Source organism: Nocardioides sp. (genome assembly GCF_035503875.1).
Taxonomy (GTDB): domain Bacteria; phylum Actinomycetota; class Actinomycetes; order Propionibacteriales; family Nocardioidaceae; genus Nocardioides.
This window is the reverse complement of record NZ_DATJTA010000087.1, coordinates 113,832-171,502: the sequence shown is the minus strand read 5'-3', so window position 1 is coordinate 171,502 and position 57,671 is coordinate 113,832. Positions and strand designations below refer to the sequence as shown.

41 protein-coding genes (2 of these 41 cut by a window edge) are annotated in these 57,671 nt (G+C 72.9%); 24 read left to right on the top strand and 17 right to left on the bottom strand.

Features of this window, described 5'->3' with window-relative positions:
- Window positions 1-1,138, top strand: partial view of a heavy metal translocating P-type ATPase gene (locus VMF51_RS20860; protein ID WP_325476398.1) — the 3' portion only. 1,040 nt of this gene lie to the left of the window's left edge; 1,138 of the gene's 2,178 nt are visible here — the last part of the coding sequence; the start codon falls outside the window, past its left edge; the stop codon is at window positions 1,136-1,138.
- On the opposite strand, the gene VMF51_RS20855 is transcribed toward VMF51_RS20860, so the two are convergent.
- The gene (locus VMF51_RS20855) at window positions 1,135-2,175 is read right to left on the bottom strand and encodes a hypothetical protein (protein ID WP_325476397.1); all 1,041 of its coding nucleotides are present in this window, start codon (window positions 2,173-2,175) and stop codon (window positions 1,135-1,137) included. The genes VMF51_RS20860 and VMF51_RS20855 overlap by 4 nt on opposite strands.
- Window positions 2,176-2,218: 43 nt before the next feature.
- Between VMF51_RS20855 and VMF51_RS20850 the strand changes: the two genes are divergently transcribed.
- The 6 genes from VMF51_RS20850 to VMF51_RS20825 all read left to right on the top strand — a co-directional run bounded on the left by VMF51_RS20850 (window position 2,219) and on the right by VMF51_RS20825 (window position 8,543).
- A complete protein-coding gene (locus VMF51_RS20850) occupies window positions 2,219-3,091 on the top strand; it encodes an NUDIX hydrolase (protein WP_325476396.1) in 873 nt (290 codons plus the stop codon).
- A gap of 170 nt (window positions 3,092-3,261) precedes the next feature.
- Window positions 3,262-4,383, top strand: a complete 1,122-nt coding sequence (pstS, locus tag VMF51_RS20845; RefSeq protein WP_325476395.1) for a phosphate ABC transporter substrate-binding protein PstS — start codon at window positions 3,262-3,264, stop codon at window positions 4,381-4,383.
- A 167-nt stretch (window positions 4,384-4,550) separates the two neighbouring features.
- Entirely contained in the window at window positions 4,551-5,414 is an 864-nt protein-coding gene (pstC, locus tag VMF51_RS20840; RefSeq protein WP_414689490.1) for a phosphate ABC transporter permease subunit PstC, read from the top strand.
- A 5-nt stretch (window positions 5,415-5,419) separates the two neighbouring features.
- Window positions 5,420-6,496 carry a phosphate ABC transporter permease PstA gene (pstA, locus tag VMF51_RS20835; protein ID WP_325476393.1) on the top strand — a complete coding sequence of 359 codons (1,077 nt, stop codon included), beginning with the start codon at window positions 5,420-5,422 and terminating at the stop codon, window positions 6,494-6,496.
- A 21-nt stretch (window positions 6,497-6,517) separates the two neighbouring features.
- Window positions 6,518-7,297 carry a phosphate ABC transporter ATP-binding protein PstB gene (gene pstB, locus VMF51_RS20830; RefSeq protein ID WP_325476392.1) on the top strand — a complete coding sequence of 260 codons (780 nt, stop codon included), beginning with the start codon at window positions 6,518-6,520 and terminating at the stop codon, window positions 7,295-7,297.
- Between the two features lie 547 nt (window positions 7,298-7,844).
- On the top strand, window positions 7,845-8,543 hold the full coding sequence (locus VMF51_RS20825; RefSeq protein ID WP_325476391.1) for a hypothetical protein: 699 nt from the start codon (window positions 7,845-7,847) through the stop codon (window positions 8,541-8,543).
- Between the two features lie 110 nt (window positions 8,544-8,653).
- Here the strand turns inward: VMF51_RS20825 and VMF51_RS20820 are convergent, their stop codons facing one another.
- From VMF51_RS20820 to VMF51_RS20810, 3 genes are all read right to left on the bottom strand, one after another.
- Entirely contained in the window at window positions 8,654-9,655 is a 1,002-nt protein-coding gene (locus VMF51_RS20820) for an inorganic phosphate transporter (protein WP_325476390.1), read from the bottom strand.
- A gap of 6 nt (window positions 9,656-9,661) precedes the next feature.
- Window positions 9,662-10,279 carry a DUF47 domain-containing protein gene (locus tag VMF51_RS20815; RefSeq protein ID WP_325476389.1) on the bottom strand — a complete coding sequence of 206 codons (618 nt, stop codon included), beginning with the start codon at window positions 10,277-10,279 and terminating at the stop codon, window positions 9,662-9,664.
- 88 nt (window positions 10,280-10,367) lie between these two features.
- Window positions 10,368-12,527: an RNA degradosome polyphosphate kinase gene (locus VMF51_RS20810; RefSeq protein ID WP_325476388.1), complete on the bottom strand. Its 2,160-nt coding sequence runs from the start codon at window positions 12,525-12,527 to the stop codon at window positions 10,368-10,370.
- 69 nt (window positions 12,528-12,596) lie between these two features.
- On the opposite strand from VMF51_RS20810, the gene VMF51_RS20805 reads away from it, so the two are divergent.
- Complete coding sequence (locus VMF51_RS20805) at window positions 12,597-13,640, top strand: alpha/beta hydrolase (protein WP_325476387.1); 1,044 nt, start codon at window positions 12,597-12,599, stop codon at window positions 13,638-13,640.
- An 18-nt stretch (window positions 13,641-13,658) separates the two neighbouring features.
- Here VMF51_RS20805 and VMF51_RS20800 read toward each other — a convergent pair whose 3' ends face one another.
- Entirely contained in the window at window positions 13,659-16,079 is a 2,421-nt protein-coding gene (locus VMF51_RS20800) for a hypothetical protein (RefSeq protein WP_325476386.1), read from the bottom strand.
- Between the two features lie 187 nt (window positions 16,080-16,266).
- On the opposite strand from VMF51_RS20800, the gene VMF51_RS20795 reads away from it, so the two are divergent.
- Together VMF51_RS20795 and VMF51_RS20790 are read left to right on the top strand one after the other, a co-directional pair.
- A complete protein-coding gene (locus tag VMF51_RS20795; RefSeq protein WP_325476385.1) occupies window positions 16,267-18,453 on the top strand; it encodes a carboxypeptidase regulatory-like domain-containing protein in 2,187 nt (728 codons plus the stop codon).
- 186 nt (window positions 18,454-18,639) lie between these two features.
- Complete coding sequence (locus VMF51_RS20790; protein WP_325476384.1) at window positions 18,640-20,868, top strand: carboxypeptidase regulatory-like domain-containing protein; 2,229 nt, start codon at window positions 18,640-18,642, stop codon at window positions 20,866-20,868.
- Between the two features lie 4 nt (window positions 20,869-20,872).
- Here VMF51_RS20790 and VMF51_RS20785 read toward each other — a convergent pair whose 3' ends face one another.
- A complete protein-coding gene (locus tag VMF51_RS20785; RefSeq protein WP_325476383.1) occupies window positions 20,873-21,235 on the bottom strand; it encodes a DsrE family protein in 363 nt (120 codons plus the stop codon).
- A 23-nt stretch (window positions 21,236-21,258) separates the two neighbouring features.
- Between VMF51_RS20785 and VMF51_RS20780 the strand changes: the two genes are divergently transcribed.
- From VMF51_RS20780 to VMF51_RS20770, 3 genes are read left to right on the top strand one after another with little or no spacing between them, the layout of a single operon-like run.
- The gene (locus VMF51_RS20780; protein ID WP_325476382.1) at window positions 21,259-21,753 is read left to right on the top strand and encodes an FABP family protein; all 495 of its coding nucleotides are present in this window, start codon (window positions 21,259-21,261) and stop codon (window positions 21,751-21,753) included.
- Window position 21,754: 1 nt separating this feature from the next.
- Window positions 21,755-22,168 (top strand): Fur family transcriptional regulator, encoded by a 414-nt coding sequence (locus VMF51_RS20775; protein ID WP_325476381.1) that lies wholly within the window; start codon window positions 21,755-21,757, stop codon window positions 22,166-22,168.
- Window positions 22,165-23,148: a folate-binding protein gene (locus VMF51_RS20770; protein WP_325476380.1), complete on the top strand. Its 984-nt coding sequence runs from the start codon at window positions 22,165-22,167 to the stop codon at window positions 23,146-23,148. Before VMF51_RS20775 ends, VMF51_RS20770 begins: the two co-directional genes overlap by 4 nt.
- Before the next feature lie 46 nt (window positions 23,149-23,194).
- On the opposite strand, the gene mshD is transcribed toward VMF51_RS20770, so the two are convergent.
- Window positions 23,195-24,019: a mycothiol synthase gene (mshD, locus tag VMF51_RS20765; RefSeq protein ID WP_325476379.1), complete on the bottom strand. Its 825-nt coding sequence runs from the start codon at window positions 24,017-24,019 to the stop codon at window positions 23,195-23,197.
- A gap of 142 nt (window positions 24,020-24,161) precedes the next feature.
- Window positions 24,162-24,902 carry a response regulator transcription factor gene (locus VMF51_RS20760; protein WP_325476378.1) on the bottom strand — a complete coding sequence of 247 codons (741 nt, stop codon included), beginning with the start codon at window positions 24,900-24,902 and terminating at the stop codon, window positions 24,162-24,164.
- An 85-nt stretch (window positions 24,903-24,987) separates the two neighbouring features.
- Here VMF51_RS20760 and VMF51_RS20755 point away from each other — a divergent pair, with 85 nt between their 5' ends.
- Together VMF51_RS20755 and VMF51_RS20750 are read left to right on the top strand one after the other, a co-directional pair.
- Window positions 24,988-25,290 (top strand): MoaD/ThiS family protein, encoded by a 303-nt coding sequence (locus VMF51_RS20755; RefSeq protein ID WP_325476377.1) that lies wholly within the window; start codon window positions 24,988-24,990, stop codon window positions 25,288-25,290.
- 84 nt (window positions 25,291-25,374) lie between these two features.
- Window positions 25,375-27,513 (top strand): LuxR C-terminal-related transcriptional regulator, encoded by a 2,139-nt coding sequence (locus VMF51_RS20750; protein WP_325476407.1) that lies wholly within the window; start codon window positions 25,375-25,377, stop codon window positions 27,511-27,513.
- Here VMF51_RS20750 and VMF51_RS20745 read toward each other — a convergent pair.
- Together VMF51_RS20745 and VMF51_RS20740 are read right to left on the bottom strand one after the other, a co-directional pair.
- Window positions 27,479-29,188: a sigma-70 family RNA polymerase sigma factor gene (locus VMF51_RS20745; RefSeq protein ID WP_325476376.1), complete on the bottom strand. Its 1,710-nt coding sequence runs from the start codon at window positions 29,186-29,188 to the stop codon at window positions 27,479-27,481. The genes VMF51_RS20750 and VMF51_RS20745 overlap by 35 nt on opposite strands.
- Before the next feature lie 151 nt (window positions 29,189-29,339).
- Window positions 29,340-30,938 (bottom strand): HAMP domain-containing sensor histidine kinase, encoded by a 1,599-nt coding sequence (locus VMF51_RS20740; RefSeq protein ID WP_325476375.1) that lies wholly within the window; start codon window positions 30,936-30,938, stop codon window positions 29,340-29,342.
- A 224-nt stretch (window positions 30,939-31,162) separates the two neighbouring features.
- Here VMF51_RS20740 and VMF51_RS20735 point away from each other — a divergent pair, with 224 nt between their 5' ends.
- Window positions 31,163-31,450 carry a MerR family transcriptional regulator gene (locus VMF51_RS20735; RefSeq protein ID WP_325476374.1) on the top strand — a complete coding sequence of 96 codons (288 nt, stop codon included), beginning with the start codon at window positions 31,163-31,165 and terminating at the stop codon, window positions 31,448-31,450.
- A 14-nt stretch (window positions 31,451-31,464) separates the two neighbouring features.
- Here the strand turns inward: VMF51_RS20735 and VMF51_RS20730 are convergent, their stop codons facing one another.
- From VMF51_RS20730 to VMF51_RS20710, 5 genes are all read right to left on the bottom strand, one after another.
- Window positions 31,465-31,629, bottom strand: a complete 165-nt coding sequence (locus VMF51_RS20730; RefSeq protein WP_325476373.1) for a hypothetical protein — start codon at window positions 31,627-31,629, stop codon at window positions 31,465-31,467.
- 68 nt (window positions 31,630-31,697) lie between these two features.
- On the bottom strand, window positions 31,698-39,071 hold the full coding sequence (locus VMF51_RS20725; protein ID WP_325476372.1) for a hypothetical protein: 7,374 nt from the start codon (window positions 39,069-39,071) through the stop codon (window positions 31,698-31,700).
- Complete coding sequence (locus tag VMF51_RS20720) at window positions 39,068-45,268, bottom strand: carboxypeptidase regulatory-like domain-containing protein (protein ID WP_325476371.1); 6,201 nt, start codon at window positions 45,266-45,268, stop codon at window positions 39,068-39,070. The genes VMF51_RS20725 and VMF51_RS20720 overlap by 4 nt, the downstream gene beginning before the upstream one ends.
- Complete coding sequence (locus VMF51_RS20715; RefSeq protein ID WP_325476370.1) at window positions 45,261-47,915, bottom strand: carboxypeptidase-like regulatory domain-containing protein; 2,655 nt, start codon at window positions 47,913-47,915, stop codon at window positions 45,261-45,263. The genes VMF51_RS20720 and VMF51_RS20715 overlap by 8 nt, the downstream gene beginning before the upstream one ends.
- A gap of 1 nt (window position 47,916) precedes the next feature.
- The gene (locus tag VMF51_RS20710) at window positions 47,917-50,256 is read right to left on the bottom strand and encodes a carboxypeptidase-like regulatory domain-containing protein (RefSeq protein ID WP_325476369.1); all 2,340 of its coding nucleotides are present in this window, start codon (window positions 50,254-50,256) and stop codon (window positions 47,917-47,919) included.
- 232 nt (window positions 50,257-50,488) lie between these two features.
- Here VMF51_RS20710 and VMF51_RS20705 point away from each other — a divergent pair, with 232 nt between their 5' ends.
- From VMF51_RS20705 to VMF51_RS20695, 3 genes are read left to right on the top strand one after another with little or no spacing between them, the layout of a single operon-like run.
- Window positions 50,489-51,079 carry a DUF4255 domain-containing protein gene (locus tag VMF51_RS20705; RefSeq protein ID WP_325476368.1) on the top strand — a complete coding sequence of 197 codons (591 nt, stop codon included), beginning with the start codon at window positions 50,489-50,491 and terminating at the stop codon, window positions 51,077-51,079.
- Window positions 51,076-51,555, top strand: coding sequence for a septum formation family protein (locus VMF51_RS20700; RefSeq protein ID WP_325476367.1), 480 nt, complete (start codon window positions 51,076-51,078; stop codon window positions 51,553-51,555). The genes VMF51_RS20705 and VMF51_RS20700 overlap by 4 nt, the downstream gene beginning before the upstream one ends.
- A 40-nt stretch (window positions 51,556-51,595) precedes the next feature.
- Window positions 51,596-51,985 (top strand): DUF4280 domain-containing protein, encoded by a 390-nt coding sequence (locus tag VMF51_RS20695; RefSeq protein ID WP_325476366.1) that lies wholly within the window; start codon window positions 51,596-51,598, stop codon window positions 51,983-51,985.
- 181 nt (window positions 51,986-52,166) lie between these two features.
- On the opposite strand, the gene VMF51_RS20690 is transcribed toward VMF51_RS20695, so the two are convergent.
- A complete protein-coding gene (locus tag VMF51_RS20690; RefSeq protein WP_325476365.1) occupies window positions 52,167-53,081 on the bottom strand; it encodes an endonuclease domain-containing protein in 915 nt (304 codons plus the stop codon).
- 206 nt (window positions 53,082-53,287) lie between these two features.
- On the bottom strand, window positions 53,288-54,283 hold the full coding sequence (locus VMF51_RS20685; RefSeq protein WP_325476364.1) for a helix-turn-helix domain-containing protein: 996 nt from the start codon (window positions 54,281-54,283) through the stop codon (window positions 53,288-53,290).
- 170 nt (window positions 54,284-54,453) lie between these two features.
- On the opposite strand from VMF51_RS20685, the gene VMF51_RS20680 reads away from it, so the two are divergent.
- The 5 genes in view from VMF51_RS20680 to VMF51_RS20660 are tightly spaced (at most 33 nt apart) and all read left to right on the top strand, a layout consistent with a single transcriptional unit that may run on beyond the window.
- Window positions 54,454-56,025: a phage tail sheath family protein gene (locus tag VMF51_RS20680; protein WP_325476363.1), complete on the top strand. Its 1,572-nt coding sequence runs from the start codon at window positions 54,454-54,456 to the stop codon at window positions 56,023-56,025.
- Window positions 56,026-56,058: 33 nt separating this feature from the next.
- Window positions 56,059-56,529, top strand: coding sequence for a phage tail protein (locus tag VMF51_RS20675; protein ID WP_325476362.1), 471 nt, complete (start codon window positions 56,059-56,061; stop codon window positions 56,527-56,529).
- Window positions 56,530-56,539: 10 nt separating this feature from the next.
- Window positions 56,540-57,055: a hypothetical protein gene (locus tag VMF51_RS20670; RefSeq protein WP_325476361.1), complete on the top strand. Its 516-nt coding sequence runs from the start codon at window positions 56,540-56,542 to the stop codon at window positions 57,053-57,055.
- A 10-nt stretch (window positions 57,056-57,065) separates the two neighbouring features.
- Window positions 57,066-57,239, top strand: a complete 174-nt coding sequence (locus tag VMF51_RS20665; RefSeq protein WP_325476360.1) for a DUF6760 family protein — start codon at window positions 57,066-57,068, stop codon at window positions 57,237-57,239.
- Window positions 57,232-57,671, top strand: partial view of a phage tail protein gene (locus VMF51_RS20660; protein WP_325476359.1) — the 5' portion only. The gene runs 37 nt beyond the window's last position; only the first 440 of its 477 coding nucleotides appear in the window; its start codon is at window positions 57,232-57,234; its stop codon lies beyond the right edge, outside the window. Before VMF51_RS20665 ends, VMF51_RS20660 begins: the two co-directional genes overlap by 8 nt.

The window sequence follows — 57,671 nt, the reverse complement described above, 5'->3', positions numbered from 1 at the left end:
GCTCGCGGACCGGATCTCCGGCTTCTTCGTGCCCGTCGTGATCGCGCTGGCCGTCGGGACGCTCGGCTTCTGGCTGGGGTCGGGCGCCTCGGCGTCGACCGCGTTCACCGCCGCCGTCTCCGTGCTGATCATCGCCTGCCCCTGCGCACTGGGCCTGGCGACGCCGACCGCGCTGATGGTCGGCACCGGCCGCGGCGCCCAGCTCGGCATCCTGATCCGGGGCCCCGAGGTGCTGGAGTCGACCCGCCGGATCGACACGGTCGTCCTCGACAAGACCGGCACGGTCACCACCGGCCGGATGACCCTCGTCGACGTGGTCGCGGCCGACGGCGAGGAAGCGGACGACGTACTGCGGGTGGCCGGGGCCGTCGAGGACGCCTCGGAGCATCCGATCGGCCGTGCCGTCGCCACCGGCGCACGCGAGCGCCTGGGCGACCTTCCGGCCGTGAGCGGGTTCCGGGCGACCGCGGGGCTCGGTGTCGAGGGCAGCGTCGACGGACGGGTGGTCGCGGTCGGTCGCGCCGGCGCCGACGTCGAGCGTCCGGCCGGCCACACGGTCGTCGAGGTGAGCTGGGACGGCGTACCGCGCGGCTGGCTGCACGTGGCCGACCGGGTCAAGGACACCTCGGCCGAGGCGGTCGAGGAGCTGCGCGCCCTGGGGCTGCGGCCGGTGCTGCTGACCGGCGACCACGAGCGGGCGGCCCGGGCGGTGGCGGCCGAGGTCGGCATCGAGGAGGTCGTCGCCGACGTGCTGCCGGCCGACAAGGTCGACGTGGTCAAGCGGCTGCAGGCCGAGGGACGGGTCGTCGCCATGGTCGGGGACGGCGTCAACGACGCCGCGGCGCTCGCCCAGGCCGACCTCGGCATCGCGATGGGCACCGGCACCGACGTCGCGATCGAGGCCAGCGACCTGACCCTGGTGCGGGGCGACCTGCGGGTCGCGCCGACCGCCGTACGCCTGGCCCGGCGGACGCTGGCCACCATCAAGGGCAACCTGTTCTGGGCCTTCGGCTACAACGTGGCGGCCCTGCCGCTGGCCGCGGCCGGGCTGCTGAACCCGATGCTCGCCGGGGCCGCGATGGCGCTGTCGTCGGTCTTCGTGGTCTCCAACAGCCTGCGGCTGCGGGGCTTCCGCTAGCAGGTGGCGAAGAGCACCGGCCCGGAGCTGAGGTCGGAGAGCACGAAGGCGCCCTCGGCGGGTCGCAGCGGCAGGGTCACCACGGTGCCCTCGGCCACGACCTCGCCGAGGGCGAACCGGTCGGTGAACGAGCCGCCCTGGCCGGGTGCGGGGCCGGCGGCGAGGACGGCGCGGCTGTCGGCGTCGGCCCGGGCCTGGTCGTCGCTCTCGAAGGACATCGCGACCAGGACATCGCGGTCGGGCTGCACCGCCATCGCGAACGCCGTCATCGGGTGCACCTCGCCCGCCGCGGCGAGGAGCTCGTCGGCCTCGGCCCGGTCGGCGGGATCGGCCTGGCTCATCGCCAGCGCGGAGCAGGCGTAGCTGCCGCGGTAGACCGAGGCGGACAGCGGATCGCCGATCGCGTCGACCACCTCGTCCAGGGACTCCTCCCCGCCGCGATCCTCGACCACCGAGCCGAGGTAGCCCGCGTTGTCGCTCAGGGTGAGCACCCGCTCGCCGGCGTCCAGGGCGGCGTACTGGAGCACCGGGCTCGACGGGCGGCCCGCCGCGACCCGGGCGACCAGCTCCTCCCCGCCCTGCCAGACGCCCGCCTCGTCGTCGGGGCGGACGTAGCCCAGCGACTCCAGGCGGTCGCCGAGGTCCTCGAGGTCGACGTCGTCGGCCAGCCCGAGGACGACCGCCGCACCCGCGGCGGACTGGCTGTACAGCTCCCACTCGACCGAGGCCGGCGACCAGCCGTACTCCTCCTCCAGCAGGGGAGCCGACTCCACCAGCGCGGACGCCGACGTCAGGTCGGCGTCGTACCCGGCGTCGAGCAGCTCGCCCAGGTCGTCGGCGCCGAGCTCGCGGCGTACCGCTCCCCAGGCCGTCCAGGACGCCCGCTCGATCTCGCTGGGCGCGAGCGAGAGCGCCCGCTCGAGGTCGGTGCGGTGCGCGTCGCGCCACCAGCGGACGCCGAGGACCGAGGCGGCGGCCACGAGCAGCAGCGCCAGCACCAGCGCGACGACCACCGCCGGTCGTAGCCGTGCTCGCACGCCGTCTCCTCAGCTCGTCCGGGGTTCTGTGAGACTAACGGTCATGGCTCAGCCCCCTGATGTGCTCGCCGCGGGCGCGGTGGTCTTCCGACCGGGCCGACAGGTCCTCCTCGTGCACCGCGGGAGGTACGACGACTGGTCGTTCCCCAAGGGCAAGCTCGACCGGGGGGAGCACCGCACCTCCGCCGCCGTGCGGGAGGTGGAGGAGGAGACCGGCCTGCGCGTCCGGCTCGGGGTGCCGCTGGCCGACCAGCGCTACGACGCCGGCAGCCGGATGAAGACGGTCTTCTACTGGGCCGGCCGCGTCGTGGGCGACGACGACGTGAGCGGCTACGCCGCGAACAACGAGATCGACGCGGTCGCCTGGGTCGACGCCGACGACGCCCGCAGCCGGCTCACCTACGACTACGACCGAGCCACCCTCGAGGAGGCGCTGACGAAGCGCCGGCGGACCCTGCCCCTCGTGGTGCTGCGCCACACCGAGGCCCGGTCGCGCAAGACGTGGCGCAAGGAGGACCGGCTGCGCCCGCTCGCGGCGCTCGGGCGCCGGCAGGCCGAGAAGCTGATCCCCGTGATCGCGGCGTACGACGTCCGCCGGGTCGTCAGCTCCGACGCGACGCGCTGCGCGGACAGCGTGGCGCCGTACCTCCGCGAGACGGGGGTCCGCTCGAAGCTCACCGGCCGGCTGAGCGAGGAGTCCGCCACCCGCGCCTCGGTGGCCCGGACCGTCGACCGGCTGGCCGAGCGGATGCGCGAGGACGGCATCGGCGGACTGCTCTGCACACACCGCCCGGTGCTGCCGATGGTGTACGACCACCTCGGGGTGGAGGACCCCTCCCTGGACCCGGGCGAGATGCTCGTCGTCCACCTGCGCGACGGCACAGTCCGTGCCACCGAACGACACCCGCTGACGTGACGTCAAGCACGAACCGGGCAAGTTCACCTGATCGCCGTGTCCTCGGCGGCCACGCGACTCCGAGCGGCCGGTTCGAGTTCACCGCTCGTTCACCAACGGCCCCGGAGCCGGACACCTCGGCTGCCTAACTTCGCTGACGTCATCAATGTAGAGACATCAGGAGTCACGAAGTGAAGCGCACTTCCATCCGCCGGGCAGTCGTGCCCGGCATCGCCGTCCTGGCCCTGGCGCTGTCCGCCTGCGGAGCCGGCAACGACAGCGGCAGCGACGACGAGGGCAACGGCAGCGGGACCACCTCCTCCGACCTGTCGGGTGAGCTGTCCGGCGGCGGCGCCTCGTCCCAGGAGGCCGCCCAGGGTGCCTGGCGCGTCGGCTTCACCGAGTCCAACCCCGACGTGGTCGTCAACTACGACCCGATCGGGTCCGGCGGCGGCCGGGAGAGCTTCATCTCCGGCGCCTTCCCCTTCGCCGGCTCGGACGCCTACCTCACCGACGACGAGGGCGAGCTGAGCGCCGCCACCGAGCGTTGCGGCGGCACGGCCCCGGTCGAGGTGCCCAACTACATCAGCCCGATCGCCGTCATCTTCAACGTCGAGGGCGTCGACGAGCTCAACCTCACCCCCGAGGTCCTTGCGGGCATCTTCACCGGCGACATCGCGCAGTGGGACGCCCCGGAGATCGCGGAGCTGAACCCGGACGCCACGCTCCCGAGCGCCGCGATCAACGCCGTGCACCGTGCCGACGAGTCCGGCACCACGGAGAACTTCACCAACTACCTCGACACCGTGGCGGGCGATGTCTGGACCGCCGGCGAGGTCGAGACGTGGCCGGGCGAGTTCGGTGGCGAGGGCGCCAACCAGACCAACGGCGTGGTCTCCGCGGTCCGCGACGGCCAGAACTCGATCGGCTACGCCGACGCGAGCCAGGCCGGCGAGCTCTCCACGGCCAGCATCGGGACCGAGGGCAACTTCGTCGGCCCGACGCCGGAGGCGGCTGCCGCGATCCTCGACGTCTCGACCCGGGTCGAGGGTCGCGCCGAGCACTCGCTCGTCTTCGACCTCGACTACGAGGCGGAGGGTGCCTACCCGATCGTGCTCGTCTCCTACCTCATCGCCTGTCAGTCCTACTCCGGCGACGAGGCGGAGGCCGGTGAGCTGTCCAAGGCGTACCTCTCCTACATCGTCAGCGAGGAGGGCCAGAAGTTCGGTGCCGACGAGGCCGGTTCGGCCCCGCTCAGCTCGGAGCTCGCGACCGAGGTCCAGGCCGCGGTCGACAGCATCACCGTCGGGTGACGATCTAGCAGCACTCGCCTCGGGTCCGGGTCGCCCCCCGGACCCGAGGCACGTCCCCGAGATCCACCACCGACACGCGCGAGAAGAGGGAGCAGGTGTCGACAACCACCACCCCCGGTGAGCTCACCGGGACGACGACCAGGCGAGGGGACGCTGTCTTCGCGGGGTTGACGCGGTCCGCCGGGCTGCTGATCATGGTCGCACTCGCCGGCGTCGCCATCTTCCTGATGATCGAGGGCGCGCCAGCGATCACGGCGTCGGGCGAGGCGACGTACGGGACCGACAACATCGTCGTCTACGTCTGGCCGTTGCTCTTCGGCACGCTGCTTGCCGCGATCATCGCGATGATCGTGGCCGCGCCACTGGCCATCGGTCTCGCGCTCGTCATCTCCCACTATGCCCCGCGGCGCTTCGCGCGACCGGTGGGTTACCTCATCGATCTGCTGGCCGCCGTGCCCTCGGTCGTCTACGGTCTGTGGGGCCTCAGCGTGCTGGCCCCCAACATCCAGCCGGTGTACGCCTGGCTGGCCGACAACCTCGGGTGGATCCCGTTCTTCGAGGGTCCGGCCAACACCGGCCGCACCATCCTCACCGGCGGCATCGTCCTGGCGATCATGGCCCTGCCGATCATCACCGCCATCTGCCGCGAGGTCTTCGTGCAGACGCCGCGGATGCACGAGGAGGCCGCGCTGGCCCTCGGCGCGACGAGGTGGGAGATGATCCGGATGACGGTCTTCCCCTACTCCCGCTCGGGCGTCATCTCCGCCATCATGCTCGGTCTCGGCCGGGCACTGGGCGAGACGATGGCCATCGCGATGGTGCTCTCCGTCGGCTTCGGCGTCGTGACGTTCAACCTGATCTCGCCGCAGAACCCGTCCACGATCGCCGCGAACATCGCGCTCAACTTCGGCAACGCGTCCGGGACCAAGATCAACGTGCTGATCTTCAGCGGCCTGGTGCTGTTCGTGGTGTCGTTCGCCGTCAACTTCCTCGGCCGCTGGATCGCGGCTCGGGGCGTCGTGAAGGGCTGAGCCGGATGACCGACACCCAGACCCGCGTTCCGGAGAGGCTGCCCACCGCGATGCCGCTCCAGGCCGCGCAGCTGCCGTCCTTCGCCCCCCTCCTCGCGGTGGTCGTCTCCGGCGGCATCGGCGCACTGCTCGCCCTCCTCCTCGGCTGGGGTCCGATCGCCGCGGTCGTGGTCGGATGGATCGTCCTCGTCCTCGCGCTGCCGACCTGGTCAGCCGCGGTCGAGGGCCGCCGCAAGTCCGTCGACCGGCTCGCCTCCGTTGTCATCTGGTCGACGTTCGGCGTCGCGCTCATCCCGCTGGTGAGCCTCATCTGGCAGGTGGTGAGCAAGGGCATCGGCATCCTGTCCGTCGAGTTCTTCACCTACGACATGCGCGGCGTCCTCGGGGCGGGTGGCGGCATCTACCACGCCCTGATGGGCACGCTGATCATCACGCTCCTGGCCACGTTGATCGCCGTGCCGATCGGCGTGCTCGCCGGCGTCTACCTCGTCGAGTACGGCAAGGGGAACCGACTGGCGAGGGTCATCACCTTCCTCGTCGACGTGATGACCGGCATCCCGTCGATCGTCGCCGGCCTCTTCGCCTTCGCGCTCTTCACCCTGATCTTCGGCCCGGCCACCCGCATGGGCTTCATGGGCTCGGTGGCCCTGTCGGTGCTGATGATCCCGATCGTCGTTCGTGCCACCGAGGAGATGCTCAAGCTGGTGCCGGACGAACTGCGCGAGGCGTCGTACGCCCTCGGCGTATCGAAGTGGCGCACCATCGTCAAGGTCGTGCTGCCCACTGCCTTCGGCGGGATCGCCACCGGCGTCACGCTGGCCATCGCCCGCGTCGCGGGTGAGACCGCGCCGCTCCTGATCACCGTCGGCAGCACCACCATCTTGAACCTCAACCCGTTCGACGGGCGGATGGCCACGCTGCCGGTGTTCATCTACTCGTCGGTGACGACGGGCGGCAAGTACAACGCCGAGCAGCTCGATCGTGCCTGGGGTGCCGCCCTGGTGCTCGTCGCGATCGTGATGCTGTTGAACCTCCTTGCACGGTTCATCGGCTCGATCTTCAGTCCCAAGACCGGTCGCTGAGACCAGCGGAGGAAAGCAATCATGGCCAAGAGCATCGACGTCTCAGACCTGAACATCTACTACGGCGACTTCCTCGCGGTGCAGGGCGTCAACATGACGATCCGCGCCAAGGCGGTCACGGCGTTCATCGGACCCTCGGGCTGCGGCAAGTCGACCTTCCTGCGCTCGCTCAACCGGATGCACGAGGTGATCCCGGGAGCCCGGGCCGAGGGGAAGGTCGTCGTCGACGGTCAGTCTCTCTACGAGCCGTCGGTCGACCCGGTCGCCGTACGCCGCATGATCGGCATGGTGTTCCAGCGGCCCAACCCGTTCCCGACCATGTCGATCTACGACAACGTCCTTGCGGGCAACCGGCTCAACAGCAAGAAGATGAAGAAGTCCGAGGCCGACGCGATCGTCGAGAAGTCGCTGAAGGGGGCCAATCTCTGGAACGAGGTGAAGGACCGCCTCGGCAAGCCCGGGATGGGCCTCTCGGGTGGTCAGCAGCAGCGCCTCTGCATCGCCCGCGCCATCGCCGTCGAGCCGCAGGTGCTGCTCATGGACGAACCGTGCTCGGCCCTCGACCCGATCTCGACCTCCGCGATCGAGGACCTCATCCACGAGCTGAAGTCCGACTACACGATCGTGATCGTCACGCACAACATGCAGCAGGCCGCCCGGGTCTCCGACGACACCGGCTTCTTCAACCTCAAGGCCACCGGAGAGCCTGGCCAGCTGGTCGAGTTCAACCCCACCAAGAAGATGTTCTCCAGCCCGGACGAGCCCTCCACCGAGGCGTACATCTCGGGTCGCTTCGGCTGAGGTTCCTGTTGAGTGGGCGGGGCTGGAGGGGTAGTCCGTCACACCACGGGTCCGAAATCCGCCAGTGACCCTCCTGGAGTGACGGAGTATCCCGCCGGCGCCGGTGCACCGAGAACCGTCCACAACTGGCCTTCCGACGCCCAGCCGTGCGTCCTGTGGAGTGAGGACCGCGGGACCGGCGGATCGGGTCGATCCTCGGCGGATGCGTCGACTGGACCGGACTCCGCCAGCACCGCACCCGGGTCATCCGGGTGTGGTCTCGCCGGTCGCCATCGATCCGCGCGGAGTGCGCGGCCCGACGCGCGACCAGGCACGAGGTGGGGGATGGCGGCGGGTCGCTGCCGGGCTGTTCGTTCCCGCCGGGACCGACCCCACGTCGGTGGCGCAGAGGATCGTCGAGGCCGCCGCGGACCTCCCGCCGTACGGCGGAGTCACTGGGTGGGCGGCTCTCAGTTGGATGGGCGGTCGCTGGTTCGACGGCACCGACGACCGTCCGGTGACGCTCGCTATCGGCGAGGGCAACCTGAGGCCGGACCGCCGACGAGTGTTGAGCAAGGAGCGCCTGGCTCCTGACGAGTTGATCGAGCACGACGGGCTCTCGCTCACGACGGCCGTGAGGTCGGTGTGCTTCGAGATGCGTTACGCCGGGAGTGTGCACGCCGCCGTCCGGGTTCTCGAGCTGGCCGCGTTCTCCGACCTGGTGTCGGTCGCGGAGTGCAGTGAGTTCGTCCAGGGTCGGCTGGCGGGTTGGACCGGCGTTCAACGCTGCCGCGACGCCCTCCCGCTCGCCGAGGAGAACGTCTGGTCGCCGATGGAGCACGCGATGCGGTTGGTGTGGACGGGCGCCGGGCTGCCTCGGCCTCGCTGCAACGTGCCAGTGTTCGACGTCAGAGGCAACCACATCGGAACACCGGACCTGATCGATCCCGAGGCCGGAGTCGTCGGTGAGTACGACGGGTCCCTGCACCTGACGGGCTCCCAGCGGGCCAAGGACCTGGACCGTGAGGAGAGGTTCCGTGCTCATGGGCTGTACCCGGTGACGATGGTCGCCGCCGATGTCGCCGATCCGTCGGCGTTCCTCCGTCGGCTGCACGCGACGTACGCCCGAGCTGCGGCGGCCCCTGTCGCCGAGCGACGTTGGACGCTGCAGAAGCCGGCGTGGTGGCTGCCCACCGAGACCGTCGCGCAGCGTCGCGCTCTGGACGATCACTCGCGCGCCCGGCTCCTGGCACACCGGGCGTCCTGAGCGCTGCGGCGGCAAGGTGTGCCCGGCCGGCGGGATACTCCGTCACATGAGCGGGGTCTTTTCGGCGGGAGACCCCGCTGGTGTGACGGACTATCCCACCACCGCCGCCACTACGGCAGCTGGAACACGAAGTGGCAGAGGAAGTAGACGGCGGCGGCGACGGCGCCGGCCATGGGGAAGGTGAGGACCCAGGCGGCGAGGATCGACTTGGCCACGCCCCAGCGGACGGCGGAGAAGCGCTTGGTGGCGCCCACGCCCATCACGGCGGAGGTGATGGTGTGCGTGGTGGAGATGGGGGCGTGGTAGACGAACGCCGTCGTGTAGAGCACGCCGGCGGCGACGGCCTCGGAGGCGAAGCCGCGGGCCGGGTCCAGGTGGATGATGCGGCGGCCGAGGGTGCGCATGATCCGCCAGCCGCCGGAGTACGTGCCGAGCGAGATGGCGCCGGCGGCGGAGATGATGACCCACAGCGGTAGGTCGTCGCCCGGGCTCACGAAGTCGCCGGCGAGCAGGGCCAGGAAGATGACGCCCATCGTCTTCTGGGCGTCCTGCAGGCCGTGGCCCAGCGCCATCGCGGCCGCCGAGATGGTCTGCAGGAACCGGAAGTTGCGGTTCACCTTGTGCGGGTTCCGCTTACGGAACAACCACATGATCGCCAGCATCAGCGCGAAGCCGGCCGCGAAGGCGAACAGGGGCGAGACGATCATCGGGATGACGACCTTGTCGACCACGGTCGACCACTGCACGAACGTCCCTGAGGCGAGCGCGGCGCCGACGAGGCCGCCGATGAGGGCGTGCGAGGACGACGAGGGCAGGCCGTAGTACCAGGTGATCATGTTCCACGCGATGGCCCCGAGGAGGCCGGACATGACCACGACCAGGCCTTGAGCGCCCGACGGTGGCGTGATGACGCTCCCGACGGTGTTCGCGACCTCCTGGCCGAGGAACGCCCCGACGAAGTTCATGACCGCGGCCATGAGCAGGGCCACGCGCGGCGTCAGCGCACGCGTCGACACCGAGGTGGCGATGGCGTTGGCCGCGTCGTGGAATCCGTTGGTGTAGTCGAACGTCAGGGCAACGACGACCACGGCGATGACGAGCGCGAGTTCCACGGGGGGTCAGGACTCCTTGACCGCGATCTGCTCCACGGTGTTCGCGACCTTCTCGAAGGCGTCGATGGCGTCTTCGAGGGACTCCACGATGTCCTTGAGCTTGAGCACCTCGATGGTCTTGTACTCGCCCGAGAAGAGGTTGGCCAGGATCCGACGGTGGTTCTTGTCGCCGGTGTTCTCCAGCCGGTTGATCTCGATCCAGTACTCCTCCAGGGACTGCATCGACTGCAGCCGCGGCATCGAGGCGGCGGTCAGCTCCGCGCACCGCTGCAGGACCTCGACCTGGTTGGAGAGCGCCGGCGGCAGGGAACGGACCTCGTAGAGCAGGATCATGTCGACGACCTCGTCCATCATGTCCATCACGTCGTCGAGGCCCGAGGCGAGGGAGTAGATGTCCTCGCGGTCGAACGGCGTCACGAAGGTCGAGTTGACCTTCTTGACGATCGCGTGAGCGGTCTCGTCGGCGGCGTGCTCGGCGTCGCGCATGCGCCGGGCGACGTCCTCGCGATCGGCGCCGTCGCTCATCATCTCGGCCAGCAACGCCGTACCCGTCACCAGGTGGTTGGCCGAGTCGGTGAAGAGGTCGTAGAACGCGGTGTCGACCGGCCGGAAGCGGAAAGCCACAAGAACTCCTGAAGAGCGGGAAGCAAACGCCGAACATGCTAGGGGGTCGGCGGACGAACCTCGCAAGTCGGAGCGACGCCCCGCGCTCTCAGGGGGTCGGGCGGCGGCGTCGCTGACGCTCGATCAGGCGCTCCTGGAGATGCACGTCACCCTCGTTGCGCCGCCACTCCCCGGTGCTGTCGAGCACCCAGGCGGAGGTCGTCGGGGCGAAGGCCAGGTCGAGCAGCTCGCCGACCGCGGCCACGCTGTCGTCGCCGGGCAGCCGCACCAGGACCTCCACGCGGCGGTCCAGGTTGCGGTGCATCATGTCGGCCGAGCCGATCCACACCACCGGCTCGCCGTCGTTCTCGAAGCTGAAGATCCGGCTGTGCTCCAGGAAGCGCCCCAGGATCGAGCGCACCTCGATCGTCTCCGACAGGCCTGGTACGCCGGGGCGCAGCGCGCAGATGCCGCGCACCAGCAGCTGGATCGGGACGCCGGCCTGCGAGGCGAGGTACAGCGCGTCGATGACGGCCTCGTCGACGACCGAGTTGGCCTTCATCCGGATCCGCGCGGGCCGGCCGTCGACGTGGTGGGCGATCTCCCGGTGGATCTGCTCGACCAGGCCGTCGCGCACAGAGTCCGGCGCCACCAGCAGCTCGTCGTACGACGCGTTGCGCGACCAGCCCGACAGGTTGTTGAACAGGTGCGCGACGTCCTCGCCGATGGACTCGTTCGTGGTGAGCAGTCCCAGGTCCTCGTACATCCGCGAGGTCTTGGGGTTGTAGTTGCCGGTGCCGATGTGGGTGTAGCGACGGATGCCGCCCCCGCTGGAGCCCTCGTCGCGTACGACGAGGGCGAGCTTGCAGTGGGTCTTCAGGCCCACCAGGCCGTAGACGACGTGGCAGCCGGCCTGCTCCAGCTTGCGCGCCCAGCGGATGTTGGCCTGCTCGTCGAAGCGGGCCTTGATCTCGACGATCACCAGGACCTGCTTGCCGGACTCGGCGGCGTCGATCAGGGCGTCGATGATCGGGCTGTCGCCCGAGGTGCGGTACAGCGTCTGCTTGATCGCCAGGACGTGCGGGTCGGCCGCCGCCTGCTCGATGAAGCGCTGCACCGAGGTGGCGAACGAGTCGTACGGGTGGTGCAGGAGTACGTCGTTGCGCCGGGTCGCCTTGAACACGTCGACCGGCGCCGAGGACTCCACCTCCGCGAGCCGGTGGTGGGTCGTGGGCAGGAAGGCGGGGTACTTCAGCTCCTCGCGGCCCAGGTCGGCGATGTCGTGCAGGCCGCGCAGGTCGAGCGGGCCGGGCAGCCGGAAGACCTCCTGGTCGGACACGCCCAGCTCGTCCATGAGCAGCTCGAGCACCGAGGGGGAGATCGACTCCTCGACCTCCAGGCGCACCGGCGGGCCGAAGCGGCGTCGCAGCAGCTCCTTCTCCAGGGCGGCGAGCAGGTTCTCGGCGTCGTCCTCCTCGACCTCCAGGTCCTCGTTGCGGGTGACCCGGAAGGTGTGCACCTCCAGCACCTCCATGCCGGGGAACAGTCGCTTGAGGTGCTCGCCGATGACGTCCTCGAGCGGCACGAAGCGCTGGTTCCCGAGCGGGACGAACCGGGCGAAGATCGGCGGCACCTTCACCCGCGCGAAGTGCTCCTTGCCGGTCTTGGGGTTGCGGATCAGCACCGCGAGGTTGAGCGAGAGCCCCGAGATGTAGGGGAACGGGTGGGCCGGGTCGACGGCGAGCGGGGTGAGCACCGGAAAGATCCGGTCCTTGAAGAGCCGCTTGCAGGACTTCTGCTCCTCGCGGTCCAAGTCGTCCCAGCGGACCAGCTGGATCCCGGCCTCGGTCAGCTCGGGCACGATGTCGTCGCGGAAGACGCGGGCGTGCCGCTCGCTCAGCTCCCGGGTCGTCGCCCAGATGCTCTCCAGCACCTCGCGCGGCATCAGCCCGGAGGCGGCCCGGACGGCCAGTCCGGCGGCGATCCGCCGCTTGAGACCGGCGACGCGCACCATGAAGAACTCGTCCAGGTTGCTGGTGAAGATGGCCAGGAATCGCGCCCGCTCCAGCAGCGGCAGCGTCGGGTCCTCGGCGAGCTCGAGCACCCGCTGGTTGAAGTGCAGCCAGGAGATCTCGCGATCGAGGAAGCGGTCGTCGTACTTCTCGACCGCGGCGAGCGCCTCGTGGTCGGGCACGTACGGCGGCTCGACGTCGAAGGGCTCCTCCGGAGCGGCCTCGCTCGGGGATGCGGGGACGATCTCGGCTGACATGACGACAGTGTCGCACCGCCGGGTGAACGCCAGGTGTCCTCGAACGGCCGGCCCGCTACCTTGCTACCCGTGGGTATCCAGGAGCGGCTCGTCGACGTGCGCCACCAGGTGGAGAAGCGGCTGCTGGCGGGGGTGCTCGCCCTGCCGGAACCGGTGCAGCGCCGACTCGGCGGGCGGCCCGTGCACCTCGACGGGCAGACGCTCGCCGCCGACACCCAGCTGATGCTGCGCCTGCAGCGTCTGTCCCGGAAGGCCGGCGTCGAGACGTTGCCGATCCCCGAGGGGCGGCTGGCGGCGATCGAGCACACCCGGCTGGCGGGCGGCGACCAGGCGATCGGGTCGGTGCGCGACCTGCGGGTCGCCGACCTCGGCGCCCGGCTCTACGTGCCGACCGGGGTCGCGACGCCCGGCCCGCTGCTCGTCTTCTTCCACGGCGGCGGCTTCTTCTTCGGCGACCTGGAGACCCACGACGCGGGCTGCCGGTCGCTCGCGGAGCGGTCCGGGGTGCGCGTCCTGGCGGTCGACTACCGGCTGGCCCCCGAGCACCCGTTCCCGGCGGCGTACGACGACGCGCAGGCGGCGTACCGCTGGGTCCTCCAGCACACCGCCGAGCTCGGCACCGAGCCGGACCGGGTCGCGGTCGGGGGCGACTCGGCCGGCGGAAACCTGGCGGCCGGGGTGGCGATCGAGGCGGCGCGCGAGGGACTGCCGTTGGCGTACCAGCTGCTGATCTATCCGGTCACCGACCACGCGCACCCGACGCTGAGCGCCCGGCTGTTCGCCCACGGCTTCTACCTCACCCAGGAGTTCATCGACCTCGCGGCGAGCAGCTACGTCGGCGACGCCGACCCGCTGGACCCCCGGGTCTCGCCGGCGTACGCCGACCTGCCGGCGGGGCTGGCTCCGGCGCTGGTCGTGACCGCCGGCTTCGACCCGTTGCGCGACGAGGGCGAGGCCTACGCGCTGCGGATGGAGAAGGCGGGCGCGACCGTCGAGGTGCGCCGCTTCCCCGACCAGATCCACGGCTTCTTCAACATCGCGGGGGTGGGGCACAGCGCCCCGGCGGCGAACGCTGTCATCGCGGCCCGGCTGCGGGCAGCGCTCGGCAGCTGAGGCTGCGCCCGAGCCTGGTCAGAGCTCGGGGCGCCACCGGCGCAGCACGCGGGTCAGCTCCTCGGGGTCGGCGGAGCGCCGGTCGACGCTGACCGGGGGCATGCTGCGTCGGACGAAGTCCAGGCGCCAGCCGCGCTCGCCCGGGCGTCCGTGCATCTCGACCTCGGTGCGGTCGCTGGTGAGGTCGAAGCGGTGCTGGCTGTCGCCGTCGACGACGACCACGACACCCTCGTCCACGGTGACGGTCCGTTGCCGCGGACGGGCGGCGATGCCGAGCAGCACCAGCCCCACGGTCGCGGCCGACAGGGCGATGCCGAGCGGCCGGAGCAGGTCGCCCTCGGTGGCGACGTACGCCGTCCCGGCGGCCGCGGCCAGGGCGGCGACGAGCAGCAGGACCGACAGGACCCGGCGGCCGCCGCCGCGCTTGAAGGTGACCGGGCCGACCGGGTCGCTCGACGCCTCGGGCGTGCTCGGCTCCGCCGGCCGCGGACGGCTGCGCTTCGTGCCCGGCTCGACGCCGAGCTGCTGGGCTCGGGTCTCGGCGAGCTGGTGGGCCAGGTCGGCGGCCCGCTGCTCGGCGACCAGCCGCTCCTCCAGGGCCGCCTGGGCGAGCTCGGCCTGGTAGCGCACCGAGGACTCCACGGCCTGTCGCTCGACCGCACGCTGCTCGGCGGCGTCCTCGACCTCCGCGCGGAGCCGGGCGTGTTCGGCCGCGTCGGCCTCGGCGGCCTCGCGGGCGGCCAGGGCGGCGGTGAGCGCGTCGGCCTGCTCGGCCAGCCGCTGCTCGGCCTCGGTCAGCGCGGCGCGCGCCTGGGCGGCGAGCTCGGCGTGGGCCTGGGCGTCGGCCTCCGCGCGGGTGCGCGCCTCGACGGCGGCGGCGGCGAGCGCCTCGGCCTCGGCGCGGCCCCGGTGGGCCTCCTCGGCCTGCGCGGCCAGGTCGGTCGCCGACTGCTCGGCCGTCGTCCGCGCTTGGTGGGCGGCGTCGGCCGCCTCGGCCTGCTCCGCGGCGGTGGCGTGGGCGGCCTGCTCCGCGGCGGCCGCCTGGCCGGCGGCCTCGACCTGCTCGCGCGCCGTCTGCTCGGCGGCGGTGCGAGCGGCGTGCGCCTGCTCGGCGACCGCGGCGGCCGCCGTCGCGGCCTGCTCGGCCCCGATCCGCTCGGTGAGCGCGCGGGCCGCGGCCTCGGCCTGGGTTCGTGCGGCGTCGTCGGCGATGGTGCGGGCTGCGAAGGCCCCCTCGGCGGCCTGCTCGGCGGCCGCGCGGGCGTCGTACGCCTCCTGGGCGGCGGCGGCGTGCTCGGCGGCCGTGGCGTCGGCGGCGGCGCGGGCGTCCTGGGCGGCCGTGGCGGCCTCGGCCTGCTCGGTGGCGGTGGTGTGGGCGGCCTGCTCGGCGGCGGCGGCCTGGCCGGCGGCCTCGGCCTGCTCGCGGGCGGCCTGCTCGGCAGCGAGGCGGGCGGTGTGGGCGGCCTCGGCCTGCTCGGCTGCGGTGGTGGCGGCCTGCTCGGCGGTGGTGCGGGCGGTGTGGGCCTCGGTGGCGGCGTTCGCCTGGGCGGCGGCGGCCTCGTCGGCGGCGGTGCGGGCGGCGGCCTGCTCGGCGGCGGCGGTCTCGGCGGCGGCGCGCGCCGAGGCGTGCTCGGCCGCGGCCTGCTCGGCGGCCTCGCGCTGCTCGGTCGCGACCCGTGTGAGCTCGGCGTGCTCCTCGGCCGCCGACGTGGCGGCGGCGACGGCCGCGCTCAGGGCGACCTCGGCGGCCGACCGGTCGCGGTGAGCGGTCTCGGCCTCCTCCGCCAGCCGCTGCGCGGACTCCTCGGCGGCGAGGCGGGCGTCGTGGGCGGCCTGGACCGTCTCGGCCGCGGTCCGCGCCGCCTGCTCGGCGTCCAGCCGGGCCTCGTGCGCCGCGGTCGCGGCCTCCGCCTGCTCGCGAGCCGCGGCCTCGGCCGCCTGGCGTGCGTCCGCCGCCTCCGCGGCGGCCCGCTCGGCCTCCTCGCGCAACCGAGCGGCCTCCGCCGTCGCCTCCGCCTGGCGGGTCGCGGCCTGCTCAGCCTCCTCGCGCAGCCGGGCGGTCTCGGCCGCGGACTCCTGCGCGGTCGCGACCTCCTGGGCCGCACGGGCCGCGGCCTCCTCGGCGGCCGTGCGGACGTCGTACGCCTCCTCCACGGAGGTGCGGTACGCCGCCAGCGCCCGCTCGGCCTCCTCCCGCGCCTGCGTCGCCTCGCGGGCGGCGTCCTCGGCGACCAGCCGCTCGGCGTTGGCCTCGGCGGCCGCGAGCTCGGCCGAACGGCGCAGCGTCGTGGCCTGCTCGGCCGCGGCCGTCGCCTCGCGCATCAGCCCTGCGAACTGCTCCTGCGTCGGCGCCGGAACGGCCGGCGCGGACGTGGGGGACTGGCGTCGCCGCCAGCGTCGTCCCGCGCCGTCGTCCCCGGGGTGCTGCTCGCCGCTCATGGGCGCTGAGCCTAGTGGTCGGCGACCACCGGTTCGTGACCAGCGGTGGCCCGCGGACGTGTGACGTGGCCCGCGCCCGGTCTGGACCGATGCCCGCCTCGGCAACCGAGTGCGCCCGTTCCGCGGTGGCGCGCCGGCCGGAGCCCTACGTTCCCTCCGGGTAAGACACGACTTCAAGGAGCGTTCGATGCAGGATCGATGGAGACGGCGGGTGCTGGGCGGGCTGCTCAGCGGTGCCCTGGTGGCCGGGGCGACCGTGACGACGGGAGGGACGGCCGCAGCCGCGCCCGGCGAGTCCTACGCGCTCACCGGGTCGGTGACCGGCGGTGGCGAGGCGGTGTACGCCCACCTGGAGCTGTTCCGGGAGAACGGGTCCGGGTTCGACCACCTGAGGACGCTGCACACCGACGGTGCCGGCAACACGTTCTCCACCGGCGTCGAGGACGGCGTCTACAAGCTCTCCATCGAGGACGAGGACGACGAGCGCTACGCCACGGAGTGGTACGACGACGCGTCGTCGCTGGAGACGGCGACGGAGATCGTGGTCGACGGCGGCTCGGTGGACCTCGGTGAGATCGAGCTGGCGCCGCGGCCGGCCATCACCGGCCGCGTCACCGACGCTGCCGGCAAGCCGGTGCGCAACGTCCGGGTGGCGACGTACGACCCCGAGGTGCCCTGGGACGGTTACCGGGACTCCTCCTGGACCGACCGTCAGGGTCGCTTCCACCTGACTCCCGAGGACGGCGACTGGCTCGTCGAGTTCCGGGACGACCGGGACGAGTACGCCACCGAGTGGTACGGCGACGCGCCCACCGCGGAGGGGGCGACCGTGGTCTCCTTCAGTGGCGAGGAGTCGGTCGACCTGGGCACGGTGACGTTGACAGGCGGCAGCTCGATCGCCGGTCGGGTGACCGAGTCGTCGGGCGCGGGCATTGTCGGAGTCCAGGTGGAGCTGTACCACGAGGGCGAGCACGTCACCACCATCGCCACCGACCGCGCGGGTGACTACGTCATCCCGCGGGTCCTGCCCGGCAGCTACGAGCTGGAGTTCGTCGACGGCCAGCTCGAGTTCGCGTCGGAGTACTGGAACGATGCGCCGACCTGGGAGGACGCGACGCCTGTGGTCGTCGCGCGCGACCAGGCCGTCACCGGCATCAACGCGGTTCTCGCTCCCCGGGCTCCGGAGGACCCGGTGGGTGTCGACGCCACCGGGCTGGTCGTGGACGCGGCCGGCAAGCCGTTGCGCGGTGTCCGGGTCGGAGCGGTCAACGACGCTCCCGAGCCCGACCTGGTGGACATGGGCGTGACCGACCGGAACGGCCGCTACCAGCTCCGGAAACTCGACGCCGCGTCCCTCGGCGACGGCGGCTACGACCCGACCGCGACCTCCTTCCGCCTGTTCTTCGTCGACGAGTCGGATCACGACCTCCCCTACGTCCAGACCTGGCTCGGCGGCGCGCTGTCGTACGCGCGCAGCGCGAAGGTCACCGTGCCGGCCGGTGGGACCGCGACGGCGCCGACCACGGCCCTCCAGCGGTACACCGGGGTCCGGGGCACGCTCGCCAGCGTCTACGGCGAGCTCGACTGGGGCTCGGTCGTCGCGTACGACGCCGACGGCGACCGCACCGACAGCTACGACGTGTCGCGAACCGGCCGGTTCGAGATCCCGTGGCTGCTGCCGGGTGAGCCCTACCGGCTGGTCTTCGAGGGCGAGCTCGACGACCACCGCCTGATCCGCACCTGGTGGCGCAGCGGCAGCAACTACGCGACGGCGACCCCGGTGGTCGGCCGGAGCGGTGTGTGGACGACCGGCGTGGACGTCGCGCTGACCGACAAGCTGACGGCGACCACCGCACCGACGATCAGCGGAAGCCCGCTCGTCGGCGGCACCCTCACCGCCTCGAACGGTGCGTGGAACCTCAGCGTCGGTGCCGACTGGACCTACGCCTGGCTGCGCGGCGGCACGGTGGTCGGCACGGGCCGGACGTACCGGCCCACCGTCGCCGATGCGGGCAGCCGGCTCACCGTGCGCGTGACCAACTGGATCCAGGACCTGTCCGGGACCGCGACCTCCGCCGCGACCGGCGTCGTACGCCAGACGTCGCGGTCGGTCGCGACGGCGGCGTACAACAGGAAGAAGCGGAAGCTGACGCTGACCGTGAAGGTGAACGCGGCCGGGATCGCCAACCCGGGCGGGACGGTGACGGTGCGCGAGGGCTCGAAGACGGTGAAGGCCGGGGTGAGGCTGGTCAACGGCGTTGCCAAGGTGACGCTCAAGAAGCCGAAGAAGGGCAAGCGCGCCTACGCCGTGTCGTACTCCGGCACCGCGGCGGTGCTGCCGAGCAACGCCACGGTGAGCGTCCGGGTGAAGTAGCGGAATCCAGACGCGGACGGGGTCCGGGCGCTCACCGACTCGGCGGTCGAGCGCCCGGACCCTCGCGCTTCCGGTCTGGACCAGCCCCTCAGGCTCGGGCCGATCCGGCCGAACGGTCTTTACCCGAGGCGGAACGGGGTTAGGTTCCCGGCCTGTTAGGACCGTCTCTCACCAGGAAGCGAGACCGTGCGCCCACGTTCTACCCGACCCCCCGCCCTGATCCTGGCCGGCGCCGTCGCCGCTGCCGGGGTCCTGCTCCCGTCCAGTCCCGCCACGGCGGCCGACGGCCAGCCCGAGAAGGTGACGATCGACGTCACGGGCGGCGGCCAGCGCCTGAGCACCAGCGGGCAGATCATCGTGACGCCGTACCTCTGGTCCGGTGCCGACTTCGTCGCCCAGGGCGCCTGGCACGGCGGGTCCGGCTACCCGCTGGAGATGACGCTGCCGGAAGGGGAGTACAAGTTCCACATCCGCGCGGAGCCCGATCTGTGGGCGCCGGAGTTCTACGGCGACACGACCGTCATCGCGCAGGCCGAGGTCGTCACCGTCGAGGACGACGACATTGTGCTCGACCCGGTCGACCTCGACCCGCTCAGCAACGTGCTCGTGGGCCGCGTGGTCGACGGCGACGGTGATCCCGTGTCCGGCGCCGCTGTCCAGCTCTTTCGCACCGGCGGGAGCCACGACGAGACGGTGGAGACAGATCTCGACGGGGTCTACCGCATCCCGGCCGAGGGCGTGGGGAGCCGTCAGCTGCAGTTCCTGCCGCCGAGCGGTAGCGGGTTTGCGCCGGAGTGGTACGACGACGCGGCCGGTCGGGCCGACGCCGAGTCAGTGACCCTGTCCGAAGACGGCCCCGGGATCCGGGTGCCAGACGTGGAGCTGCTGCCCGCCGGCTCGGTCTCCGGGCGCGTGACGGGGTCCGACGGTGCTCCCGTCTCGGGTATCTGGGTGAGTGCCTTCACGCCGAGCGGTGAGCAGGTGGGATCGCGCGGGACCGTGGAGACCGACGCGGACGGGCGATACCGAATCGACGGGCTGAAGCCGGGTGCGGTGCGGGTCCGCTTCGACGACCAAGTCGGTGGCGGTTACGCCACCGAGTTCTACTCGGATGCCGTGAGCCCCGAGGGCGCCACACTCGTCACCGTCACGGAGGACGAGGACACCCCGGGGATCGACGCGACGCTCGCCGTGGCGTCGCTGACGACGCACGGAGTGGCCGTCACGGGCCGCGCGCTGAATCGTGCCGGAGCCCCGATTCCCGGCGTCCACGTCACGGCCTGGGTGCCGGACGGGGACGCCTGGAAGTCGATCGACTCCGACCAGACCGACCGCTTCGGCCGCTACGTCCTCGACGACGTCGAGGAGGACACGACCGAGGGCGAGGTCACCGTCGTCCGGGTCGAGTTCGAGCGGACCGAGAACACCGACGGCTTCGACTACCGGGACGTCTACCACGGCCAGCAGACCACGGTCCGGCGTGCCGCCGACGTCGTCGTCGGCTGGAACCAGGTCCGCACCGGTGTCGAGGGGGTCATGTCGCAGTACGGCGGACTGCGCGGCGCCGTGACGACACCGCACGTCGACGACGACGTCGTCGTCCGCATCTTCGACCTTGACGGCCGCATGGTCGACGAACCCGAGGTCGATGAGCACACCGGCGCCTGGAAGTCGACGGGCCTGGTCCCGGGCGACTACAAGGTGCAGGCCGACGACGGCGATCCCTACGACTCCGACTTCCTGGCACCCCGGTGGTGGACTGCCGGTCACAACTTCACCACCGCCACCCCGATCACCGTCGGCGAGGGCGCGTTCGCTCCGGACGTGGACATCGCGCTCACCGACCAGCTCGCCGTGTACGACGCTCCGACGATCAGTGGCCGCCCCATCGTGGGTCAGGTGCTCCGGGCCACGCCGGGGCGCTGGAACGTGAACGTCGGGGTGGAGCACACCTACGAGTGGCTGCGGGGCGAGACGGTCGTCGGCACCGACCCGACGTACCCCGTCGGACGGGCGGATGAAGGCTCCGCCCTGCAGGTGCGGGTCACCGCACGGTTGTTCGACTGGGCCGCGGTCGCCACCTCGGCGGCGACCGCGCGCGTGAGCGCCGCGGTCGTCACGCCGCCCGCGAAGCAGAAGTCCCGCACGACCGTGCGGTCGTCGTACGACAAGAAGAAGCGGGTCGTCACGCTGAAGGTCACGGTCGCCGCTCCGTCGGCGCCCCGGGGCACGATCACGGTCAAGGAGGGGCGCCGTACGGTCAAGGCGCGGGTGGCCCTGAGGAACGGCAAGGCGAAGGTCGTCGTCAGGCGGCCGTCGGCGGGCCGGCACACCTACGTCGTGACGTACGCCGGCAGCGACGTGCTGCTGCCGAGCAAGGCTTCGGCGAAGGTGCGGGTGCCGAAGCGGAGGTAGTCCGTCAGTAGACGAGGGCCTGGACGCCGTCGCGCAGCGCTTCCTCCACGAAGACCGCCGCGCCGGCGATCCGGGCGCCCTCGTCGAGGTCGGCCTCGACGATGCCCCGGCGGGCCGCGCACTGGCTGCAGACCGTGACCGTGCCACCCGCGCGGACCGCGGCGAGCAGGTCGCGGGGCGAGGCGGCGTGCTCGAGGGTGAACGGGTCCGCGCGGTCCGCGACCGCCGTCCAGACCGACTCGCCCGCGAGCCACAGCGACACCTCGGCGCCCGCGGCCACCGCCAGGGAGGCGACCGTGAGGCCTTGGTTGGCGCGCTCGGGGTCGTCGGCGCCGCAGGTGACCTTGACGAGGAGGGGGCGGACCATCCCCCGACACTAGACTGAAACCCATGCCGTTCGAGATCCCTGAGAACCTCCATCCCGACTGCGCCCCGATCGCGTGGCTGCTCGGGACCTGGCGCGGCAACGGGCACGGCGACTACCCGACGATCGACGGCTTCCAGTTCGGCCAGGAGCTGATCTTCACCCACGACGGCCGGCCGTTCTTCCACTACATGTCGCGCGCCTGGATCGTCGACGAGGCGGGCGAGAAGGTCCGCGAGGGCGCGATCGAGACCGGCTTCTGGCGGGCGAAGCCCGGCGGCCGCCTCGAGGTGCTGCTCACGCACAACACGGGCATCAGCGAGATCTGGTACGGCCAGGCCGAGGGCGGCAAGGTCGAGCTCCGCACCGCGGGCGTCTCCTTCACCGAGACCGCCAAGGAGGTCACCGAGGGCCACCGGATGTACGGCAACGTCGAGGGCGACCTGCTCTACGCCAACGACCTGGCGATGGTCGGCCAGGAGCTCCAGCCGCACACCTGGGCACGACTGCAGCGGGCGTGACGTGAACGACGACCTGAGGTCCAAGCTGCGGGGGAGCGGCTACCGGCTCACGCCGCAGCGCGAGCTGATCCTCGGCGCGGTCGAGAAGCTGCGGCACGCGACGCCCGACGAGGTGTACGCCGAGGTCCGCACCCACTCCACCGCGGTGAACATCTCCACCGTCTACCGCACCCTCGAGGTCCTCGAGCAGCTCGGCCTGGTGCGGCACGCGCACCTCTCGGACCGCGCCCCGACGTACCACGCGGTGACCGGGCACGCCCACTTCCACCTGGTCTGCCGGAATTGCGGCCGGGTCGAGTCGGTTGACCCGGAGATGGTCCAGCCGTTCGTCGACACCCTGCGCTCGCAGAAGGGCTTCGTCGCGGACGTGGGTCACCTGACCGTGTTCGGCGAGTGCGAGGAGTGCCCCTCATGACCAGTCCCCTCCTGGACCTTCCGGGAGCCGTGGCCGGCGACGGGATCGACGCGCCCGTGGCGGCCCACTACGGCTCGCTGTACGGCGAGCAGCGGCTGCTCGACGCCGGCGAGGGCTTCGTGGACCTCTCGCACCGGGACGTCCTCCGGGTCACCGGCCCGGACCGCCTGACCTGGCTGCACTCCCTGACCACCCAGCACCTCGAGGCGCTCGGCCCGAAGCAGTGGACCGGTGCGCTGGTGCTGAGCCCGCAGGGCCACGTCGAGCACGCCTTCGTCGGCGTCGACGACGGTGAGTCGTTCACCGCGCACACCGAGCCCGGCGCCGGCGCCGCACTGGTCACCTGGCTGGACCGGATGCGGTTCATGACGCGGGTCGAGGTCACGGCCGTCGACGACCTCGCGGTGACCTGGCGCCCGTCGTCGGCCGCGTCCGCCGACGCCGGGTGGTACGACGCCTACGAGCTCATCCCGCGCGCGCAGCTGTCGTCGTACGCCGCCGCCGCGGGGCCGGCCGCCGGCACGTGGGCGTTCGAGGCCCTCCGGATCGCTCGCGGCGAGCCGCGCTTCGGCCTCGACACCGACGAGCGCACCATCCCCAACGAGGCCGGGTGGATCGGCCCGTCGGTCCACCTCGACAAGGGCTGCTACCGCGGCCAGGAGACCGTCGCGCGGGTGCACACCCTGGGTCGTCCCCCGCGTCGGCTGACGCTGCTGCACCTGGACGGCTCGGAGAACCGGCTCCCCGCGGTCGGCTCGGAGATCCGGGTCGTCGACGACGCCGCCGGCAAGGTCATCGGCCGGGTCGGCACCTCCGCCCGCCACCACGAGCTCGGCCCGATCGCGCTGGCCCTCCTCAAGCGCAACGTCGACCCCGCCGCCACCCTGCGGGTCGGCGACGACGCCGACGCCCTGGTCGCCTCGCAGGAGGTCGTCGTCGACCCCGAGGTCGGCCTGCACGTCCGTCCGAAGCTGCGCTGACCGCCGAGTCGGCAGAAGTTGCGGGTCGAGTCGGCAGAAGTTGCAGTCAGACCTGACGTGAACTTCTGCCGACTCGGCGGTACTGGACGTGGGTGTCCTGGGGGGCGTGGGTGAAGCCGAGCCCGGAGTAGACGCGGACGGCCGGGTGGTTGTCGGACTCGACGTACAGGAGCACCTCGGTGTGGCCGGTGTCGGCGAGGTGGTGCAGTCCGGCGAGGGTGAGCAGCTTGCCCAGCCCGCCGCCCTGGGCGCCCGGGTCGACGCCGACGACGTACACCTCGCCGAGAGCCGGGGTGTGGTGCTTGGTCCAGTGGAAGCCGACGACGCCGTCGCCGCGGACCGCGACGAGCAGCCCGGCCGGGTCGAACCAGTCCTCGGCCATCCGCTCGCGCAGGTTGGCCTCGTCCATCGCGCCCTGCTCGGGGTGCGCGGCGAAGGCGGTGGCATTGACGCGGACGATCTCGGCGGCGTCCTCGGGCTGGTAGCCGCGGATCGCGACGTCGGACTCGGGCAGTGCCGGCAGGTCGGTCAGCGGCCGACGCATCACCCACAGGTCGCGCACCTGGGCGAAGTCGTACGACGCCGCGAGCGCGGCCGCCGCCGGGTGGTGGCCGTGCGACCACGCGAGCAGCTCGCTCGGCCCGGCGTCGTCCAGTGCCCTCTCGAGGAGAGCTCGCCCGACCCCACGCCCGCGCGCGTCCGGCCGGACGACCAGGCTGAGCTCGCGCCCGGCCAGCAGCGCGAACCCGTCCTCCGACTCGTGCACCCGCACCCGCTCGGGGTGGTGGCGCAGGGTCAGCAGGGTGGCCTCGTCCAGCGGGGCGGCGCCGTCGTACGCCTCGGCCTCGGCGGCGATCTGCTCGATGCTCACGCAGGCGAGCCTAGGCGGGTGCCGGGCCGGGTGCGGCGGCCTGTCCTACGGCTGCAATTGCGCTGCTGGTGCAGGGCGGCGGACCCCGGGCCTGTCATACGGCCGCAATTGCACCCGTTGGGCCGGCCCGGCGCGCGACGGCTCAGGCCTCGACCGAGCTCGACTCGGTGCTGCGGGCGTCGGCCTCGGCCTTGGCGGCGTCCTTGGCGGGGAGCACGAAGCGGTAGCCGACGTTGCGGACGGTGCCGATGAGGGTCTCGTTCTCGGGGCCGAGCTTGGCGCGCAGGCGGCGTACGTGGACGTCGACGGTGCGGGTGCCGCCGAAGTAGTCGTAGCCCCAGACCTCCTGCAGCAGCTGCTGGCGGCTGAAGACCCGGCCGGGGTGCTGGGCCAGGAACTTCAGGAGCTCGAACTCCTTGAAGGTCAGGTCGAGCGCGCGGCCGCCGACCTTGGCGGTGTACGTCGCGTCGTCGACGACGACCTCGCCGGAGCGGATCACGTGGGCGTCGGGATCGGCGGCCTCGCGGCGGGCGGCGAGCCGGCCGATGGCCAGTTTGATCCGCGCCTCGAGCTCCGCGGGTCCGCAGATGTGCAGGACGACGTCGTCCATGCCCCAGTCGTGGCTGACGACGGCGAGGCCGCCCTCGGTGACGACGAGCAGCACCGGGACGTCGGTGCCGGTCGTGCGGATCAGCCGGCACAGGTCACGAGCGTGGGCCAGGTCCTGGCGCCCGTCGACGAGGAGCAGGTCGGAGTCGGGGGCCTCCAGCAGGGCGCTGCCCTCGGCCGGCAGGATCTTGACCTGGTGTCCCAGCAGGGCGAGACCGGGCAGCACCTCGGCGGACGGCTGGAGCGCGCTGGTCAGCAGAAGCAGAGAGCTCATCAGGGTTTCCTCCCGGCTACGGGGCGGGAACCGAAACGCGACGCTGGGCTCCGGTCTGGTGATCCATCGGGAAGAATACCGAAACGTGACGGACACATCGGGTGAAGTCCAGGCGGATGAGACCGATCTCATTCGCGTCCGCTACTGGGCGGCGGCCAAGGCGGCGGCCGGCGTGGCGCAGGACGAGCTGCCCGTGACCGGTCCGCTGACCCTCGCAGAGGTGCTCGACCGGGTGCTCACGCTGCACCCCGACGCCGGGCTCGCGAAGGTCGTCTCGGTGTGCTCGGTCCTCGTCGACGACCGGCCCGTCGGCTCGGCCGACCCGGCGACCCTGCAGGTCGCGCCGGGCTCCTCGGTCGAGCTGCTGCCGCCGTTCGCCGGCGGCTGAGTCCTCGCATCACCACCCCGGGTGGACCAGACCACTCCGGGCAGCGCGTAAGGAAACCGCCCCGATCACGTCTCTCTGAGCGTGATGCACGAGACGTCGGCGGCCGAGATCGGTCTGCCGCGTGTGCCCGCGACCGCGCTCCCGCGCCCGCGCCTGACCTCGCGTCTCGACCGCTGGCTGCCGCTGACCGTCCTGCACGCCCCCGCCGGGTCGGGCAAGACCACCCTGGCCGCGCAGTGGGCCGACTCGGTGCAGGCGCGCGGCGAGCACGTGCGGTGGTACGACGCCGCGGTCGACGGCCCGCGTGCGGTCGACGCCCTCGTGGGCGCGGCCTCTCCCGGCGAGCGGGCCGTGCTGGTGGTGGACCGCGCGGACGAGCTCGGCCGCGACGGTCTCGCCGCGCTGGTCGACCGGGTACGGCGCACCCACGACCGCCACCTGGTGCTCTGCCTGCGCGCCGGCCACGACGTCGTGCTCCGGCTGGGCACCGAGGTCGAGTGCCAGGTCCTCACCGGCGCCGACCTGGCGCTGACGGAGGCGGAGGTCGCCGGGGTGGTCGGCGTACCGGTCCGGCCGGACGTCCTGGCCTGGACCGGCGGTCACGTCGGGACGGTCGTCGGTGGCCGGCCCGCTGAACCGGGCGGGAAGTGGTCACCGGAGCGTGCGCGCGCCTATCTCGGCGTGCGCCTGGACGAGGTGGGGAGGAGCTCGAACACGGGGATCGAGCTCCTCTCCGCGCTCGGCGGCACCCTGAGTACGACGGCGTTGGCACCCCTGCTCGCCGGTATCGGCGGCGACCCGGTCGCGGACTTCGAGCAGGTCGGCACCGTCGAGGTCGCGGACGACGGCCTGGTGCTGCGCACGACCCCCGCGCTGCGCGAGGTGCTGCGGGACCGGGTGGGCTGCGAGGCGTGGGGACCCGACCTCGTCACGGCACTGCTGAGCCAGCGCTGGTTCGAGCTGCTGCGTGACGACCCGGCCCTGCTCCGCCGACTGGTCGCCAGCCTGCCCGACGACGCCGCGGCGGCGGGTCCACTGGCGACCCGGCTGCGGGTCGAGGGACTGGCGGGTCCCGTCCGGGGCACCGAGGACGAGACGGTGGTGGACCTCGCGGCGTGCACGGTGCGCGTGCTCGCGCACCGGCGCCGCGGCGACCTCGACGAGGCGGCGCGGACCGTCCGGGACGGCGAGCTGCTGCTCGCGCCCGGTGACGCCGACCCGGACGCCGTACGCCGCTTCGCGCTGGAGGCCGGACGGGTCGGGCTGGAGCGAGGGGATCTGACCGGCGCGCGGCGCTGGTGGCGACAGGCCCACCGGCTGCGACCGGGCGACCCCGAGGCGCCGGCGCTGCTCGCGCTTGCCGCCGCGGTCGAGGCCGATCACCGGACGATGGTCGCGTGGGCACGCCATGCCGACGGCGACGAGTCCGGCGCGTTCCTCCTGGCCCGGGCGATCGGGGCGCTGGACCACTCGTCGCCCGCGGAGGTCCGCACGCTGCTCGCCCGGGCGGCGGCGCTGCCGGGAGGGGCGGAGGAGCACTGGCCCCTGACTGTCGCCGTCGGAGCCGCGCTGGCGCTCACCGGTCCGGACCGGTCCGAGGCCCTGCGGGAGCTGCGGGAGCAGCGCGCCCGACGTGACCCCGAGGCCCCGGTGGGCTCGCTGGCCCGCACCGCGCTCGACCTCACCGAGCTGGACCTGTTGCTGGCCGCCGGACGCGCGACCGAGTCGGTGCGGATCCTCTCCGCGATGCCGGCGGGTCCGGCGACGTCGTTGGCGCGTGGCAGGCTCGCCCTGATGACGGGGGACCTGGACGTCGCGGTGGCCGAGCTCGCGTCGGTCGTCCACCCGACGGCGACCCCGCGACGACAGCGCCTCGAGGCGCTGCTACTGACCGCCGAGGCGCACCGGCGTGCGGGACGGCACGAGGCGGCGCGGACCGCGGAGCGGGCGCTGGAGCGCGCCGAGCCGTGGCCGCGGCTGCGCGACCTGCTGCCGGGCGGGCCGGTCCACCCGGAGACCGTGGAGGTCGTCCAGCTGACCGGCCGCGAGCGGGAGATCCTCGGCCTGCTGCGCGGACCGCTGCCGCGCGAGAGCATCGCCGCCGCACTCTTCGTCTCGACCAACACCGTGAAGACCCAGCTGCAGACCCTCTACCGCAAGCTCGGCGCGACGAACCGCGAGCAGGCGGTCACCCGTGCCTTCGGGCTGGGGCTGCTCGACTAGGGGCGTCTGCCTCGACGAACGACCAGGTGTCGTTCCCCGGATCGGGGTCGGAGTTGCCCGGCGCCGACACGGACGCGTGCACGTCGAGCGCCCCGCCGACGAGGAGGTCGATCTCGAAGTGTCCCGAGCCCGGTGGCAGCGCGCAGGTCAGGAGGGTGCGGTCGGCGGTCCGCGCGGGCGTCGCGGGCGCCGGGGAGCACGTCGTACCGGGGAAGTCGTGGTCCGTGTGCACCGCGTGGTGCTGGTAGTCGCGCACGTCGAGGGTCAGGACGGCGGGGAGCGGTGACGCGACGACGACCTCGACGTGGTGGTGCTTCCCGAAGCGGTAGTAGTGCCCGGCCCGCAGTGACAGGTCCACGCCGCCGACGGTCGGCGACGCGGTCGGGCTCGCGCTCGGCGTGGGGGTGGAGGTCGGGGACGGTGTCGCGGGGGGAGTCGCGGGGGGCGTCGCGGACGGGTGTGCGGTCGGACCGGCGGGAGCGGCGGTCGGGCCCGCGGCGGCCGACGGTCCCGGGACCACGGGAGCGGCCACGGTCGGAGGCGAGGCGGCCGGGGACGAGGGCGGCACCGCGTCCGGGGGGAGTACGACGGGGGCGCGGCGCGCTTGCACGGGCCGGTCCACCGGGTGCGGAGCCCCGGACGCCGGGGCGGGGAGGACAGGCCCGTGGGTCACGGCCGAGGAGGGTGCGTCGACGGTCTCCGGGGCAGGCTCGGGGGCACGGGTCACCAGCACGGCGGTCGTGACGACGGCGGCCGCACCGACGGTCACGGTGGTGCCCGCGGCGATCGTGGAGTGGGAGTGGCGGCTGACCCAGCCGGCACCGGACGTGAGCAGGCCCAGCCAGCCGCCCGCGACGGTCGAGGCGGTCGCGACGGCGTACCCGGTGGCGCCCGCGCCCAGCAGGGCCGGTGCGAGCAGGGCGCCCAGCCGGGAGTTGAGGGCGCCGAGCTCGAGCACTCCCGCGCTGCAGTGCGCGCACTCGCGCAGGTGCTGCTCCAGCTCGAGGCGGGCGCGCCGGCCCAGCCGGCCGCGCACGTACGGCGCCAGCTGGTCGCGGTAGGGGAGGCAGGACTCGTCCCGGACCTCGCCGAGATGGGCGCTCAGGTACGCCTTTCGCAGCCCGTCGCGCGCCCGGAAGCCGAGCGCGGCGACGGCGTTGGCCTTGATGCCGAGCATCCGGCCGACGGTGGCGTGGTCGTCGTCCTCGACCGCGGTGTGCCACAGCACCGCCTGCCAGCGCTCGGGGAGCGAGGAGAACGCGCTGGCCAGCACGCTCGACTCCTCCCGCTCGGCGACCTCGTCGCGCACGGCCGCGTCGGACCCGAGCGCGGGGTCGTCGGCCTGCTCGGTGTCGTCGACCCACACGAAGCGGCTGTCCCCGCGCACGTGCGAGACGTGGACGTGCTGGACGGTCCGCAGCAGGTACGGCCGGAACGCGAGCGACGGGCCGCCGCCGGCGCGCAGTGTCTCCAGGACGCGGGCGAACGCCTCGGCGACGACGTCCTCGGCGGTCACCGGGTCGGTGAGGGAGCAGGCGTAGCGCAGGGCGGAGTCGTGGTGGCGGCGGTAGAGCTCAGCGACGGCCTCGGGGTCGGCGTCCGGTTCGACCTGGCGGGCTCGGCCGATCAGGTCGAGGTCGCTGGTGGCGGAGTCCGGCTCGAGGAATGCCGTCACCCCGTCACCTCCTGGTCGAGCTCGTCGAGCCGGTCGAGTCGCGTCCCACGCGCGACCTCCCATCCTCACCGGCGCGACGGTGCCGCCGCTGGGGTTCACCCGAGGGATGAGCGAAATCACCCTCCCTCTCGCCCTCCCGGGGAGACCCGCCCTATCCGCCGAGGTTCGGCAGCTCGACGGTGACCGTGGTGCCCTGACCGGGACTGGTCGTCATCCCGATCTCGCCGCCGTGCGCCTCGACGACCGCCTTGGTGATGCTGAGCCCGAGACCCAGGCCCTGGACGGCGTCGCGGCGGGCGGACTCCGTGCGGTAGAAGCGGTCGAAGACCCGGTCGCTCTCGTGGCGGTCGAGGCCCGAGCCGGTGTCGGCGACCACGAGCTCGATGGCGGCTTCGGTCCGGAGCGTGACCGTCACGCTCCCACCGGGGGCGGTGTGCTTGACGGCGTTGGAGACCAGGTTGTCGACGACGAGGTCGAGCAGGTGCGGGTCGGCGGTCGTGGTGACCGGCCGGAGGTCGCAGCTCAGCCCCACGCCGGCCTTCTCGGCCTTGGCCCGGTACCGGTCCGCGACGGCGCCGACGAGCTCGCGCAGGTCGACCCGGTCGAGGTCGAGGGTGAGCCGGTCCTGGGAGCCGGCGACCAGCAGGTGCGAGATCCGGTCGGTCAGGGTCCGAGCTCCCCGGCGGGCCGTGTCGAGCATGGCCGTCAGCTCGGCGTCGGGCTCGGGGAGCTCGTCGAGCTCCTCGGCGATGATGTCGAGGTAGCCGACCACCGACACCAGCGGCGTACGCAGCTCGTGCGAGAGGGTCGAGAGGAACTGGTCGCGGACCCGGACCGACTCGACCAGCTCGGTGACGTCGGAGGAGACGATGACCGTGCCGAGCGGGTCCCCGGCGGCGGTCGCGACGTGGTGGGCCGACACCGCGACGGCGACCTGGTTCCCGGGCTCGCCGACCCAGATCAGCTCGGCCTCGATCTCGTCGCCCGACAGTGCGCGGTGGACGAACTGCTCCTCCGGGGGGACCCGGCTGATCCGGTCCTTGCGCCACACGGAGGTGCCGGGACGGGTCGGGTCGTCGGGGTCCATGCCGGCCAGCTCGGTGAGCTCCAGGGCGCGGCGGTTCACCAGCCGCCGCTCGCCCAGCGGGCCGCGGTAGTCCAGGCCGACGGGCAGCACCTCGATGATCGACCGGGTGATGTCCAGGCGCTCCTGGGCGGCGCGGAGGGCCAGGCCGAGCCGCGCCGAGCGGTCGGCGAGGATCGTGGAGCCGAGCTGCGCCATCAGGGCGAGCACCACGGAGACGGTGGGCAGGGCGAGCGCGCCGATCCACTGCGTGTCGTGCGGGATGCTCGCGTCGCGCAGGTAGGGCAGCGCGGTGATCAGGGCGGCACCGGCGGTGCCCGCGACCACGCCCCAGCGGCCGAAGTGGAAGCCCAGGCAGATGATCGGGATCAGCGCGATGGCGCTGCTGGAGATGAGCACGCCGAGGGACTCGGAGCGGATGGTCGCGATCGCGGCGATGTCGACGAGGGGCACCACGGCCAGCAGCGAGCCGGGCAGCCACAGGGCCAGCACCGAGACCGCGAGCACGGCGAGCAGGCCGCCGACGACCGCCGGGGCGGACAGCAGCTCCGGGGCCGTGAGGGCGATGGCCGTGGTGAGCAGGACCACGAGGACGAGGACGGGCACCTGCCAGATCAGGAACCAGCGCCGACGGCCCGCGGCGTCGAGCGTGAGCAGTCGCGGCATGGTCACCTGTCGCCAGATCGGGGGGATTCGGGCTCGTCGGGAAGGCACCGTGTCCCGTCCCCGCTCTCCGAGCGTAGACGACCTTCCGGGACCGGCCAGGGTGATTCCCAGGGCGAGAGGGCGGCCCCGATGACGCCCACGGACAGGGGGTACCCACCTCGTCCTCGACCTGCACCCGCCGTTGCAGGTTTCCTGTCGGGTGGAAGTCTGGGATCGTCGTGCGGGTGAGCACGCGTCAGCGAGGGGTCTTCGCCATCTCGGTCGCCGCCGAGATGGTGTCCATGGAGATCCAGAACCTCCGGGTCTACGAGCGCCGCGGGCTGATCACGCCGGATCGCACGCCGGGCGGCACCCGGCTCTACAGCCCGGCCGACATCGAGCGCCTGCACCGGCTGCGCGAGCTGCTGGCCGAGGGTCTCAACCTCGCCGGCATCGCACGCGTCCTCGCCCTGGAGGAGGAGGTACGACGGCTGCGCGCGGCGAACGCGCGGCTGAAGCGGGCGAAGACCTGAGGGAGCTGCCCGTCTCAAGCGGCGAGGTCGCCGGAGACGGGGCCCGGGGGCGAGTCGGCGGGGGAGGGCGGCTCGGCGGCCTCGTGGTTCCCGGCGTCGAACGCCCGGCCGATGGCGATCGCGAGCGGCAGCGACAGCAGGATCCAGCCGGCCACGACGAGCGCGATCACGAGCACCATGTGACCTACATCGGTCACCGGCGCGACCACCTGAGGGTTGGTCTGGACCAGCGCTGGTCCCCGCCGGCTCAGCGGCGGTTGCGCGCGCTGGGCCGGCGTACGACGTCGAGGCGGATCCGGCTGACCTGGCGCGGGGTGTCCGCGAGCCGGAAACCGGGAGTCCAGGCGCGCCCGACCCTGATCCGCTTCGGGACCACGACGTCGACGTACCAGGTCACGATGCCGTTCTCGATCCGGTTCGCCGAGAAGACCTTGGCGGGGCGCAGCCGGCCCTTCGCGTTGGGCAGCATCAGCTGCGGCTGCGGGCCCTCGGTCCGGACGATGATGCGCTGGCGCGACCCGCGCTTGACCTGGAAGCCGGAGCCGACGAGCGGCGCGTTGACGACCCACTCCTGGCGGACGACGTAGTCGAGGTGGGTGCGGGACCGGTTGCCGGCCCGGTCGACGACGACGGCGACGTCGCGGCGCGCCCGGTCGCCGAGCACCTGGCGGGTGATCGTGCAGCTGGCCACCCCCGACAGCGCGTCGCGGCCCACGCAGACCGCGGCCGGCGGGGTGCCGCGGTAGGTCGCACCGGCGGCCGGGCCCTGGATGCGGACGGTCGGCGCGCCCCTGTCGATCCGGATGCCGCCGACGGTCGCGGTCGCCTCGCCGCCGTTGGAGGCGCGGACGGTCTGGGACCAGCCGAGGTCGCTGCCGTCGCGGGACAGGACGACGGGCGCGGGGCAGCCGCCGACGAGGGTGGTCGTCGCCGGGGCCCGGCAGGTGAAGGAGATGGTCACGGGCGCGGAGTTCCACCCGGTCGTCGAGCCGCTCACCGACGCCTCGATACTCGGCAGCAGCCGGGACGTGGCCGCGCTGGTGCTGGCCAGATGGTGGTCGTCCCCGCGGTAGACGGCGCGGATCTCGACGGCCTTGTCGGCGGGCGGCATCGCGCCGTCGTGGACGGCCCGGCCGCCCACGACCGGGGAGGTTCCGAGAGCGGTCCAGGTCCGCGGCTCCTTGATCTCCGACCAGCTGAACTCCACGGTCTCGCCGAGGGCAGGGACCGGGTTCGTCGTCCGGCTGACCTCGGCGGTGAGGCCGGTCGCGCTGACGGTCACGAGGTCGGTGCTGGTCACCGCCTTCGCGACGGCCACCGTGCCCGCGGCCGTGCCGGTCGCGTGCGTGGTCGCGAAGCCGCCGGCCGGGGTGAAGGTCGCCGTCACGGGGAGGTCCCCCGCTTCCGGCACCCGCGAGTACGTCGTACTGGCGACGCCGCCCGTCGTCGTGACCGGCGGGAGCGCGACGCCGTCGACGGTGAAGGTCACCGTGCCCTCCGGCGTGCTGTCGGGTACCGCGGAGGTGGAGGCGGTGGCCTCGACGCCGGGGGAGGTGACCGTGACCTTCAGCGGCAGCGTGCCGCCGGCGACGGCCCGGTCGGGGGCGGCGGGGGTGCCGACGGCCAGGGCCAGCACCGCGGGGTGCCGGATGATCGTGATCGGGTCCTCGCCGTCGGGGGCGCGGTCCCACTCGCCGTCGGCCTCCTGGGAGTAGCTCAGCACGCACTGCCGCGGCGTCGCGTCGGCCTTCAGGACCCGCACGGTGGCGCCGGTCAGCGAGCAGTACTCCTGGTCGGCGGTCGAGATGCTCATCCGGGGCGCCGCTCCGGTGCCGCTCAGCGTCGCTCCGGAGACCCAGGTCTGGCCGACGCGCAGGGTGCCCCCGGGCGGGGGCCGGCGCTCGATGAGCTGGGTGCGCCGGGAGATCTGCGACGGCGTCGGGGTCTCGACGGGGGTCGTCGACCAGGACCAGTACGAGCGCTGCGCGGTCTCGGGGACGAATCGCGCGCCGAACACGTGCGGGTAGACCGAGACCTCGGGATCGAAGCCGATCTGCCGGGGGATCACGACCACCTTCGTCGCCCAGCCGGTCGGCAGGATCGGGGCGGTGGCGTTCGGCAGGTCGACGCCGTCCATCGTGAACTGGACGGTGCCGGGCACGCCGATCGGCACGCCCGCGTTGTTGGGCCGGCCCATCACCTGGGCGCTCAGGCTGATCTCCTCGCCGAACCGCAGCGGGCCGCCCGTGACGGCGACCGGGGTCGCCATCGTGGTGGTGGTCGGGTGGGCGGCGACCTCGATCGTGTCGAGGCGGGACGCGGGCTTCCAGTCGGGGTCGTCGGTGACCGCCGTCCGGATCTCGCACGTGTCCGGGGCGAGGTAGGTGACGAGCGGCCGGCCGTCGGAGCCGGAGCCCACCGAGCACACGTCCGTGGTGAGGGAGACGACCTCGACCGCCGCGTCGGGGGCGCCGCCCGCGGAGGCGTCGGGGGCCCAGGTCTGGCCGACGAACGCCGGGCTGGTGGGGTCGGTGCCGACCCGCACCCACTGCGGGCCGCGCTCGACGGTCCGGCTGACGTCGGCCGGGGTCGGGTTCGGCTCGTACGACGAGGTGTCGGGGGTGAACCGAGCGACCACCCGGAGCACCTCCGCGTGGTCCGGCTTGTAGGTGAGCGTGCGGACCCCGCGGGTCCAGGTGTCGAGCTGGTCGTCCACGACCAGCTCGTCGCCGAGGTAGACCTCGACGGATCCCTTGCCCTCGACCGGGCGCCGGTCGAGCGCGCCGACGGCCGAGATGACGATCGAGACCGGGGACCCGACCTGCGGGTCGCTCATCTCGGCCAGGATGCTGACCCCGGTCTGGGTCATCTCGATCCGGTCGAGCTCGAGCTCGGCGGGCAGGTAGTCGTCGGTCCCGTCCTGCTCCAGCCGGAGCAGGCAGTCGCCGACGGCGTCGAAGTGCACGACGCCGCCCACGACGCTGCACGAGCCGCTGAGGACGACGACCTCGACCGGCTCGCCGGACCTGCCGCCGGTGGCGGTCGGCGTCCAGGTGGCGCCCACGAGGACCCGCGTGGGGCGCTGGTTGGTCAGGACGATCCGCTGCGAGCCCGGGTCCACGGTGAAGGTGGCCGACTCCTCGGCCCACTGGTACTTCAGACGGTTCGTCGGCTGGAACGACGCCTTCGCGGTGTACGTGCCCGCCATCGTGGGCGTGAAGCTGAAGATCCGGCCGCCGCCGAACCACTCGTCGTCGCGCGCGGGCAGCGTCGGCGTGACCTCGCCCTCCGGGTCGACCACCTTCATGATCCCCTTGCCCGTGGCGGCGAACTGGTCGACCTTGGCGATCGCCTGCAGGCTGACGCCGCTGCCGACGGTGTGGGTCTCGGAGGTGGGCTGGAGGGACAGGGTCTGCGCGATCCGCTCGACGGTGATCTCGCGCGTGAAGGCCGGTGCGGAGGCGGCGTACTTGCGCGGCACGGCGGGGGCGATCGCCTGGACGGTGCAGGGACCCGCGGTCACGGCGACCAGGGTCCCGTGCGTGGCGTCGGTCGTGCAGGAGTGAGGCGGCAGGACGAAGGTCGGGTCGTAGAAGACCCCGGTGGACTTGGTGTAGACGTCCATCGGCGCCGACTCGCTGTCGTCCTCGACGACGACCAGCTGGACCGGCTCCTGCGACGCCGTCTGCTCGAACTGCGGCGTCCACGACTGCTCGACCTGCCGGGTCGTGGGGATGGTCTGCTCGGGCTGGAGGGTCGCGACCTGCGGGATGAGCGTGACGGTGAACTCCGCGTTGTCGGTCGCCGACTCGTGGGTCGACGTCGAGGTCGGGACGAAGGTCGCGTCGACCCGGTAGGCCCCGCCGAGGAGCCCCGCGGGGAAGTCGAGCGTGGCGGTGCCCGTCCCGGAGTAGGGGAGGTCGACCTGCTGCTCGACGGCCGAGTCGGTGCGGTCGATGACCGTGACCTTCACGGTGCCGGCGATCGTCGTCCCGGCGCGCACCGCGGTCGCCGCGAAGGCGACCGTCCGGGGCTGGCCGTACGGCGCGGCCGCGGGCGGGGTGATGGTGAGGGCGGTCGCGAGCCTGACGACCCCGACCGTCACGGTGGTCGACTGCGCGTCCTCGTAGTACCGGTCGCCGGGCTGGCTGATCACGACCGTGCACGTCCCGACGCCGGCGAACCGGACGATCGGCCCGCCGGTGGTCGGGGTGGTGTCGACGGTGCAGACGCCCACGGGGGTCGCGTCGATCTCGACCGGGCTGCCGGAGCCGAGACCGGTCACCTTCGGCTGCCAGCTGTCGCCCGCGTTCGGCGCGGTCGGCTTGGTGACCGTCGGGGTCAGGGTGCCGGAGGGGGTCGCCTTCTCGACCACGAGGTCGACGGCTGCGGCCGAGGTGGCGGCGTACGCGTTCGCCCGGTGGGCCGTGAAGGTCGCGGTGACGGGGAACCGCTTGACGTCCTGCGGGGTGTACTCGAGCGTCGCGACGCCGTCGCGGAAGGTCACCGCGTGGTCGACGCCGTCGACGGTGATCAGCCCCGTCCCGGAGCGCACGGACTGGCTCGGGTCGGGCACCGGGGAGCCGCTGGTGGTGTCGGTCGCCGTCGCGGTGATGGTGACGGGCTTCTGGTAGACGTGCTTGACCGACGGGCCGGTCGGCCAGGAGACGGTGACCGAGACCGGCCGGGGCAGTACGTCGAAGATCTCCGTCCGGGTCCCGGCCAGGTAGTTGCCGTTGCCCGCCTGGGTGGCGGTGATCGTGCAGGTGCCGGGGACGGTCGGCGACGTCGGCGGCGCGGCCTTGACGGTCACGACGAGGCCGGACACCGTGCAGTTCGCGGAGGGCGAGAGTACGACCGTGTTGCCCGTCGGCCCGCCGGTCGCGTTGGTCTGCCAGGTCTGGTCGACGAGGTACGACGACGCCGGAGCCGACGCGTCCAGGGCACCCCAGCTGATCGGCTGACGGCCCTGCGCCACGGTGAAGTTGCCCTGGGCGGTGGACGGCAGCGCGACCGCGGCGTAGGTGTCGATCCCGCCGACGGCGGCCGGCGTGACGGACACCCGCAGCTGGTGGCTGCCGCGTACCTGCGGGGTGTACTCGTAGCGCGCGGTGCCGGTGGCGTCGAAGGTGATCGTCGTGTTCACCACCGGTCCGCTCGGGGGAGTGATCCGCAGGGTGCCGGTGCCCGCGACCGGGGCGGCCGTCGCCCCGTCGGGGACCCCGTCCTTCGCGGTGACGGTGACGACGACCGGCTCGCGGTAGCGCGGGGTGAGGTCGGTGGTGTCCTCGGCCACGGCGGCGACCGCCACCGTCACCGGGCGGAGCGCGACGGTCAGGTCGTCGGTGCGGGTGGCCAGCTGGTAGCGGTCGTCCGCGGCGACCGTGGAGGTGACCCGGCAGGTGCCGGCCCGCAGGAACCTCAGGTCGGTCCCGTCGGCGCCGAGCGGGCCGGTCCCGACGACCTCGCACACGGCCGGGAGCGGGCCGGTCGGCCCGGAGGGCGGCGTGACGCTCAGGGTCGCGGCCGTGCCGGATTTGGCGCCGCGCGCCGGCGTGGCCCACGTCTTGCCGACGTAGAGGTGGCCGGTCGACGAGCCGAGGGTGACGTTCTGGGTGCCCTTGCCGATCGTGAGCGGGGTGGAGCCGGTGCTCGCGCCGTACACGTCGGCCTGGCCCGCGAGCGGGCTGAAGGTGACCGCGACGGTGTAGGAGCCCGGCTCCGCGTCCGCCAGGAGTACGACGGCCGGCGGCGTCGCGCCGAAGGTGTACGGCTCGGTGAGGATCGGGTCCGGCGTCGGGTCCTCGGCCGTGGCGACGGGCGTGACGGTGAGCGTGCCGGAGCCGGAGAGCGCGGTGCTCTGGTTCAGGGGGACGGCGCCGGCCGAGATCGAGACCCCGCCGCCGTACACCGGGGACGTCGGGAGGTGCGTGACCGTCACGGTGACCGGCCGGACCGCCACGGTGAAGTCGACGTCGGCGGTGGCGCGCAGGTGCTGGTCGGTCTCCTCGACGACGAGGTCGATCTCGCAGGCCCCGGCCTTCTTGAGGGTCACGAGGGACCCGGCGACGGTGCAGACGTCGGGGGTGGCGGAGGTGGCGATGACCTCGGCGTCGGGGTCGGCGTGGCCGAGGGCGTGGGTGAGGGTCCGGGTCCCGTTCGCGTAGCGCGGGGTGGGCACCGATCCCGTCAGGGTCTGGGTCGTCCTCGCCTCGAAGCTCGCAGCGGCGGGCGTGGTCGGCGTGGCGTAGCGGTCGGCGTCGGCCGGCACGAACGCGACGCTGACGGTCTGCGTGCCCGGGGTCGTCGGGGTGTGGTCGAAGGTGCCGACGTTGCCCTCCCAGTCGACCGTGACCTCCTCGCCGTTGACCGTGACCTCGGTGGCGTCCTCGTCGGCGTCGACCGCGACGGCGGGATCGCTGCCGTGGGTCGCGGTGACGGTCACGGTCTGCTCGTCGCCGGTCGGCACGGTGGTCGTCGGCACGTCGATGTCGAGGTCGACGTCCTGCTGCGTCGCGGTGACGGTCGCCGCGGCGGAGTCGCTGCCCAGGTGCGCGGCGGCGCTCGTCGGCACGAAGCGGGCGAGGTACGACGTGCTGCCCGCCGTCGTGGGCTCGACGATGAACGTCGTGGTGGCGGTGTGGTCCGCGTCGGGACCGGAGACGGCCGCGACGGCATCGTCGTCGACCGGGGTCTCGACCCCGGCGAGGACGGAGAACAGCTCGACCCGGCCGACGGGCAGGCCGTCGCCGGCACTCAGGCCGGCGGTGGCCGTGGTGACGCTCGCCGTCAGCGTGACGGAGTCGCCGGGCGCGACCGCGCTGGTCGCGGGGGCCAGCGTCGTCGCGGTGGGGCGGGTGACCTCGAAGGTCTCGTCCACCGCGTCCGGGGTCGCGTAGATCGCCCCGTCGTCGGGCACGAAGGCCACCTCGACCGTGTGCGTGCCCCCGGCCGTCGTCGGCAGGTCCAGCTCCGCGACGCCGTCCTCCCAGTCGACGTCGTCGACCTCGTCGCCGTTCAGGGTCACCGTGCTGAGGGTGCCGGTGGTGGCGGCGTCGACCGGCGGGCCGCCCACGCCGTACGTCGCCGTGACGGTGACCTCGGCGTCCTCGCCACGCACGACCGGGTCGGTCGGCACGTCGACGTCGACCACGACCTCGCGTTGCACGGGCGTCATCGTGAGCGGGTCGGTCTCGCTGGCGTCCAGCTCGTCCGGGTCGTCGGGCACGAACCGCGCGAGGTAGGTCACCGCCGTCGTGTCGGGATGGTTGACGTCGTACGACGCGGTGGCGCTGTCGTCGTGGCCCGCGAGGGCGTCCGCGGGCAGGGTCGCGAGCTCGGTCTCGGCGTCGTCCGGACCGAGCTCGACGAACTGGATGCTGCCCTCGGGGGTGCCGGCTCCGGGCGCCTCGACGACCACGGTCAGCGGCACCTCGGTGCCGGCCGGGGGGCTCGTGGGCGTGTCCGGGTCGAAGACCGTGGTGGTCGCCGAGGGGGCGAGCGCCAGGGTCGCCAGGCCGGCGGTCGGCGGAGACGCGGACGCGGGTGCCGGGGGCGCGGCGAGGGCGCCGGAGGCCAGCAGTGCGGCGGCCAGACCTCCGGCGAGCAGGCGCCGGGTCACGGGGTCACCACGACCGGCGCGCCGTCACCGAGCTGCTCCGGAACGGTCCGCGGTCCCTGGACGTCGATGACCACGCCGCCGGGGCCGGTCGACCAGGAGCCCTCGATCTGCCACTTGCCGCGCGGCAGGCGGATCTCCAGGGTGCCGCCGCTGGCTCCGCCCACGACCTCGATCTCGGGAGGCAGCGGCGCCGGACGCGGGTACGACGCCAGCTGGTCCTCACCGGGGGTGATCAGCACCAGGGCCGTCTCCCCGGCGGGCAGGCTCGGGATGTTCACCGTCACTGCGAAGTCCTTCTCCGTGACTCCGAGACTGACAGCGGTCGAGCCGTCGGGGCCGACCACGTGGGCGGCCTTCGACGGATAGGTCCAGAACGGACGGTCGTCCTCGTCGAGCACCAGCTCCACGTCGTACGAGCCCGGCGCGAGCCAGATCTCGCCCGCGGTCGCGAGGAAGCTCTCGTCGATCCCGTTGCCGGTGATCCGGACGGTCGGGGTCGCGGGCGCGTGCGGAGCCCAGTCGGTCGTGACGGGCATCGAGAACTCCAGCAGCCCCTCGTCGAGGCCGACCGACAACTCGAGGTCGGTCGTGTCGTCGTCGGGGACGACGAGCGTGGTCCCGTCCGGGCAGTCCAGGTCGCCCTCGCCGGGCGAACCCTGCACGGCACCGAGGGTGCCGTGGTGGCCCGCCGGGAGCCGGACGTCGACCACCCAGCAGCCCCAGGGGACGGCGGCGAAGCTCGCGACGTAGTCACCCGCGTCGGGCAGCAGGCTGGTGGGGGTCATCTCGGCCGCGAGGGTGCCCTGCTGCGGGCGCAGCACGACCTCCATGCCGTCGAGGTCGGGCGCGGAGTGGCTCGGCTGGACGCGGACGACGACGTTGCGGGCCACCGCGGCGAGCGTGGCGTCGGCGTCGTCGACCGGGCTGCCGTCGACGACGTGGACCTCGCGCGTGATCGGCTGGTATCCGCGCCTGGTGAAGGTGGCGACGTAGTCGCCGGCAGCCACGGACTCGAAGCGGTAGCCGGGGACGCCGGACGTGCCGAGCGGGCTGGTGACGGCCTCGAGCGGGGTCTGGTCGGTCGACACGGCCGGGCCGCTGGTCGGGCAGTTCACCGCGGCCGGCTTGGTCTTGCCGGGCGACGCGTCACAGGTCAGCCGGACCGTGACGCCGCTGAGCGCCTGGGTGGTGGAGCCGACCGAGGTGCTGGCGACCCCGGACACGGACGCGCCGGCCCGGGCGACGGTGAACTCGACGACCTGTCCGCCGCCGGAGCCCGAGGAGCCGATGATGTGGCTGGTGGTCGTGGTGTCCCGCAGCCCCTCGGCGTTCGCGAAGACGTACCACCGGCCCGGCATCACGCCGGTGAAGGTGTAGCGGCCGTTGGAGTGCGAACTGAAGGCGACGGAGTCGGCGTCGCCGTCGCGGGCGCTCTCCAGGGTCGGACCGATCCGCACGGTCGCGCCGGTGACCGGCTTGTTGTGCTGGTCGGCGAGCCGGACCTCGAAGCCGACGCGCTCCGCGTACACGAGCGCGTCGACGGTGATGGTGTCGTTGGCGGGGTTCGCGTCCTGGACGACGGTGACGATGCGCTTGCCGTTCGCGCCGAGGCTCGGCAGCTTGAAGCCGGCGGGCACCTGCGGGACCGAGAGCAGGTAGCGACCCGGCAGCAGGCCCTCCTCGGCGGCGGTGCCGGCGAAGTTGAACCGGCCGCCCGGGTCGGACGCCGGCGGGCCGCCGTTGGACAGCGGGGTGGTGACCTTCAGGCGCTTCGCCGCGACCGGCGTGTCACAGGTGGGGTCGGTCTCCGCGCACGGCGTCAGCCAGACCTCGTAGCCGCCGAGGCGCTCGACGGTGAGCCCGGCGCCCGTGGTCGGCAGCGTGGCCGGTTCGTTGCCGAGCACGCCGAGCAGGGTGCCGGTGAGGGTCCCGAGGCGGCGGGTGAGGCGAATCGTGCAGTCCGTGGTCGTGCCCGGGTTGACCACGATCTCGGAGCCGGTGCTCGTGCCCGGGGAAGCGGGGTCGGTGCAGCTGATCACGACGGGGTCGTCGGCACCGGGGTCCGGGGAGGTGACGCCGAAGGCGTACCCGGCGGCACGCACCCGGAAGACGTGCATCTCCGTCGCCGCGTCCCGCCCCGGGGTGAGCCCGCCGAAGATGACCCGGCCGTCGGCCGGGGTGCCCTCGGTGCCCTGCGGCTCGCTCAGCTTGGTGACCAGCGCGTCGCGCACCGGTACGTCGCCGACGCCGAGGACGGTCAGCCGGACGGAGCCCTCCTGCTGCAGCTCCAGGGGGTCGGTCCACTCGCAGGCGGTCGCGCCGGTCCGGCACAGGAGCGTGCCCTCGTCGTCCTCCCAGCCGGGGATGTCGGAGATCCGCAGCCGGTAGGTGCCGGGCCGGATCAGGTTCTCGTTCGAGCCGCCGCCGGATGCCGTGACCTGGCTGTCGCGCCAGGTCAGCGCGCCGACCAGGGGATCGGTGCCCGGTGCGAGGGTGATCGTGACGTCGCCGGCCTGGGCCGGCTTCTGCAGCACCTCGATCTCGCCGTCGGACCAGGCGGGCGTGGCGGTCGACGTCCGCGGCCGCGGGTCGATGCCGGCGCTGACGGTGAACGGGATCGCCGAGGGCATCAGGGTGAAGTTGGTCAGTCCCTCGGCCCGGAACGGCTGGCGGGAGAGCGGCATCGGCTCGTAGCCGGGCGCGGTGATGGAGACCTGGTTGGCGTGGCTCGCGCTGATCGAGTGACGCGCGCTGGACAGGCCCGGCCAGTCGGTGCCCGTGAGCGGGAGCGTGCCCGCCGGGCTGCCCGGGGGGACGACCGGCTGGTCGCAGTCGGTCCCGGTGCGGTCGGCCGGGTCGATCGACTCGACGGCGAAGCAGCCGAGCCGGTCGGCGACGAGGGTGAACGGGTCGCCGTACACGGGCTGGTCGTCGGCCCCGAAGGACCGGGCGGCGCGGATCGTCACCGAGGCGCCCGGGACCGCGACCCGGCCGGAGTCGAACTGCCCGCGGACCCGGCCGAGGTAGTACGGCACCCGGTCGGTCAGGCGCAGGGTCGCCTCGCGGATGTCGTTGTAGGGGACCAGGACGCTGACCTCGCCGGTCACCGACGCCAGTCCGGCGGTCGGGTCGGCGGGGTCGACCGGGACCGAGACCGTGCCCCGGAAGCCGTAGTCGTCGAGGTGGGACAGGCCGCGGACGACGGTGACGCCGAGCCCGTTGGTCGGCTCGATGGGGTTCACGGCCAGCGCCCGGCTGGTCTCGACGGTGACGCCGCTGGCGCGGGTCAGGACGTCGGACGCGTTGGGCGCGAGCACGGTGAGCCGGACCATGCCGTAGCGGTTGAGGACGGCGTCCTGCTCCTCGACCTCGCCCTGGCCGAGCTCCAGCGGGCGGGCGCCGGGGGGCGCCCACTCGTCGTCGAGCGGCTGGATCCACAGCGTGTACTTGCCCTGGGTCGGGACCTGGACGGAGTAGTCGCCGTCCTCGGTCGCCGCGCACCACGCGGTCCGGCCGCCGGTCTCGCCGTCGGTGCCGTCGTACGGCGCGCTGCCGCGGGGGCAGACGTCCTCGTCGTCGATCGCCTCCTCGCAGTCCTCGAGCGCGGCGATCTGGGCGGCGGTCGCGGTGCCCTGCAGCACCCAGACGCAGCTCTCGGTGGACGGCGGCGTCGGCATCGTGGGGTCGACGGGGTTGGCCCCGGTGATGGTGCCGGTGACCCGCGGCGCCGGGAACATCTCGACGAGCGGCGCGTCGACCTCGCCGGCCTGGCCGACCTCGACCTCGACGGTGCGGGTCTCGTAGCCGGGGGCCTTGACGGTCAGCGTGTGCAGGCCGGGACGCAGGCCCTGGCCCGGGTCGTCCTCGGGGTCGGGCAGCTGGTACTGCTCGTTCGGCGCGAAGGTGGTGTCCCAGGTGGCCGGGTCGGTGACCGTGCTGCCCCGCACCACGCCGCGGTCGGTGATCTCGGCGCTGAGGCACGGCTCGAAGACGTCGGTCTCGCCGGCGACCGGGGCACACGCGGTGAGGTGCTGCCCGGTCTGGGCGTCGATGACGGAGCCGGTGAGCGAGGAGGTCGCGGGCAGCCCGGAGCCCGCCTGGGCGCGCAGCACCCGGTCGAACGACCTCGAGCGGACCCCGGCCTCGATCTCGACGCTGACGTGGTCGGTGACCAGGCCGAAGTACTGCGTCGTGAGGATGTAGGTGCCGGGGGCGACGCCCGAGAAGGCGTAGGTGCCGAGGTCGGGGGTGCGGGTGCTGGTGGTCTTGTAGGTGTGCTCGGCGTTGCTGAGCGTCATGGCGGCGTTCTCGAGGCCGCTCCTGCGGTTGCCGACGTAGATCCGCCCGCCCAGGGTGCCCGAGGACGGGTTCAGCGAGACGCTGCGCGAGATCGAGGACTGGCCGTCCTTGACCTTGAGCCGGTGGGTCTGGGACTGGTAGCCGTCACCGCTGACGGTGAGGGAGTACGACCCGGGGGCGGGCAGGCCGGGGATCGAGAAGTGGCCGCGCGGCCGCTGGGTGAGCGTCGTGGCCGTCCGGACCTCGCCCGCGCTGTCGGTGACCGTCACCGCGAGGCCCCCGAGGCCGGCCTCCTGGCCCTCCAGGTCGGGGCCGGTGACCTTGCCGGTCAGGGTCGCGACGCCGCTGACCAGCTGCAGCGACGCCGTACCGCTGCCGCCGGCGGCGAGCTCGACGACCCGGGCCTCGCTGCTCATGCCGTGCTTGGTGGCCGAGACGACGTAGGTGCTGGGCGAGGAGAGGCCGTCGATCGACCAGGCGCCGACGTCGCCCTCGGAGTTGCTGCTCGTGGTGATGGTGTTGGTGCCGTCGGTGATCGTGACGGCGGCTCCGCCGACCGCGCGGCCGCCGGGGCCGATGATCCGCCCGGAGAGCGAGCCGTCGCCGGCGGCGAGGTCGACGTCGAGCGGCTCGGCCGCCAGCGCGCTGCTGGAGTCGACGACGAACTTCTGGGTCTGGAAGCCGGGCTTGGAGAAGGTGACCAGGTAGTAGCCCGGGCTCTTCACCGACGGGAAGGCCCAGGAGCCGTCGTCGGTGGTGCGCACGCTCCGCTCGGGCACGGCGCGGTCGGGGGCGGCGCGCAGGAACGCCGACACCGGGCGCAGACCCGCGCCGTCGAGGGCCGAGGTGCGTACGCCGACGCCGACACCGCCCTGGGCCTCCTCGTCGACGAGCGACGTCGGCTCGAGGCTGACCGTGACGTTGTCGGGCGCCTCGCCGGCGACGGTGCCGCCCAGCTGGAGCCTCTTCTTCTCCGCGGCGGCGGCCTCGGCGGCCTTCTCCTCCTCGGACTTCTCCTCGTCCCCGCCACCCGCGCCGTCCTCGGCGTCGGCCTCGTCCTCCGCCTCGGACTCGTCCTGGCCGCCCGGTCCGGTGGCGGCCGCCGACTCCTCCGAGCGGGTCTTGACCTTCTCGGCCAGCGCGGGGATGAACACGACGGCCGCCCCGGCCCAGACCGCGAGGACCAGGACCAGCGCCAGCACCTTCATCAGGCCCGGCCCTAGGGCCGCGCGCTGCAGCACCTGGCCGTCGACGTGCTTGACCGACTCGGTGCCGCGGGCGGTGACGGTGAACGGGTGGGAGATCCGCCCGCCGACCATCTGCGGGCGCTTCGCCCGCGCCCGGCCGCGCACTCGGACGGTCGCGCCGGGTGCGACCGAGACGCTGCGGTCCAGCTGCATCGACACCGAGGCCTGGTGCTGGAGCAGCAGGTCGACCTTGGCGGTCGACGGGCCGTGGTTCGTGAGCAGGACGGCGAACCTGCGGGCCGCCACGAGCCGCAGCTCGCGCGGCTCCAGGTCGACGGCCAGCTGGCCGCGCGGGTCGACGACGAGCACCGACTCCGCCGAGCCGGTGAGCGTGGAGGTCGGCCGCCCGGAGTCGGGGTCGAGCGCCTGCGCCGCCAGCGCGAGCGGGTAGCGCGCCGGCAGGGTCCCGAGTGGCGGGGCGACCCGGAACTCGACCGTCGCGGTCTGCCCGGGCGCGAGCACGTCGGTGCGCTGCGGCCCGTCCACCCAGCCGGGGTCGATGCCGACGACGGCCAGCGACAGCACCCGGGGACCGGGCGCGGTGTTGCTGACGGCGACCCGGAGCACGGTGGCGACGGCGGCGGAGGTGGAGAACTCCGGCTCGACGCCGAGGAGCGGGCGGGGCTCGCCGGGCGGGATCGCGTCAGTCATCGGAGCGTGCCTCCACGTTGGCTCTGGCCTGCTCGCTCGCGTCGACCTGGACGGTCGTCGAGCCGCTCGCCGCGCTGCCCCGCGTGCGCCGTACCTGGATGATGTAGGCCTCGGGCGCGTCGACGTCGGCGAACGAGAAGGCGCCCTGCGCGCCGGTCCGGACGGTCCGGTAGACGACCTCGGGGTACTGCGAGGACCGGTACATCTCGACGACCCAGCCGGAGCCGGCCGGCCCGTTGGCGAGCATGACCTGGCCGCTGACCGAGGCGGCGACGGGCAGAAGCGTCGGCTCGTTCCACACCTGGCCGGCGGTCAGGTCGACGATGCGGGAGACGGGGCTGACGCCGTTGCGGCTGATGCTCAGCGTGTAGGTGCCCTGCGGGACCGCCTCGAGGCGAAACTCGCCGGCGTCGTGGCTGGGGACGCTCGCGGTCGTGACCTGGTACGTCGAGGTGTTCGAGCTCAGGGTCACCTGCGCCTCGCCGATCGGCTGGGCCGCGCCCTGCGTCTGCTTCTGCCGGACCACGCCGGCGACCACCGCGGTGGCCGAGCGGAGCGAGACGGCGATGCCCTGCGACGTGGAGGTGGTGCCGGTGCCGCCTTCGACCAGCTTGCCCCGCGCGTCGAGGGCCAGGGCACGGGTCTGGGTGGCGAGGTCGGCGCGGCTGAACGTCACGGTGTACTCGCCCGGGAGCGCGAGGCCCGTCACCCGCCACTCGCCGGCGTCCTCCTCGCGGGAGGAGGTGGCGGTCTGGACGGTCTGGACGCCGTCGGTGACCGAGACCAGCACTCCCGGGGCCGGCTGCTCGTCGGCCTCCGTGAGCACCTGGCCCTTCAGCACGCCCGAGGAGCTGTCGAGCATGATGCTGACGCCGGTCAGCCGCTGGCCGGCGCCCAGGGTCAGGGTCAGGGTCTGCGAGGCGTGGTCGGGCAGGCTGACCACCACGGTGAACGACGCCGGGGTCGGCAGGCCCCGGAGCGTGAAGCTGCCCTCGGTCTGGTTGTTCTCGGCGGTCAGCGACATCGTGGTGACCGAGGTCTGGCCGGAGGTGGCCACCACGGTGGCCTCGGGGAGCGGCCCGGTGGCGGAGCTGACGATGCCGCTGATCACGCCGTCGCCCTGCCGCAGCGTGATCTCGACGCCGGTGCGCTCCTCGCCGGCGCTGACGTCGATGCGCTGGGTGGAGGTGGCGAAGCCCTGCTTCTCGACGACCAGGTCGTAGACGCTGGGGGAGGGCACGTTCTCCAGCACGAAGGTGCCGTCCTCGCCGATCGGCACGGACATCACGGTCGCGCCCTGCTCGGCGGTGGCGGTGCTCGGCGTCGCGCCCGCCACGGCGGGGTCGGTGGCCATCCCGCTCAGCGGGGCCTTGAGGGTCAGCGTGGCGGCGGAGACGTCGGTGCCGGACACGGTGCCGGCGACCGACGCCGGTACGCCGCCGAGGGCGACGTCGAGCCCGGCGCGCTGGTTGCCGGCCTCGAGCGTGATCGTCTCGCCGTCCGCGGGGTCGACGGCCTGGGGGAACCAGAGCTGGACGAAGCCCGCGCCCCGGAAGGTGACCTTGTAGTCGCCTGCGGGGAGCTTGCCGACGCTCCACTTGCCGTTGGCGTCCGTGGCGGCGTTCGCGACCGGCGCCTCCGTGTCGCTGGCGGCGAAGACGTTGACGGCCACCGCCTCGACGGGCCGGTTGGAGGTGAGCAGCGTGACCGTGCCGCCCATGCCCGAGGTGCCGGACGAGGACCCGCCCTCGCGGGCGGCGGCGATCTCCAGGGCGAGGTTGCGGTCGGCGGCCGACTGCCCGACGATCCGCGACAGCGCCAGGGTGATCACGACGGCGAACACGGTCACGGCGACCAGCAGGCCGAGCAGCGAGATCGGTCCGCGCGAGACCATCGGCCGCTGCACGAACGTCGCGTTCGCCAGCACCGGGATCGCCTCGTCGTCGATGCGCGGCGGCGGGGCCTTCTTCCTCCGGCCCAGCGACGGGGCCGCGAGGCTGGGCTTGTCGTCCTCGGCCTCGTCCTTCGCCGGCTCGGGCGGCGGCGCCGTCGGGACGTAGTCGGGGTCGACCAGACGGAGCTCGAGCGGCCGGACGACGGGGTTGCCGAGGAACGGCTGGCGGGCACTCGCGCGGACGTCGACCAGGGCGTGCTCGCCCGGCTCGATGCGGACCACGGCGGGGTCGAATCGGAAGCGCACCCGGCTCTCGGGGTCCTGGCCGTGCAGGCGCCGGTGGATCGCGGTGTTGCCCGTGTTGTCGAGCAGCACGTTCAGCCGCGCGGTGCGCCCGGCCGTGACGGCCATCGGGTCGACCCGCATCTTGACCTCGGGCGCCTCCGGAACGGTGAAGACGACGTCCTCGACGACGCTCTCCTCGGGAGGCGTCAGCTCGCGCACCTGCACCGAGACCCGGCGCTCGCCGGCGGTCATGCCGGGCGGGACGGCGATCATCACGCTCACCGCACGGCTCTCGTCGGGGAACAGCGAGATCTCGCCGTCGTCGGTGGTCACCCAGGAGGGGTCGGCGCCGAGGACCCGGACGGCGTACCCGCCGATCACGGTCCCGGTGTTGCTGATCGTCACGGTGATCGGCTGCGGGACGCCCGGCGTCAGCTCGAAGCGCCGGGGAGAGATGTCGACGTGCACCTCAGCCCCCCGCTCGCAGTCGCAGGCCCTGCTCGGTGCGGACCCCGGCGATGATCCGCACCAGCGCCGTCTGCTGCTGCAGGCCGGGCGAGGTGACGGTCACCGAGTACGTGCCGGGCGGCAGGCCGGCCATCCGGAAGCCGCCGTCGGCGAGGGCGCCGAGGCCCTTCTCGCCGGTGGTGGCCGACCAGACCTCCAGGCCGTTGGTCGCCTGCACCGAGGCGCCGACGTACGGCTTCCCGTCGGGACCGCGCACCGTGCCGACCAGCTCGCCGAGCCGGGTCGTCAGCGTGATCTCGAGCTTGCTCGCCGGTCCCGTCGCGCTCAGCGAGACCGGCACCGACTGGGAGCTGTAGCCCTCCATGGCGAACGTGAGGGTGTAGTCGCCGGGCGCGTCGAGGCCGTTGATGCTGAAGCTGCCGACGTCGCCCTCGGTCAGGGTGGTGGTGGAGGGGCTGGTCGAGCCGCCGGTCGAGGAGGCGTCGGTGGCCGCCGGGTCGGGCGCGACGCCGCCGACGGTCACGGTCGCACCGCCGAGGCCCTTGCCGTTCGGGCCGACCAGCCGACCGCTCACGGAGCCGGTGCCCTCGATGAGCTCGACGGCGACGCCGGACTCGGTGCTGCCGGCGTTGAGGTCGATGATCTCGGTGGTCGAGCCGTGGCCCTCGGCGGCGAAGGTGAGCACGTAGGTGCCCGGCGTCGGCAGGTCGCCCAGCGTGAACACGCCCACGGTGCCGACGGTCGGGGTGACGACCGAGACCGCCTCGCCGTTGACGGTCGTGGTGACGGTGACGCCGCCGAGCGGTGCCTTGCCGTCGGTGACGGTGCCGGAGATGACGCCGGCCGCGGCGCTCGGCACGACGCTCGGCTGCAGCCGCTGCTCGCCGCCGGAGACCGGGGTGATGACCTTCTTCACGGCGTACCCGGGCGCCGCGATGAGGACCTCGTACGTCGCGGGCGCGGGCAGGTTCGCGAGCGTGTAGCCGCCGTTGGCGTCGGTCTGGGTGGTGGCTGCGGGCGGCGCGGACTCCCCGTCGGCGGTGAGGATGTCGAGAGCGCGGGCGGTGACGGTCGCGGTCACGGGGGTCAGCGAGTTGCCCGGGTCGAGAGTTCCGGAGATCTGGGCGGGGCGGCCGGTGACCACGGCGTTGATGCCCTCGGTCTTGCCCTGGGCCTGCACCGCGACCTGCTCGGCGCGGGCGCGGCCCGCGGCCTTGGGGTACCAGACCGGGTCGAAGCCCTTCGCGCTGAAGCGGAGCCGGTACGACGTCGGGAACAGCCCGCCGAGCTGGTAGGTGCCGTCGGCCTGGGTCGCCGCCGAGCTGACGAGCACCGGACCGGTGCGGCCGTCTCGGTAGGCCTCGACCAGGATCCGGCCCACCGGGAGCTGGTTGCTGGTGGCGACGACGGTGCCGGAGATCGTGCCGCCGACGCCCGGCGGCAGCAGGCCGTCCTTGGGCATCGCGCCGGCGGGCGCGGCGTCCGCGCCGCCGGCCGTCTCGCCTTCCGCCGATCCGCCCTCGGCGCTGACCGGGAAGAACGACGCCGGCGCGGTCTTGGTCAGCGGGTCGCCGCCGAGCACCTGGGTCAGGCCGAGCAGGAAGACCGCCGCCCACAGCCCGATGATCAGCATCAGGATCAGGGCGGTCAGCACGCCGCGGCTGACCGTCGGCCGCTGGCGCAGGACGACGGTGGTGCCGGCCTCGAGCTCCGGCTCGTTCTCGGCCTCCTGCATCGCCGAGATGACGTTGGTGCGCCGGGCGGTGAGGTTGATCGCGGCCGTGCGGTCGATCTCGGCGCCGGTGAACATCCGGGGACCCTTGAGCACCAGGATGACCGGGCTGGTCACGCCCGGGTCCACCCGGAGCGTGCGCGGCGTGAAGCGGGCCGTCGTCCGCGTGTCCTCGCGCTGGGCCTCCAGCGCCACGTCGAGCGCGGTGTTGCCGGTGTTCTCGATCTCCAGGACGAACCGGCCGGTACGCCGGCCGCGCACGGTGTGCGGCGTACGCCCGAGGCGTACGGCGGGCCGCGCGGAAACCGACAGGTCGATGTCGACGTGCTGGGTGACGGCGCCGGCGCCGTGCGAGACCACCTCGACGCTGAGCGGGTGGGAGCCGGCGGGCTGGGTGGCCGGGACGTGGACCGTCAGCCGGATCTGGCCCTCCGCCGCGGGGAAGAGCGGGAGCAGCTTGGGCTCGACCTCGACCGTCGCGTCGGGCAGGCCGATCAGCTGGGCGGTGATCCCGTCGATCAGGTCGCCGGTGTTGACGACGTCGACGACCAGGTCGACCGTGGCGCCGGGCTCGGCCTGGACCACGCGCTCGGCGGTGGCTACTCGCACGGCGTACCTCGCCAGCGGGCTGCGCTCCGCGGGGTGCCCACGACCGCCGCGCAGGGGCGCAGGGCGGCACGGGACACAGGGACCTACCGGAGGGTGGAGGGGAGTCAATCAGGCCGGATCAGCCTAGAAGTGCGGCACGCCGCGCGTGGCGGAATGCGACAATTGGTGTCTAGTCCACCTCCCGCACGGGAATCGGGGGTGCGGCGACCCGGAGCGTGCCAGACTCCGGCAGGTGTTCATCAGCAACGTCGACACCGGTCTGGAGAGGCTGGTGCGCGCGCGCCTGCCGCTGCCCGAGGAGATCGGCGACGTCGCGTTCGACGCGCCCACCGGGAACTGGTCGGCCCAGCTGTCCCGGATCACCGTGAACTTCTTCCTGTACGACGTGCAGCGCAGCACCCAGCCCTCGCGCTCGTCCCTGGCCCGCACCCCGGAGCCGGGTGCCCTGCAGCGGCGGGTGCCGCAGCCGATGGTGCAGCTGAGCTACCTGGTCAGCGCGTGGGCCGGCAGCCCGCGCGACGAGCACCAGCTGCTCGGCGACCTGGTGAGCCTGTTCGCGGCCGCCGACCACGTGCCGGGCGAGTTCCTGCCCGAGGAGCTCTCCACCTCGGTGTCGCTGTCGCTCGGTGACGAGCGGAGCCTGCCGCGGGAGCTGTGGAGCGCCGCCGGGGGCTCGCTGAAGGCCTCCACGACGCTGCAGGTCAACGTCGGCGCCGACTCCTTCGACTGGACCGTCGCGCCGCCGTCGGTGGCGAAGGTCGTCGCGATGGCCGACCGGATGGACCGCTCGGACCGGGCCGCCGGGGGCGCGTTCTCGTCATGACGATCCCGCTCGTCCCGGCCGTCGGCCGGACCGTCCTCGCCGGCGTGCTCCTGCTCGCCCTCGGCGCCTGCTCGGGCGACGACGAGAAGGAGGGCTCGGTCTTCTCGATCGAGCCGGGCCAGTGCTTCCTCGCGCCCGAGGAGGTCGAGGCGCAGATCAGCGACCTCGAGCAGGTCGACTGCCAGGACGAGCACGACCACGAGGCGTACGCCGTGATCCGCTACAAGGCGCCCGGCGCGGAGGAGGCGAGCGACGAGTTCCCCGGGGACGAGGCGCTGACCAAGTTCGCCGACGGCTCGTGCGCCGCGGACTTCGGCGACTACGTCGGGGTCGACTACCTCGACTCCTCGCTGTTCTTCACCTATTTGCTGCCGTCGCCGCGCAGCTGGCAGGAGGACGACCGCTCGGTCGTCTGCCTGGTCACCTCCGCGGGCGGCGAACCGCTCACCGGGTCCGCGAAGGGCACGGAGCAGTGACCGCGCGACCCACCACCGTCACGACGTCGAGGAGGACCCCATGGGCCAGTCAGCAGTGACCGGGGCAGTGGCCACCTGCACCTTCGGGGCCGCCCCCTCGACCCTGAGCTTCCTGCCGATCACGCGGGTGACCATCGAGGGCCGCCCGGCCGGCACCATCACCGACATCGCGCCGATGGTCAACGTGCCGCCGTTCGGCATGTGCATGAGCATGTCCAACCCCACGGTCGCCGCAGCCACGTCCGCCGCCCTCGGCGTCCTCACCCCGATGCCGTGCGTCCCCACCATCGCCGGCCCCTGGGCGCCCGGCGCCGCCCGCACGATGATCGGCGGCAAGCCCGCCCTCGTCTCCGGCTCGACCTGCAACTGCGCCTTCGGCGGCATGATCAGCATGACGATGACCGGCGCCGTGCGGACGACCGCGAGCTAGTCGTTCCCGCGCCGGGCCGCGCGGCCGGGCCGCTGCCGCCGGGCCGCCCAACGGCCGCAATTGCAGCGGTTGTGCAGGTCGGAGCGGTTTGGGGCTGTCCGGAGGCCGCAATTGCAGCCGTTGAGCAGACCGGAGCGGCGCGGGCCTGTCCGGAGGCCGCAATTGCGCTGGTCGTGCAACGTCAGGCGAAGTGGTCGCGCCAGGCCTCGTCGATCTGCGGTACGTCGGGCATCCCGCGCTTGATCAGCTGCCGGCGGATCCGGGCCAGGGTCTGCTCGGGCTCGCGGAAGATCCCCTTCGCGGTCACGACCAGGATCCGGTAGTCGTCATCGTCCAGCTCCTCGCGCCGGACCAGATCCCGCTCCCACTGCACGGTGTCCTCGGCGTGCTGGCGGCCGTCGTACTCGATGACGAGCTTGATCCCCGGATAGCAGAGGTCGAAGCGACGCTTCAGGACGCCGTCCTCCCGGATCTGGACCTTCACGACGGGCTCCGGCAGACCGGCGAGCACGATCAACATCCGAAGGCGGGTCTCCATCGGGGAGTCGACGCCCTTGCGGACGTACTCGGCGGCTCGGGCGGCTGCTTTGGCGTAGTAGTCGCCCGAAGCGCGGCACGCCCGCAGCAGCCGCTCGGGTCGGATGTCGAAGCGTTCGACGAGGGCGTCGCCCAGGACCACCAGATCGACGAGCGGCAACCATCCGGCGAGCTCGATGAAGGTGGTGATCGCATCGGTGGTGGGGATGCCGCGAACGGTGGTCAGGCCACGTCTCCGACGCGTCACGTGCGACTTCAGCTCGGGTCGCTCGCGGCGATCCTTGAGCCGCCGGACCGTGACGTGCTCGAAGCGGTGGTCGGGCACGGGCAGGTCCAGCAGTCGCGCGGCACTGAAGTGGCTGGCGAACGCTCCCTCCGGGTGGATCAGCAGCGCCGCACGGATCCGCGTGTCGGCGTCGATCGCGTCGCTGCGGATCCACGCCTCCCGAAAGACCTGGACGTACTCCCGACGCCGCAGCACGCGTACGTCGCCGCCGCTCGCCTTCAGCTGGGCGCGGGTGAACGGACGGTCATGCTGGAGCCGAGAGGGTGTGGCCATGCCGACGACCCTGCCCCCGATGCGTCACCGCGCGCAGGGCTCATCCACAGCCCCGAACCGGAGGTGCTGCGGGGGTCGGCGAACAGGCCATGTCCCAAGGCCGCAATTGCGGCCGTCGTGCAGGTTTCTGCGCCCAGAACCCGTCATACGGCTGCAATTGCGGCGCTTGGGCACGGGCCGGCCGCGCCCGGCTGCTCCGCGGGGCCCTACCGCAGCGCCCTGATCCGGGACGTCCACACGAACGGCGTGGACAGGCCGCCGCCGTCGTGGGCGACGCTGCGGAGGAGCTCGTCGAGCTCGGGTACGCAGCCGTCGGCGCCGCGCTGGGTGGCGGGGTGCTCGACGAGGGTGAGGCACACCTCCACGAGGTCCAGCCACGCGGCGAGGCCGGGGGCGTGGTGGCGGGCGATGCGGGGGTGGGCGGCGACCCAGGGCGCGACCTCGGGGCGTTCGAGGGTCGCGGGGTCGGCGACGACCAGGGCCAGCGTCGGACCCCGCTGCTCGGCGGTCAGGTGGGCGCGCTCGACGACCTGCAGGAAGCGCCCGAGGTCGGCGGCAGGCTGCTGGTCGTGGGCGGCGGGCAGGTCGAGGGCGGTGCGGAGGGCGACGTACATCTCGATCGGTCCCATGCCGGTGGCGAGCGCCGCCTCGCGTCGAACGTGCCGGTCGCGCCCGCGCGACGGGTGTACGCGCAGGGCCAGGATCCGGGCGTCGGGTGCGAGGGCGATGCCGATGACGTCGGCGACGTGCCCGACGAGCTCGGGGGAGGTGGCGAAGCGGTACGTCTGAGTGCCGTGCGGGCGCACGCCGTACGCCTGCCAGGCCCGGGCGACGGTGCTGTGCCCGACCCCGAGCTGACGGGCGAGCAGCCGGGCCGACCAGTGGGTGGCGCGCAGCATCCGCGGCGGCGGCTCCAGGGTGGCGGTGACGATGGCGCGGTCGTCGAGCCGGGGCCGTCGGCCGGCCCGCGCCCGGTCGCCGAGGCCGGCGAGCCCGCCCTCGGCGTACCGCCGTCGCCAGCAGGCCACCGTCGGCCGACTGATGCCCAGCGCCTCCGCGATCGCGGTGTTGCCCACCCCTGCCGCGGCGTGCAGCACGATCTGCGCTCGCAGCGCCACGGCGTCGTCGCCGCATGCCAGTGAGGTGAGTCGTTCGCGGTCGTCCGCGGGCAGGTCGAGGCGTACGGCGCTGGGCGAGGGCACGCGCTGATCGTGGCGCATCCGTGGCGAGTGCGAAGGAACTTCTGGGACAAAAGCATGGTCAATTCGGACTACGTTGCTCCGTTCTCGCCCGCGCGGCCACCGGGGACCCCAAGGATCTGGTTCGGCAGAACTCGTGCTCCACCCCTTTCCCTCGACTACGCGGAGATCCCATGCCCACCTACACCGCCCCAGGCGTGTACATCGAGGAGGTCGCCTCCTCTCAGAAGATCCTCAGCGCGGCCCCGACGGCGATCGCCGCCTTCGTCGGGTTCACGGAGCTCGCCCCGACCGACGACCCCAACGACCCGCAGGGCCTGGCCCCGCGCCTGGTCACCAGCTGGACCCAGTTCGAGGCGCTGTACGGCGGGTTCGCCCCCGGCTGCATGCTGCCCCTGTCGGTCTACGGCTACTTCGCCAACGGTGGCTCGATCGCCTACATCTGCCGCGTCCCCAACACCGAGCCCGCCGGCGAGCCGGCCCGCGCCGCGCTGCCCGCCTCCGACCGTGCGCTGGGCCTGCCGGTCGCCGTCGAGAGCGTCGAGCCCGACGCCGACATCTCGATCTCCATCAGCACCGACGACGCCGGCGACGCCGACGACGACGCGGCCGCGACCTTCACGATGACCATCCTCGAGGGCGGCACGGCCGTCGAGGAGTTCTCCGGCCTGGACTTCGGCTCCGGCGACTCCAACGTGGCGACCAAGGTCAACGCCACCTCCACCAAGGTCAAGATCGAGCTCAACCTCGACGCCGACGCCGACCTGGCCGCCCAGCTGGAGCTGGTCAAGCCGGGCGTGTACCCGCTCGAGAAGTCCGCGCCGGTCCCGGTCGCGGTCACCGGCCGCAAGTTCGCCGGCTCCGAGTCGGCCCGCAACGGCATCAACGGCCTCGCCGTCGCCGAGGACGTCACCATCGTCCTGGTCCCCGACCTGATCACCGCGGCGACCAAGGAGGACGGCTCGATCGACCTCGGCCTTTGGAAGGCCGTGCAGACCGCCCTGATCTCGCACTGCGAGCAGAACGGCAACCGGATGGCCATCCTCGACTCGCCTCCGGGCATGAGCCCGCAGCAGATCAAGGAGTGGCGCTCCGAGGTCGCGATGTACGACTCGGCGTACGCCGCGCTGTACTACCCCTGGATCAAGGTCGAGAACCCCAACCCGACCAACGGCGACACCGAGCTGCTGATGCCGCCGTCCGGCCACATCGCCGGCGTGTGGGCGCGCACCGACGACACCCGCGGCGTGTGGAAGGCCCCGGCCAACGACACCATGCGCGGCGTGCTCGACATCGAGCGCAGCATCACCCAGAACGAGCAGTCGCTGCTCAACCCGATCGGCATCAACTGCATCCGCCCGTTCGGCACCCGCGGCATCCGGATCTGGGGCGCGCGCACGCTCGCCTCGGACACCGACTGGAACTACATCAACGTCCGCCGCCTGTTCAACATGGTCGAGACCGCGATCCTGACCGGCACCCAGTGGGCCGTCTTCGAGCCCAACGACGTCACCCTGTGGGAGGGCGTCAACCGCACGGTCAGCGGCTTCCTGCGAGGCCTGTGGACCGCCGGCGCGCTGTCCGGCGCGAGCGCCGACCAGGCGTTCTACGTCAAGTGCGACGCCGAGACGAACCCCCCGGAGTCGGTGGACGCCGGCATGCTGATCGTCGAGGTCGGCATCGCCCCGGTGAAGCCCGCCGAGTTCGTGGTGTTCCGCATCGCCCAGCACAAGCAGTCGTCCTGACCCACCTCCTGACCCACGAACGGAGCACCACCCATGAGCCTCATCAGTACTGACCCGATCGTCTCCCAGAACTTCTTCCTGGAGCTCGACGGCGCCGCGATCATCCTGTCGGGCGTCTCCGGCTTCGAGCAGGAGATCGACGTCGTCGAGATGCAGCAGGTCGGCGCCAAGGGCGTCAGCGAGCTGGTCAAGACGCGCGGCACCAACACCAAGGTCGCGGACCTCTCGATCACCCGGATGGCCCCGCTCGACGCCATGAGCGACCCGATCTGGCAGTGGTTCACCGAGATCCGCGACAAGGGCATGGCGGCCAACAACCGCACCGACAAGCGCAAGAACGGCTCGATCGTGCTGTACGACGTCGTCGGCACCGAGGTCGGCCGCTTCAACTTCTTCAACGGCTGGCCGAGCAAGATCGCGACCGACGGTGTCTCCGCGGACTCCAACGACCCGCTGAAGGAGACGATCACCCTGGTGATCGAGCGCCTCGAGCGAGTCAAGTGATACTGGCTCCGTGACCCTCAAGACTTCGTACGAGTTCACCCTCCCGCGCGGCTACGTCGACCAGGACGGTCGGCTGCACCGCAAGGGGGCGATGCGCCTCGCCACGGCCCGCGACGAGCTGGAGCCGCTGCGCGACCCGCGCATCACCGGTCCCGACGACCCGCGACTGACCATCCTGGTGCTCACCCGGGTGGTCGAGAAGCTGGGCGACGTCGAGATGGTGACCGCACACGAGATCGAGGGCCTCTTCGCCGTCGACCTCGCGTTCCTCCAGGACTTCTACGGAGTGATCAACTTCGGGAGCCAGGAGGAGTACGACGCCTTGATCAACGCCCAGGAGTCGAGCGCGCTGCTGGGGGTCGCCGGTACGGCGGCCCCCGCGGCGAGCCCGGCCCCGGAGCCCGCTCCCGCCGCTGCGGCGGAGGGGCTCGACGACGTGTCGGAGCCGGGGGCGGCCACGCCGCCTCCGGTCTCCCGGCCCAGCCTCCGTCGCGGCGTCGAGGAGCTCCCGCGGCGGACGCAGTAGGCCCGGTCGGATGCTGCGCTATCCGACCGACGCCCTGTGGCAGGAGATCGCCTACCTGGCGTACCACCTGCACTGGAGTCTCGACGACCTGCTCGACCTCGAGCACATGGACCGCGTGCGGATGGTGCGCGCGGTCGTCTCCCTGAACGACCGAGCATGGCAGGTGGTGCGCGACCATGGCTGACCAGGCCTCCCAGCCGCTGGGCGGTGACCTGCCCACCGCCAGTCGGTTCCTCTTCGAGCTCGACGGCGTGGAGATCGGCGTCTTCCGCGAGATCCACGGCCTGCAGGTGACCGTGGCCGTCGAGGAGTTCCGCGAGGGCGGGCAGAACGGCTTCAGCCACCGGGTGCCCGGCCGGATGACCTGGCCGAACGTCGTGTTCCGGCGCGGCGTCACCCAGGGCAACGCCCTCTTCGAGTGGCTCAACAAGTCCTCGGGCGAGGGTTTCGCGGCGAACAGCCACAAGCTCACCCGCTCGACCGGCGCGATCACCGCGATCGACCACGTCGGCACCCGGCTGCGGGCGTGGGAGCTCATCGACGTGTTCCCCGTGCGGTGGAAGGGACCCGACTTCTCGGTCGAGAGTCGCGACCCGCTCGAGGAGGAGCTCGAGAT

Coding starts and splice junctions, on each gene's coding strand:
- VMF51_RS20760 (WP_325476378.1), bottom strand. CDS start 24,902: ATGAGCTCTCTGCTTCTGCTGACCAGCGCGCTCCAGCCGTCCGCCGAG.
- VMF51_RS20750 (WP_325476407.1), top strand. CDS start 25,375: ATGCACGAGACGTCGGCGGCCGAGATCGGTCTGCCGCGTGTGCCCGCG.
- VMF51_RS20810 (WP_325476388.1), bottom strand. CDS start 12,527: ATGTCAGCCGAGATCGTCCCCGCATCCCCGAGCGAGGCCGCTCCGGAG.
- VMF51_RS20675 (WP_325476362.1), top strand. CDS start 56,059: ATGAGCCTCATCAGTACTGACCCGATCGTCTCCCAGAACTTCTTCCTG.
- VMF51_RS20730 (WP_325476373.1), bottom strand. CDS start 31,629: ATGGTGCTCGTGATCGCGCTCGTCGTGGCCGGCTGGATCCTGCTGTCG.
- VMF51_RS20795 (WP_325476385.1), top strand. CDS start 16,267: ATGCAGGATCGATGGAGACGGCGGGTGCTGGGCGGGCTGCTCAGCGGT.
- VMF51_RS20740 (WP_325476375.1), bottom strand. CDS start 30,938: ATGCCGCGACTGCTCACGCTCGACGCCGCGGGCCGTCGGCGCTGGTTC.
- VMF51_RS20785 (WP_325476383.1), bottom strand. CDS start 21,235: ATGGTCCGCCCCCTCCTCGTCAAGGTCACCTGCGGCGCCGACGACCCC.
- VMF51_RS20720 (WP_325476371.1), bottom strand. CDS start 45,268: ATGACTGACGCGATCCCGCCCGGCGAGCCCCGCCCGCTCCTCGGCGTC.
- VMF51_RS20695 (WP_325476366.1), top strand. CDS start 51,596: ATGGGCCAGTCAGCAGTGACCGGGGCAGTGGCCACCTGCACCTTCGGG.
- VMF51_RS20680 (WP_325476363.1), top strand. CDS start 54,454: ATGCCCACCTACACCGCCCCAGGCGTGTACATCGAGGAGGTCGCCTCC.
- VMF51_RS20665 (WP_325476360.1), top strand. CDS start 57,066: ATGCTGCGCTATCCGACCGACGCCCTGTGGCAGGAGATCGCCTACCTG.
- pstA (WP_325476393.1), top strand. CDS start 5,420: ATGACCGACACCCAGACCCGCGTTCCGGAGAGGCTGCCCACCGCGATG.
- pstB (WP_325476392.1), top strand. CDS start 6,518: ATGGCCAAGAGCATCGACGTCTCAGACCTGAACATCTACTACGGCGAC.
- VMF51_RS20700 (WP_325476367.1), top strand. CDS start 51,076: ATGACGATCCCGCTCGTCCCGGCCGTCGGCCGGACCGTCCTCGCCGGC.
- VMF51_RS20780 (WP_325476382.1), top strand. CDS start 21,259: ATGCCGTTCGAGATCCCTGAGAACCTCCATCCCGACTGCGCCCCGATC.
- VMF51_RS20690 (WP_325476365.1), bottom strand. CDS start 53,081: ATGGCCACACCCTCTCGGCTCCAGCATGACCGTCCGTTCACCCGCGCC.
- VMF51_RS20850 (WP_325476396.1), top strand. CDS start 2,219: ATGGCTCAGCCCCCTGATGTGCTCGCCGCGGGCGCGGTGGTCTTCCGA.
- VMF51_RS20770 (WP_325476380.1), top strand. CDS start 22,165: ATGACCAGTCCCCTCCTGGACCTTCCGGGAGCCGTGGCCGGCGACGGG.
- VMF51_RS20800 (WP_325476386.1), bottom strand. CDS start 16,079: ATGAGCGGCGAGCAGCACCCCGGGGACGACGGCGCGGGACGACGCTGG.